General features: G+C 60.2%; 52 protein-coding genes and 1 pseudogene (2 of these 53 running past the window's edge). 23 read left to right on the top strand and 30 right to left on the bottom strand.

Annotated features, from left to right (window positions below; translation table 11 throughout):
* The 3 genes from hflK to cfaB form a co-directional block, all read left to right on the top strand.
* Window positions 1-763: the 3' portion of a protease modulator HflK gene (gene hflK / locus PSH69_RS29785; RefSeq protein ID WP_138866556.1), read on the top strand. It extends 296 nt beyond the left edge of the window; only the last 763 of its 1,059 coding nucleotides appear in the window; the start codon falls outside the window, past its left edge; its stop codon occupies window positions 761-763.
* Window positions 760-2,670, top strand: coding sequence for a cation-translocating P-type ATPase (locus PSH69_RS29780; protein WP_305410598.1), 1,911 nt, complete (start codon window positions 760-762; stop codon window positions 2,668-2,670). The genes hflK and PSH69_RS29780 overlap by 4 nt, the downstream gene beginning before the upstream one ends.
* A gap of 201 nt (window positions 2,671-2,871) precedes the next feature.
* A complete protein-coding gene (gene cfaB / locus PSH69_RS29775) occupies window positions 2,872-4,056 on the top strand; it encodes a C17 cyclopropane fatty acid synthase CfaB (protein ID WP_111453104.1) in 1,185 nt (394 codons plus the stop codon).
* Here the strand turns inward: cfaB and cls are convergent.
* Window positions 4,053-5,492 (bottom strand): cardiolipin synthase, encoded by a 1,440-nt coding sequence (gene cls / locus PSH69_RS29770; RefSeq protein WP_305410597.1) that lies wholly within the window; start codon window positions 5,490-5,492, stop codon window positions 4,053-4,055. The genes cfaB and cls overlap by 4 nt on opposite strands.
* 24 nt (window positions 5,493-5,516) lie before the next feature.
* Window positions 5,517-5,585, bottom strand: a pseudogene (locus PSH69_RS30395) (hypothetical protein); the annotation flags it as partial.
* A 39-nt stretch (window positions 5,586-5,624) separates the two neighbouring features.
* On the opposite strand from PSH69_RS30395, the gene PSH69_RS29765 reads away from it, so the two are divergent.
* Entirely contained in the window at window positions 5,625-6,146 is a 522-nt protein-coding gene (locus tag PSH69_RS29765) for a DUF3617 domain-containing protein (RefSeq protein ID WP_105342520.1), read from the top strand.
* A gap of 79 nt (window positions 6,147-6,225) precedes the next feature.
* On the opposite strand, the gene PSH69_RS29760 is transcribed toward PSH69_RS29765, so the two are convergent.
* From PSH69_RS29760 to folE2, 7 genes are read right to left on the bottom strand one after another with little or no spacing between them, the layout of a single operon-like run.
* Window positions 6,226-7,131, bottom strand: a complete 906-nt coding sequence (locus tag PSH69_RS29760; RefSeq protein ID WP_305410596.1) for a His/Gly/Thr/Pro-type tRNA ligase C-terminal domain-containing protein — start codon at window positions 7,129-7,131, stop codon at window positions 6,226-6,228.
* 31 nt (window positions 7,132-7,162) lie between these two features.
* Complete coding sequence (locus PSH69_RS29755) at window positions 7,163-8,500, bottom strand: dihydroorotase (protein WP_305410595.1); 1,338 nt, start codon at window positions 8,498-8,500, stop codon at window positions 7,163-7,165.
* A 2-nt stretch (window positions 8,501-8,502) separates the two neighbouring features.
* Entirely contained in the window at window positions 8,503-9,063 is a 561-nt protein-coding gene (locus tag PSH69_RS29750) for a DapH/DapD/GlmU-related protein (protein WP_019580363.1), read from the bottom strand.
* Entirely contained in the window at window positions 9,060-9,935 is an 876-nt protein-coding gene (locus tag PSH69_RS29745) for a metal ABC transporter substrate-binding protein (RefSeq protein WP_305410594.1), read from the bottom strand. Before PSH69_RS29745 ends, PSH69_RS29750 begins: the two co-directional genes overlap by 4 nt.
* An 11-nt stretch (window positions 9,936-9,946) precedes the next feature.
* Window positions 9,947-10,813 (bottom strand): metal ABC transporter permease, encoded by an 867-nt coding sequence (locus PSH69_RS29740; RefSeq protein WP_305410593.1) that lies wholly within the window; start codon window positions 10,811-10,813, stop codon window positions 9,947-9,949.
* Window positions 10,813-11,481 (bottom strand): metal ABC transporter ATP-binding protein, encoded by a 669-nt coding sequence (locus tag PSH69_RS29735; RefSeq protein WP_305410592.1) that lies wholly within the window; start codon window positions 11,479-11,481, stop codon window positions 10,813-10,815. Before PSH69_RS29735 ends, PSH69_RS29740 begins: the two co-directional genes overlap by 1 nt.
* Entirely contained in the window at window positions 11,478-12,374 is an 897-nt protein-coding gene (gene folE2, locus PSH69_RS29730; protein WP_305410591.1) for a GTP cyclohydrolase FolE2, read from the bottom strand. Before folE2 ends, PSH69_RS29735 begins: the two co-directional genes overlap by 4 nt.
* Before the next feature lie 86 nt (window positions 12,375-12,460).
* On the opposite strand from folE2, the gene PSH69_RS29725 reads away from it, so the two are divergent.
* A complete protein-coding gene (locus tag PSH69_RS29725) occupies window positions 12,461-13,669 on the top strand; it encodes an N-acetylmuramoyl-L-alanine amidase (protein WP_305410590.1) in 1,209 nt (402 codons plus the stop codon).
* Here the strand turns inward: PSH69_RS29725 and PSH69_RS29720 are convergent.
* A complete protein-coding gene (locus PSH69_RS29720) occupies window positions 13,666-14,043 on the bottom strand; it encodes a glutamine synthetase (protein ID WP_305410589.1) in 378 nt (125 codons plus the stop codon). The two genes, PSH69_RS29725 and PSH69_RS29720, sit on opposite strands and share 4 nt — an antisense overlap.
* Window positions 14,044-14,185: 142 nt before the next feature.
* Here PSH69_RS29720 and zigA point away from each other — a divergent pair, with 142 nt between their 5' ends.
* Entirely contained in the window at window positions 14,186-15,394 is a 1,209-nt protein-coding gene (zigA, locus tag PSH69_RS29715; RefSeq protein WP_305410588.1) for a zinc metallochaperone GTPase ZigA, read from the top strand.
* The gene (locus tag PSH69_RS29710) at window positions 15,394-16,044 is read left to right on the top strand and encodes a DUF1826 domain-containing protein (protein WP_305410587.1); all 651 of its coding nucleotides are present in this window, start codon (window positions 15,394-15,396) and stop codon (window positions 16,042-16,044) included. The genes zigA and PSH69_RS29710 overlap by 1 nt, the downstream gene beginning before the upstream one ends.
* A gap of 4 nt (window positions 16,045-16,048) precedes the next feature.
* Here the strand turns inward: PSH69_RS29710 and PSH69_RS29705 are convergent, their stop codons facing one another.
* Window positions 16,049-16,405 carry a hypothetical protein gene (locus PSH69_RS29705; RefSeq protein ID WP_028940098.1) on the bottom strand — a complete coding sequence of 119 codons (357 nt, stop codon included), beginning with the start codon at window positions 16,403-16,405 and terminating at the stop codon, window positions 16,049-16,051.
* Between the two features lie 27 nt (window positions 16,406-16,432).
* Here PSH69_RS29705 and PSH69_RS29700 point away from each other — a divergent pair, with 27 nt between their 5' ends.
* Window positions 16,433-17,398, top strand: a complete 966-nt coding sequence (locus PSH69_RS29700) for a GTP-binding protein (RefSeq protein ID WP_305410586.1) — start codon at window positions 16,433-16,435, stop codon at window positions 17,396-17,398.
* Window positions 17,399-17,440: 42 nt separating this feature from the next.
* Here PSH69_RS29700 and PSH69_RS29695 read toward each other — a convergent pair whose 3' ends face one another.
* Window positions 17,441-17,854, bottom strand: coding sequence for a DUF3301 domain-containing protein (locus PSH69_RS29695; protein ID WP_138866545.1), 414 nt, complete (start codon window positions 17,852-17,854; stop codon window positions 17,441-17,443).
* Window positions 17,855-17,974: 120 nt separating this feature from the next.
* Between PSH69_RS29695 and pdxY the strand changes: the two genes are divergently transcribed.
* Window positions 17,975-18,847, top strand: coding sequence for a pyridoxal kinase PdxY (gene pdxY / locus PSH69_RS29690; protein ID WP_305410585.1), 873 nt, complete (start codon window positions 17,975-17,977; stop codon window positions 18,845-18,847).
* An 81-nt stretch (window positions 18,848-18,928) separates the two neighbouring features.
* Here pdxY and PSH69_RS29685 read toward each other — a convergent pair whose 3' ends face one another.
* Window positions 18,929-19,411 (bottom strand): acyl-CoA thioesterase, encoded by a 483-nt coding sequence (locus tag PSH69_RS29685; RefSeq protein ID WP_007934430.1) that lies wholly within the window; start codon window positions 19,409-19,411, stop codon window positions 18,929-18,931.
* A 205-nt stretch (window positions 19,412-19,616) separates the two neighbouring features.
* Between PSH69_RS29685 and PSH69_RS29680 the strand changes: the two genes are divergently transcribed.
* Window positions 19,617-21,380 carry a cation:proton antiporter gene (locus PSH69_RS29680; RefSeq protein ID WP_305410584.1) on the top strand — a complete coding sequence of 588 codons (1,764 nt, stop codon included), beginning with the start codon at window positions 19,617-19,619 and terminating at the stop codon, window positions 21,378-21,380.
* A 22-nt stretch (window positions 21,381-21,402) separates the two neighbouring features.
* Here the strand turns inward: PSH69_RS29680 and PSH69_RS29675 are convergent, their stop codons facing one another.
* The 3 genes from PSH69_RS29675 to uvrD form a co-directional block, all read right to left on the bottom strand.
* Complete coding sequence (locus PSH69_RS29675; RefSeq protein ID WP_007934432.1) at window positions 21,403-21,810, bottom strand: SMI1/KNR4 family protein; 408 nt, start codon at window positions 21,808-21,810, stop codon at window positions 21,403-21,405.
* Window positions 21,811-21,944: 134 nt separating this feature from the next.
* A complete protein-coding gene (locus PSH69_RS29670) occupies window positions 21,945-22,817 on the bottom strand; it encodes a Tim44 domain-containing protein (protein ID WP_305410583.1) in 873 nt (290 codons plus the stop codon).
* A gap of 307 nt (window positions 22,818-23,124) precedes the next feature.
* Complete coding sequence (uvrD, locus tag PSH69_RS29665; protein WP_305410582.1) at window positions 23,125-25,308, bottom strand: DNA helicase II; 2,184 nt, start codon at window positions 25,306-25,308, stop codon at window positions 23,125-23,127.
* Window positions 25,309-25,567: 259 nt separating this feature from the next.
* Here uvrD and PSH69_RS29660 point away from each other — a divergent pair, with 259 nt between their 5' ends.
* The 3 genes from PSH69_RS29660 to PSH69_RS29650 all read left to right on the top strand — a co-directional run bounded on the left by PSH69_RS29660 (window position 25,568) and on the right by PSH69_RS29650 (window position 29,871).
* On the top strand, window positions 25,568-28,441 hold the full coding sequence (locus PSH69_RS29660; protein ID WP_305410581.1) for an EAL domain-containing protein: 2,874 nt from the start codon (window positions 25,568-25,570) through the stop codon (window positions 28,439-28,441).
* A gap of 135 nt (window positions 28,442-28,576) precedes the next feature.
* Entirely contained in the window at window positions 28,577-29,443 is an 867-nt protein-coding gene (gene hexR / locus PSH69_RS29655; protein WP_017850032.1) for a transcriptional regulator HexR, read from the top strand.
* 215 nt (window positions 29,444-29,658) lie between these two features.
* Window positions 29,659-29,871 carry a PA3496 family putative envelope integrity protein gene (locus PSH69_RS29650; protein WP_019020903.1) on the top strand — a complete coding sequence of 71 codons (213 nt, stop codon included), beginning with the start codon at window positions 29,659-29,661 and terminating at the stop codon, window positions 29,869-29,871.
* Here PSH69_RS29650 and PSH69_RS29645 read toward each other — a convergent pair.
* A complete protein-coding gene (locus tag PSH69_RS29645; RefSeq protein ID WP_007934452.1) occupies window positions 29,813-30,775 on the bottom strand; it encodes a LysR family transcriptional regulator in 963 nt (320 codons plus the stop codon). The genes PSH69_RS29650 and PSH69_RS29645 overlap by 59 nt on opposite strands.
* A 190-nt stretch (window positions 30,776-30,965) precedes the next feature.
* Between PSH69_RS29645 and PSH69_RS29640 the strand changes: the two genes are divergently transcribed.
* Both PSH69_RS29640 and oadA read left to right on the top strand, forming a co-directional pair.
* Window positions 30,966-32,381: an acetyl-CoA carboxylase biotin carboxylase subunit gene (locus PSH69_RS29640; protein ID WP_305410579.1), complete on the top strand. Its 1,416-nt coding sequence runs from the start codon at window positions 30,966-30,968 to the stop codon at window positions 32,379-32,381.
* A gap of 11 nt (window positions 32,382-32,392) precedes the next feature.
* Window positions 32,393-34,201, top strand: coding sequence for a sodium-extruding oxaloacetate decarboxylase subunit alpha (oadA, locus tag PSH69_RS29635; protein ID WP_019651290.1), 1,809 nt, complete (start codon window positions 32,393-32,395; stop codon window positions 34,199-34,201).
* A gap of 79 nt (window positions 34,202-34,280) precedes the next feature.
* Here oadA and PSH69_RS29630 read toward each other — a convergent pair whose 3' ends face one another.
* From PSH69_RS29630 to PSH69_RS29620, 3 genes are all read right to left on the bottom strand, one after another.
* Window positions 34,281-36,368: an autotransporter domain-containing protein gene (locus tag PSH69_RS29630; RefSeq protein WP_305410577.1), complete on the bottom strand. Its 2,088-nt coding sequence runs from the start codon at window positions 36,366-36,368 to the stop codon at window positions 34,281-34,283.
* Between the two features lie 251 nt (window positions 36,369-36,619).
* Window positions 36,620-37,453 (bottom strand): amino acid ABC transporter permease, encoded by an 834-nt coding sequence (locus PSH69_RS29625; RefSeq protein ID WP_305410576.1) that lies wholly within the window; start codon window positions 37,451-37,453, stop codon window positions 36,620-36,622.
* The gene (locus PSH69_RS29620; protein WP_305410575.1) at window positions 37,450-38,271 is read right to left on the bottom strand and encodes an ABC transporter substrate-binding protein; all 822 of its coding nucleotides are present in this window, start codon (window positions 38,269-38,271) and stop codon (window positions 37,450-37,452) included. Before PSH69_RS29620 ends, PSH69_RS29625 begins: the two co-directional genes overlap by 4 nt.
* A 112-nt stretch (window positions 38,272-38,383) precedes the next feature.
* On the opposite strand from PSH69_RS29620, the gene PSH69_RS29615 reads away from it, so the two are divergent.
* Window positions 38,384-39,280: a homocysteine S-methyltransferase family protein gene (locus tag PSH69_RS29615; protein WP_305412895.1), complete on the top strand. Its 897-nt coding sequence runs from the start codon at window positions 38,384-38,386 to the stop codon at window positions 39,278-39,280.
* 120 nt (window positions 39,281-39,400) lie between these two features.
* Here PSH69_RS29615 and PSH69_RS29610 read toward each other — a convergent pair whose 3' ends face one another.
* Both PSH69_RS29610 and PSH69_RS29605 read right to left on the bottom strand, forming a co-directional pair.
* Entirely contained in the window at window positions 39,401-40,072 is a 672-nt protein-coding gene (locus PSH69_RS29610; RefSeq protein WP_305410574.1) for a GNAT family N-acetyltransferase, read from the bottom strand.
* 17 nt (window positions 40,073-40,089) lie between these two features.
* Entirely contained in the window at window positions 40,090-40,536 is a 447-nt protein-coding gene (locus tag PSH69_RS29605; protein ID WP_258612876.1) for a GNAT family N-acetyltransferase, read from the bottom strand.
* Window positions 40,537-40,660: 124 nt separating this feature from the next.
* On the opposite strand from PSH69_RS29605, the gene PSH69_RS29600 reads away from it, so the two are divergent.
* Window positions 40,661-42,211: a PLP-dependent aminotransferase family protein gene (locus PSH69_RS29600; protein WP_026286518.1), complete on the top strand. Its 1,551-nt coding sequence runs from the start codon at window positions 40,661-40,663 to the stop codon at window positions 42,209-42,211.
* A 194-nt stretch (window positions 42,212-42,405) separates the two neighbouring features.
* On the opposite strand, the gene PSH69_RS29595 is transcribed toward PSH69_RS29600, so the two are convergent.
* The 6 genes from PSH69_RS29595 to PSH69_RS29570 form a co-directional block, all read right to left on the bottom strand.
* Complete coding sequence (locus tag PSH69_RS29595) at window positions 42,406-43,506, bottom strand: polyamine ABC transporter substrate-binding protein (protein ID WP_305410573.1); 1,101 nt, start codon at window positions 43,504-43,506, stop codon at window positions 42,406-42,408.
* A gap of 12 nt (window positions 43,507-43,518) precedes the next feature.
* Window positions 43,519-44,550 carry a histone deacetylase family protein gene (locus PSH69_RS29590; RefSeq protein ID WP_018927381.1) on the bottom strand — a complete coding sequence of 344 codons (1,032 nt, stop codon included), beginning with the start codon at window positions 44,548-44,550 and terminating at the stop codon, window positions 43,519-43,521.
* A 163-nt stretch (window positions 44,551-44,713) separates the two neighbouring features.
* Window positions 44,714-46,603, bottom strand: a complete 1,890-nt coding sequence (locus tag PSH69_RS29585; RefSeq protein ID WP_305410572.1) for an ankyrin repeat domain-containing protein — start codon at window positions 46,601-46,603, stop codon at window positions 44,714-44,716.
* Between the two features lie 71 nt (window positions 46,604-46,674).
* Window positions 46,675-47,667 carry an AraC family transcriptional regulator gene (locus tag PSH69_RS29580; RefSeq protein ID WP_305410571.1) on the bottom strand — a complete coding sequence of 331 codons (993 nt, stop codon included), beginning with the start codon at window positions 47,665-47,667 and terminating at the stop codon, window positions 46,675-46,677.
* A gap of 227 nt (window positions 47,668-47,894) precedes the next feature.
* A complete protein-coding gene (locus PSH69_RS29575; protein WP_305410570.1) occupies window positions 47,895-48,899 on the bottom strand; it encodes an asparaginase in 1,005 nt (334 codons plus the stop codon).
* Window positions 48,900-49,032: 133 nt separating this feature from the next.
* Window positions 49,033-50,481 carry a sodium:alanine symporter family protein gene (locus tag PSH69_RS29570; protein WP_111453075.1) on the bottom strand — a complete coding sequence of 483 codons (1,449 nt, stop codon included), beginning with the start codon at window positions 50,479-50,481 and terminating at the stop codon, window positions 49,033-49,035.
* Window positions 50,482-50,731: 250 nt separating this feature from the next.
* Between PSH69_RS29570 and PSH69_RS29565 the strand changes: the two genes are divergently transcribed.
* Window positions 50,732-50,914: a hypothetical protein gene (locus PSH69_RS29565; protein WP_138866537.1), complete on the top strand. Its 183-nt coding sequence runs from the start codon at window positions 50,732-50,734 to the stop codon at window positions 50,912-50,914.
* Between the two features lie 56 nt (window positions 50,915-50,970).
* Here PSH69_RS29565 and aspA read toward each other — a convergent pair whose 3' ends face one another.
* The gene (gene aspA / locus PSH69_RS29560; RefSeq protein ID WP_105342433.1) at window positions 50,971-52,395 is read right to left on the bottom strand and encodes an aspartate ammonia-lyase; all 1,425 of its coding nucleotides are present in this window, start codon (window positions 52,393-52,395) and stop codon (window positions 50,971-50,973) included.
* Between the two features lie 180 nt (window positions 52,396-52,575).
* On the opposite strand from aspA, the gene PSH69_RS29555 reads away from it, so the two are divergent.
* The 5 genes from PSH69_RS29555 (at window position 52,576) to PSH69_RS29535 (ending at window position 56,272) form a co-directional block, all read left to right on the top strand.
* On the top strand, window positions 52,576-53,490 hold the full coding sequence (locus PSH69_RS29555) for a LysR substrate-binding domain-containing protein (RefSeq protein ID WP_305410569.1): 915 nt from the start codon (window positions 52,576-52,578) through the stop codon (window positions 53,488-53,490).
* 224 nt (window positions 53,491-53,714) lie between these two features.
* Window positions 53,715-54,206, top strand: coding sequence for a 5-(carboxyamino)imidazole ribonucleotide mutase (purE, locus tag PSH69_RS29550; protein WP_003196369.1), 492 nt, complete (start codon window positions 53,715-53,717; stop codon window positions 54,204-54,206).
* Between the two features lie 11 nt (window positions 54,207-54,217).
* On the top strand, window positions 54,218-55,300 hold the full coding sequence (locus PSH69_RS29545) for a 5-(carboxyamino)imidazole ribonucleotide synthase (protein WP_007934491.1): 1,083 nt from the start codon (window positions 54,218-54,220) through the stop codon (window positions 55,298-55,300).
* Between the two features lie 101 nt (window positions 55,301-55,401).
* On the top strand, window positions 55,402-55,647 hold the full coding sequence (locus PSH69_RS29540; RefSeq protein ID WP_008030708.1) for a GlsB/YeaQ/YmgE family stress response membrane protein: 246 nt from the start codon (window positions 55,402-55,404) through the stop codon (window positions 55,645-55,647).
* An 88-nt stretch (window positions 55,648-55,735) separates the two neighbouring features.
* The gene (locus PSH69_RS29535; RefSeq protein ID WP_026286519.1) at window positions 55,736-56,272 is read left to right on the top strand and encodes a DUF3299 domain-containing protein; all 537 of its coding nucleotides are present in this window, start codon (window positions 55,736-55,738) and stop codon (window positions 56,270-56,272) included.
* A gap of 47 nt (window positions 56,273-56,319) precedes the next feature.
* Here the strand turns inward: PSH69_RS29535 and PSH69_RS29530 are convergent, their stop codons facing one another.
* Window positions 56,320-56,535 carry the 3' end of a D-hexose-6-phosphate mutarotase gene (locus tag PSH69_RS29530; RefSeq protein WP_028940112.1) on the bottom strand. 684 nt of this gene lie beyond the right edge of the window, so 216 of the gene's 900 nt are visible here — the last part of the coding sequence; its start codon lies beyond the right edge, outside the window; its stop codon occupies window positions 56,320-56,322.

Genomic DNA, 56,535 nt, shown 5'->3' with positions numbered 1-56,535 from the left:
TGCCGCGTTGCAGGCCGACCGGGTGGCGAGCTTCGCCACACCCCTCAGCGATGCGCTAGCCGGCTCCGGCTATCTGTTGACCGGTGACGCGGGCGTGGTGCAGCTGGATGTGCGGGTGTTCTACAAAGTCACTGAGCCCTATGCCTTCGTTCTTCAGGGTGAGCATGTGTTGCCGGCTCTGGATCGACTGGTGACGCGCAGTGCCGTGGCACTCACCGCGGCGCGAGACCTGGACACCATTCTGGTGGCTCGACCGGAACTGATCGGTGCCGACAATCAGGCTGCCGAACGTCGCGAACGTCTGCGCGGCGATCTGGTGCGAGGCATCAATCAACGCTTGGCCGAACTGACGGCGACCGGGCAGGGCTTGGGTATCGAAGTGGCGCGGGTCGATGTGCAGTCGAGTCTGCCCGGCCCGGCGGTGAGCGCGTTCAACGCCGTGTTAACTGCCAGCCAGCAAGCTGACAAGGCCGTGGCCAATGCGCGCACGGAAGCCGAGAAGCTGACTCAGTCCGCCAATGAACAAGCCGACCGCACGCTGCAAGTGGCTCACGCCCAGGCCAGCGAACGCCTGGCCAAAGCCTCCACCGACACCGCCACAGTATTAAGCCTGGCCAAGGCACAACAGCAGGGCACGGACCCGCAAATGCTGCTGCGTATTTACCGTGAGCGGATGCCGAAGATTCTCGGTCAGGCTGGTTCGGTGACGACGGTCGATCCGAAAGACGATTCCCGCCTGATCATTCAGGGAGCTGCACAATGACTGCCCAAACCGCCGCCGCGCCGAGCATGTTGTCCTCGGCTGAACAACGTAGCGCCGCGCGCCAGTTGACCCTGGCCATGCTTGCACTGGGCTTGCTTGCGCTCGGCCTGATCTGGCGCTGGTCGTTGCCGGAACAGACCGGCATCAGCCAATTGCTGCTGGGTTTTGCTTCGTTGCTGGTGGCCGTGCCGGTCATGCGTTCGGCGTGGTACAGCCTGCGTTATCCGAGCCTGCACGGGATCACCGATCAATTGATCGCCCTGGCCATGCTCGGTGCCTGGGCCACTGGCGATCTGCTGACTGCGGCACTGCTGCCGATCATCATGATCTTCGGCCATGTGCTGGAAGAGCGCAGTGTGATCGGTTCCCAGGAGGCTATTCACGCCCTCGGCAAACTGACCCGCAGCCATGCACGCAAGATTCAGGCTGACGGCACCATCGTCGAAGTGGATAACGGCACACTCAAGGCTGGCGACCTCGTGGAGGTGCGTGCCGGTGATCGCGTGCCGGCCGATGGCCGGGTGTTGTCAGGTCAGGCGAGTCTCGACACGGCATCGATCACCGGTGAGTCGGTACCCATAGAGGCCGTCGTGGGCATGCCGGTGTTCGGCGGGGCGATCAACCTCGATGGCCTGCTGCGCATTGAAGTGACCCGCACCGGTCACGAGTCGACACTGGGTAAAGTCATCGCGCTGATGCAAAACGCCGAACGCTCCAAGCCGCCGATCACCCGTTTGCTCGAACGCTACGCCGGCAGCTACATGGTGCTGGTGTTGCTGCTGGCCGCTGTGACCTGGTTCGTCACCAACGATGCCCAGGCGATGCTTGCGGTGTTGGTGGCGGCCTGTCCTTGCGCGCTGGTGTTGTCGGCACCGGCCACGGCGATTGCCGGGGTGGCGGTCGCTGCTCGGCACGGGATTCTGATTCGCAGCTCGGCGTTCCTCGAAGAATTGGCCGACCTGACGTCGTTGGTGGTCGACAAGACCGGAACCCTGACGTTCGGCACCTTGCGCCTGCAATCGATCGACAGCCCCCTGAAAGATCGCAGTCACGTACTGAAACTCGCCGCCAGCCTTGGCTCTGCCAGCAGCCACCCGGTCAGCCGCGCGTTGGCCGGGTTGGTCACTCAGGAACATTTTCTGCTGCTCTCTGACATCCGCGAGCGTCAAGGACTGGGTGTCGTGGCGATGACGGAGCAGGGCGAAGCGGCCCTCGGTCGTCCGGAGCTGTTCGCGCAATTGGGCATCGTCACTTCAGCCGTTCCAAAACACGATGGCCCGATCGCCGGGTTGGCACTCGATGGCGAGTTTCTCGCCTGGCTATTGCTCGCTGACAGCGTCAAACCCGAGGCACGATTTGCCCTGAACGAGTTGCGTGAGCTGGGCCTGGGGCGTCAGCTATTGCTCACCGGGGATCGGCACAGCGTGGCGCACACCCTGGCCCGGGATGTGGGCATCAGCGATGTCGAAGCCCAGGCGTTGCCCGAGGACAAACTCAACCGTGTGCTGAAAGAAATCGGCAGTGGTTTCCGGCCGATGGTGGTCGGCGACGGGATCAACGATTCCCTGGCGCTCAAGGCCGGTGTGGTTGGCGTGGCCATGGGGGCGGGCGGTGCGGACATCGCGCTGGCCTCGGCCGACATCGTACTGATCGGCAGCGACCTGCGCCGGCTCGGAACCTGTGTGCGCTTGAGTCGCCAATGCCGTCAGACTTTGCAGGTCAATGTGATCATCGGTCTGGGCTGGACCCTGGCGATTGTCGCCTTCGCCGCATTCGGCTGGCTGGGCGCGGCCGGTGCGATGATTGCCGCGCTGTTGCACAACTTGAGTACGTTATTGGTGCTCGGTAACGCTGGGCGTTTGCTACGCTTTCAGGAACCCCTACTCAAGCTTAAGGATGAGGTGTGAGCGACTACTCAACTTTTCAGAACTGTGTGCCGGGTTTGTAGTCTTTTAGGTTAGAGGCGGGGCATATCAAGGCTCGCCCATTGGCGGCTTTACCGTTGGTGGCAACACCGGGAATAGAAAAAGGCTATTAATTCGATAGCCTGCTATTTTTCAAGGATGGTCTACCCTCAGATCTGACGTCTGAAACAAGGGGGACTTTTCATGCTCGCGCAACTTCCACCGGCCTTACAGAATCTTCAGTTACCGCTTCGCTTGCGACTCTGGGACGGCCATGAGTTCAACTTGGGGCCGACGCCCAGCGTCACCATTGTGGTCAAGGACCCGCACATGGTTACCCAGTTCACCCATCCGAGCCTGGACGCGCTGGGGGCGGCGTTCGTCGAAGGCAAACTGGAGCTGGAAGGCTCCATCAGCGACGTGATTCGTGTCTGCGATGAATGGAGTCAGGCGCTGATCAGCGAAGACGACGATGCGCAACCGGTGCGCCTGGTTCACGACAAGGAAACCGACGCCAAAGCCATCTCCTACCACTACGACCTTTCCAACGAGTTCTATCAGCTGTGGCTCGACAGCGACATGGCGTATTCCTGCGCTTACTTCGAGACCGGCAGTGAAACCCTTGAGCAGGCTCAACAAGCCAAGTTTCGCCACCTGTGCCGCAAGTTGCGCTTGCAGCCAGGGGAGTATCTGCTGGATGTCGGTTGCGGCTGGGGCGGGTTGGCGCGGTATGCCGCGCGGGAGTTCGGCGCGAAGGTGTTCGGGATCACGCTCAGTCAAGCGCAATTGGATTTGGCTCGTGAGCGGGTGAAAGCCGAAGGCCTGGAAGACCAGATCGAGCTGCAACTGCTCGACTACCGCGATCTGCCTCAGGACGGGCGTTTCGACAAGGTGGTCAGCGTCGGCATGTTCGAACACGTCGGCCACGCCAATCTGGCCGAATACTGCAAAACCTTGTTCGGCGCGGTGAAAGAGGGCGGTCTGGTGATGAACCACGGGATTACCGCCAAACACACCGACGGTCGTCCGGTCGGGCGCGGTGCTGGTGAGTTCATCGAGAAGTATGTGTTCCCCAACGGCGAACTGCCGCACCTGGCGATGATCTCGGCCGAGATCAGCGAAGCGGGGCTGGAGATTGTCGATGTCGAGAGCCTGCGCCTGCATTACGCGCGGACCCTGGACCACTGGAGCGAACGCCTGGAAGACAATCTGGAAGCCGCCGCCAAACTGGTACCGGAGCAGGCACTACGGATCTGGCGGTTGTATCTGGCGGGGTGCGCCTATGCCTTCGCCAGAGGCTGGATCAACCTGCATCAAATCCTCGCGGTGAAAGCCCATCCTGATGGCAGCCATGAACTGCCGTGGACCCGTGACGACATCTACAACTAGAGAATCGGTGAAATCAGCCGGGCGATCCGCATGCCGACCTGTTGCAGTCGGTGGGTCTCCCGGCTTTCTTCTTTGGCGATTTCGTGAGCCTGGGCGAAGTCGTTGTTGAGCATCTGTTCCACGTCGGCGGCAAATCCGCTGTCGACTGTCAGCAACATCACTTCGAAATTCAGCCGGAACGAACGGTTATCCATATTGGCGCTGCCAATGGCACTGATTTCGCTGTCGATCAGCACCACTTTCTGATGCAAGAATCCAGGTTGGTAACGGAACATACGCACCCCGGCACGTACCGCTTCGAAGGCGTAGAGGCTGGAAGCGGCGTAGACGATCCGGTGATCCGGTCGCGACGGCAACAGGATCCGCACGTCCACACCGCGCAGCACCGCCAGTCGCAACGCGGCGAATACGGCTTCGTCGGGGATGAAGTAGGGGCTGGTGATCCACACTCGCTCCGTCGCTGCATGGATGGCTTCGACGAAGAATAGCGAACAGGTTTCGTAGGAATCCGCCGGGCCGCTGGCCAGTAATTGGCAGAGCACGCCGTCATCCGGATAAACGTCTGGCAGGATCAGCGGGGGCAGCGAGCGGGCTGCCCAGAACCAGTCTTCGGCGAAGGACTCCTGCATGCAGGCCACCACTGGCCCGCGAACTTGCACGTGGGTATCGCGCCAGGGCGCCAGGGGTGGTTTCTCGCCCATGTACTCGTCGCCGACATTGAGCCCGCCGACAAATCCGACAATCCCGTCGACGACTACGATCTTGCGGTGGTTGCGGAAATTGACCTGAAAGCGGTTGAGCCAGCCGCTGCGGGTGGCGAAGGCTTTGACCTCGATGCCGGCATCTCGCAACGGCTGCACATACTCGTGGGGCAGGGAGTGGCTGCCGATACGGTCGTAGAGCAAGTAAATCGCCACACCCTCGGCCGCTTTCTTCATTAGTAGGGCATGCAGGCGTTGGCCGAGGCGGTCATCGTGGATGATGAAGAACTGGATCAGTACCGCTTGCCTGGCCTTGCTGATGGCGTCGAAAATCGCATCGAACGTGGCCCGGCCGTCGATCAACAAGTGCACTTCATTGTTCGCCAGACACGGCATGCGTCCCAGCTTTGGCATCGCCCGCAAAGATGCGTAAGCGCTGGAGGCGCGCGCAGCCAGTGCCTCTTCTACCCAGGGGCGCCAGTTCAGTTCGGAGATGGCCTTGCGCATTTCCTCGTTGGCTTGTCGCCTGGCCTTGATGTAACCATCGAAGGTGCTGCGGCCAAATACCAGATACGGGATAAGCGTGAGGTAAGGAATGAACAGCAGTGACAGGGCCCAGGCGATCGAGCCTTGAGCGGTTCGAACGGTCAACACGGCATGGATGGCGGCGATCGAGCCCAGTGTGTGCAACAGTGCGATCAGATAACCGAATACATGCGGTCCGAAATAATCCATGGGGCAGCCTTGCTCCTTGAAGATTCAATGCTTAACAGACCATGTTCCGGGCAGAATGTCGCTATTTAATTGGCCCATGAACCGAAGCCCGTGGCTGACGTCTAACGGCCACTAATGATCAGGAGTTACTCGATGAACGTTCGTCTGCTGGGCTTGGCCATTGCGTTTGGTTTGACACTTCCTGTGGCCGCTCAGGCGCAGATGTTGCAACCAGGTTTGTGGGAAATGACTTCAAGCAACATGAAGGTCGATGACCAGAACCTGCCCGATCTGCAGTTGATTCTCGGCCAGATACAGAGTCAGATGACCCCTGCACAGCGCGCGCAGCTGGAAAAGCAGGGGATCACCATGGGTGGTAAAGGGATTCGGGCCTGCCTGACGCCTGAGCAGGTGAAGAATGACAATATTCCGCTGACGGACCCGCAATCGGGCTGCAGGCAGGAAATTACCGAGCGTACCGGCAACCAGTGGAAATTCCGTTTCAGCTGTCCGAAAGCCCAAGGCAACGGAGTGGCCACTTTTATGAGCGATCGTGAGTTCACCACCAAGGTCAACGGCACTTTCAATGCCACTGGCATTCAGCAGAAGGGTAGCCTCGATACTCGCGCTGTGTGGTTGGGCCAGGATTGCGGCACAGTGAAGCCAAGAGCCTAAAAACATCGCGAGCAGGCTCGCTTCCACAAGGTCATACGCGATCCCTGTGGGAGCGAGGCTCGCCCGCGAAGGCGTCCGCTCAGGCACCTCCAGTCTTGGGCTGACTCAACAACTCACACACCGCCTCAATCCCTTGCTCCCCGAAATCCTCCCCGCTGCCACTGCGCATACTGACAAACCCACCGTCCCTTTCCTTCTCTCCCACCACTAACAGATAAGGAACCTTCTGGCTGTGCTGGCGAATCTTGTGGCTGATTTTCTCATTGCGCAGGTCCGAGTTGGCGCGCAGTCCACGACGGCGCAGCGTCTCGGTCACAGAGTGTGCATAAGCGCTCTGACGCTCATCGATGTTCACTACCATCACCAGCGGCGGCGCTCGCCAGATGTTCAGCTCCTGTTGGCTGGACCAGCATGTGCCGTAGATCCGTTGCTGCAACGTGCCGCTGATATGGTCCAGCGCGAAAGCCTGCAATACCTTGGTGGTGGGAACATGCGGGCCTTCAGCGAAACCTTCGAAGCCCCCCAGTCGATACAGCGATAACCCTTCGCTACTCGTCGCGCGCGAGGCTGGTTCCTGACGGCGGATCGAGTGATTGGTTGCCGCCAGTGCACGCATGCGCGCTTCGATCATTGGCAGCGCAGCCAGGGTTAACGATCGCCGGAAAGCAAATTCATAAAAGAAGCCGTCACCCAGCACCGATCCGGCCCGCAGCTGTGCATTCGGATGCAGCTGTTTCACGGCCATGGCCAGCATCAGCGCACAGGAACGGCGAAGGATCTCCAGACCGTCGGGTTCCTGGGACGTGACGATACTGACCCGGGCGTCGCACTCAATCAGGAATCCACAGTCCACCAGCACACCGTCCACCCGACCCGCGACCGCCGCATTAGCCAGGCCGAGGCTGATGCTCGCGGCAACCTCATACACGGACAGCGGCTGGTCGTATTCACGCAAGGAGCCATCGGGCAGGGTGATGTGGATCATGTCGGTGTTCTCGAAGTCTTCCAGACGTGCGTTAGCGCATGAACCGCAGGGGTAAACCCTGGCAGGTGTCATGTAGACGATTGGCGTGCCAGGCAATTTGCCCCGATACGACGGTGGTGCTGACGCTGTGGCGAAAGCGATGCCGGGCGAAGGGCGTCCAGCCACATTGCGAAAGGATGGGTTGCCGGGAAACGGCCACGCCATCGGGCTCGTGTTTGATCAACACCAGGTCGGCCCAATACCCTTCGCGCAGGTAGCCGCGGTCGGGAATGGCAAACAGATCGGCGACCCGGTGACTGGTTTTGGCCACAAGGGTGGTGATCGGCAGGATCTCATCAGCCACCAGTTCCAACAGTGCGGGTAGGGCGTGTTGCACCAACGGTAAACCGGACGGCGCCTGGCTGTAGGGGCGCTGTTTTTCGGCCCAGGTGTGAGGCGCGTGATCGCTGCCGATCACGTCCAGTCGATTACTCAACAGTGCTTTGCGCAAGGCATCGCGGTCGGCCTGGGTCTTGATTGCCGGGTTGCATTTGATCAGGTTGCCGAGGCTCGGGTAGTCGCGGTCGTCGAACAGCAAATGATGCAGGCAAGCCTCGGCAGTGATGCGTTTCTGTGCCAGCGGCTTGTCTTCGAACAGTGCCAGCTCACGGGCGGTGGTCAGGTGCAAAACGTGCAGACGGGTGCCGTGACGTCTGGCTAGATCGACGGCCATTGAGGAGGATCGAAAGCACGCTTCGGCATTGCGGATAAGCGGGTGAGCGGCGGGCGGAAGGTGCTCGCCGAACAGCTCTCGCAGGTTCGCCGCGTTGGCTTCAATGCTGGGCGTGTGTTCGCAGTGGGCCAACAAAAGGGTCGGCACCTCGGCGAACAATCGCTCAAGAGTTCGCGGATCGTCCACCAGCATATTGCCCGTGGAGGCGCCCATGAACACTTTGACCCCGGCCACTTCGCAAGGATTGAGCGCGGCGATGGTGTCGAGATTGTCGTTGCTCACGCCGAAATGAAAACCGTAATTGGCCACTGAGTGAGTTGCCGCTCGACGCTTCTTGTCTGCCAGCGCGGCGAGGGTCAGGGTGGCCGGCGAGGTGTTGGGCATGTCCATGAAGCTGGTGATGCCGCCGGCCACCGCCGCTCGGGACTCGGTATGGAAGCTGCCCTTGTCCGGTGCTCCTGGATCACGGAAATGCACCTGGTCATCGATCATGCCTGGCAGCAGCCATTGGCCGTTTGCGTCGATTTCCACGGCGGCTTTTTCGCCTTCGATGCTGCTGGCGATCTTGACGATGCGACCGTGGCTTACCAGCAGATCACCGTCGAAATCCCGACCTTCGTTCACCAACCGGGCGTTGCGAATCAGTACACTGCTCATGGTCAGAACTCGTTCTGCAGGGCTTTGTAGCCGCGCACCAAATCGACGTTGGTGCGCGCTACGTCTTCGGAAAACTCCGAGGCGCTGACGCTGACTGGTGGGAACTGCGACAGGTCGGTGTTGGGGCCGATGCGTGTGGTGGAGGGCACGTAGAAGGCGTCAGGCAAGTCACGACCATCGACTACCGAGTTGTGCCGCACCACGCAACCGTCGCCCACCGCGCAGTTGAACAGCACGCTGTTGAAACCGATGAACACGCGATTACCGACGCTGCAGGGGCCATGGACGATGGAGCGGTGGGCGATTGAGCTGAACTCGCCGATGGTCACCGCCGCGCCGGACTTGGAGTGGATCACCACGCCGTCCTGGATGTTCGAATTGGCGCCGATGGTGATGGCTTCCATCTCGCCCGAGTCGTCCACTTCATCGGCGCGAATCACCGCGTAGGGGCCGACGAAGACGTTCTCGCCGATCACCACTTTGCCGCAGATGATTGCGGTTTTATCCACGTACGCCGACTCCGCAATCAACGGCAGATCACCTGAAGGATTCTTGCGGATCATGGCTTGCTCAATGCCTCGTACAAGGTGTTGAGGTTGTATTCGAACAGCCCGGTGAAAGTGCTGGCCGGGCCAGTTGCAGCGAGGGCATCGGAGTACAACGTGCCACCGATATGCGCGCCGCTTTCATCAGCGATTTGCTTGAGCAGGCGCGTGTCCTTGATGTTTTCCATGAACACCGCTTTGACCTTGGCCTGACGGATCTGTGTGATCAGCGCAGCGACTTCGGCGGCCGAAGGTTCGCGTTCGGTGGACAGACCTTGCGGTGCCATGAAGTTGATGCCGTAAGCCTGACCGAGATAGCCGAAGGCATCATGGGAGGTGACGATTTTGCGATTACCCGGCGGCAGCGAACCGAGCTTGGCTTTGGCTTCGGCGAGCAGGGCGTAGATCTTTTTTAGATAGGCTTGGCTGTTGTGTTCGTAGTCGGTTTTGTTTGCAGGGTCGGCGGCGATCAGCGCTTTGGTGATGTTGCTGATGTACAACTCGGTGTTCGCCAGGTTGTGCCAGGCGTGCGGGTCGGGAATGGTTTCGCCGTCTTCATCCAGCGAGCGCGGAATGACACCGTGGCTGGCGCTGATGACCGGGGCTTTGGTTTCGGTGCTGGTCACCAGGCGGTCCAGCCATGGCTCGAAACCCAGCCCGTTCTTGATGATCAGTCTGGTGTTGAGCAATGCCTTTGCATCGTCCGGCGTCGGTTCGTAGGTGTGGGCATCGGCGTCCGGACCGACCATGTTGGTGATCTGAATATGGTCGCCGCCGACCTGATGGGTCATGTCGGCGAGGATGCTGAAGCTGGTGACCACCTGGAGTTTTTCCGCGGCAGACAGCGACGTCGACAGCATCAGACTGAACAGCACGAGTAAAGCGCGCATCGGGTTACACCTCATTGGGATGTGAGCAAAGGCGGGCGGCGCAGCAAACCGTGTACCGGACCGAACACCACGGACAGCAGATACAAACCGCCAGCCACCAGCACGATTGCCGGGCCGCTGGGCAGCGAGTAGTAGAACGACAGCAACAATCCGAGCCAGACCGAGAGGCAGCCGAGCAGCGCGGCGATGGCGATCAGCACCGGTAAACGGCGACTCCAGAAGCGAGAAGCGGCGGCCGGTAGCATCATCAAACCGACCACCATCAGCGCGCCGATAGCCTGGAAACCGATCACCAGGTTCAGCACCACCAACGTCAGAAATACCCCATGAGCCAGCGGTCCGAGACGGCTGACGGTTTGCAGAAAGAGCGGGTCGAGGGTGTCCAGCAACAGTGGTTTGTAGATGAGCGCCATGGCGATCAGGCTGAAGCCCGAGACCCAGAGCATGCCGGTCAAGGTCGGGCCATCGACCGCCAGCGCCGAGCCGAACAACAGGTGCAACAGGTCCAGCCGCTTGCCGGCGATGCCGAGGATCAACACGCCGCTGGCCAGCGATATCGGGTAAATCGCGGCCAGGCTCGCGTCCTCCCGCAAGCCGGTGCGGCGGGTAATCCAGGCGGCCAGTCCTGCCATGCTCAGGCCGGCACCGAGGCCGCCAATGGTCAGCGCGGGCAGGCTCAAGCCTGCGTACCAGAAGCCCAATGCGGCGCCGGGCAAGATGCCGTGAGCAACTGCGTCGCCGATCAGACTCATGCGCCGCAGGATCAGAAACACTCCAAGTGGCGCCGTGCTGCAGGCTAGAACAAGGCCACCCAGCAGTGCCCGACGCATAAATACGAATTCGTGAAACGGTTGCCAAAGGTGAGCAGCGGCGATCATCAAGCCACCTGCGTCTGAGGTTGTTGGCGAATCAGCTCGGTACTGGGACCGAGGACGCAGCCGCTGCTTTTGATCAGTAGCGCTTGTGGAATCTGTTGGCGCACGGCGGCCAAGTCATGACACACCACGACCAGGGTTCGGCCGTCTGCATGCCAGGCGTGGAGGTGTTTCCAGAGCAGCGCCTGGCCGAGTTCGTCGAGCGCGGCGTGGGGTTCGTCGAGCAGCAGCAAGGGCGCTTCGGCGAGGCTCAGTCGGGCGAGTAGGGCACGTTGCAATTCGCCTCCGGAGAGGGCCATTAACGGGCGATGTTCCAGACCGCTCAGGCACCAGTCTTCCAGTGCAGCCTTGAGTCGCTGGCTGCGAGTTTCCGGAGTTTGCTTGCTGCCCCAGAAACCTGCGGTCACCAACTCTTGCAGGCTGATGGGGAATTGCCGGTCCAGGTGTTGTTGCTGAGGCATGAACGAAAGGCCGCTCTTGCGTGGAACATCAACGACGACGTTGCCGGCCAGTGGCTTTTGCAGGCCGGCGATGACTTTCAGCAGGCTGCTTTTGCCCGACCCGTTGGCGCCGATGACGGCGGTCAGACTCCCCTTGGGCAGTTCGAAATCAACCGCTGGAGTGAGCGGCTGACCGGGTGCGCCCCAGCGCAAGGCTTGGCATCGGATCATGCGGCCTCCCAGTTCCAGCGGCTTTCGGCGACGGCATCATGGGCGTGAAGGCTTTCAGCGTGGACGACTCGCACGTGAAAGGCGTTGATGCCCGGGGAGCGTTTCAGGGCCAGGTTCAGGCGTCGCGCGGCGTCTTCACAGAACATCAGGTTCTGACCGTTGGCGAGGGCGAAAGCTTGTTCGTCGGCGCGTTTCACGGCGGTTTGCACAGCAGTGCCGAGGGCTGCTTCCGCGTCGTTGATCGCGGCGATTAGCGGCAGGTCATCCAGATAGTCATCCAGACGCAGCTGCAATTGTGCATTGCTGCGTTGGCTATGCGGCGTCGCGATGATGCCTTTCGTGGAACCGAGCCAAGCCAGAACGTCTGCGTGTTGCAATGGTTGATTGGCAAAGTCATCAACGAATTGCTGCTGAATCAACTGCCTCGAAAGGGCTGCTGAGCACGGACAGGTTGAGGAATATGGAACGTCGATTTTTAGTTCCACGTGGAACATCGCGTTTTTCAGACTCGCTTCGATGCTCACCGGATAGGTTTTCCAGCCGGCCAACGGACTGACGAGCGCAGGTCTTTTGAGCAGAAGTTCGGTGTGAATTTTTAGGTAAGCGTTGTGGGAAAGTCCTTCATGAGTCTCGAGAAAACTCAGCAAGACTCGCCGCAACAACGCGGGTGAAAGGTTTTCCTGCTCAAGCATTTCCAGCGCCAGGTACAGCCGCGACATATGGATGCCACGCGCCTCTCCATCGTCGAGGCTAACGCCAGCGTCGGCCTTTGCACTCAGTCGCTGGCCATCGAATAAAACAGGAAGAGCAATGCCGCACATGCCCACCCAATCGAGTGGCAGGGCTTGGCGTGAGGCCTGCGCGGCGATATCCGGCAGAGTCAGCGCATTCATGAGCAGGTCCATCGTGGGAGTTGATTTGGCATGTTATATTATAACAATCAAATCGACGATGCCTTTTTCGTGAACGAGCTTTCATCATGCACAGACGTCACTTGCTCAACCTGATTCTGGCCAGCGCGGCCTTTGCGTTACCTTTTGGTGTGTCGGCCACGCAAATTCGCAATGCACGACTGTGGCGTTCGGAGGACAAGCTGCGACTGGTGTTCGATCTGAGCGGGCCGGTGCAATACAAAACCTTTTCCCTGAGTGCTCCTGAGCGGCTGATCATCGATCTGAGTGGCGCCGACCTCAGTGGCGACTTCAGTCAGTTGGTGCTCGACAACTCGGTGATTCGCGCGATCCGTTCCGGGCATTTCGGTCAGGGTGATACGCGGATCGTTCTTGACCTCAGCGGCCCGGTGCAGCTCAACAGTTTCCTGCTGCCGCCACAGGATGGGCAGGGGCACCGATTGGTGCTCGATCTGAAGGCCATTGCTCCGCTACAGATCGCGGCGGCGCCGCCGGAAAAACGTGAGCCCATCATCGACAAGGCTCACCCCAAGCGCGACATCATTGTGGTGGTCGACCCTGGTCACGGCGGCAAAGACCCGGGCGCGGTCGGCGCCAAAGGTGAGCGGGAGAAAGACGTGGTGCTATCGATCGCCCAGCTGTTGGCCAAGAGGCTGAAGCGTGAAAAGGGCTTCGACGTGAAACTGGTGCGTAACGACGACTTCTTCGTCCCGCTGCGCAAGCGCGTGGAGATCGCCCGCAAGCACAAGGCCGACATGTTCATCTCGGTCCATGCGGACGCCGCGCCGCGCCTCACCGCTTCAGGTGCGTCGGTGTACTGCCTGTCCGAAGGCGGTGCGACCTCGGCCACGGCGCGTTTCATGGCGCAACGGGAGAACGGCGCGGACCTGTTGGGCGCCACCAGCCTGCTCAATCTCAAGGACAAGGACCCGATGCTCGCCGGGGTGATTCTCGACATGTCGATGAACGCCACCATCGCCGCCAGTTTGCAGTTGGGCAACACGGTGCTCGGCAGTCTGGCGGGCATTACCACGCTGCATCAGAAGCGTGTGGAACAGGCGGGTTTCGCCGTGTTGAAGTCGCCGGATGTGCCGTCGATTCTGGTGGAAACCGGCTTCATCTCGAACGCCCGTGACAGCCAGCGACTGGTGACAGCGCGGCATCAGCAGGCGGTGGCTGATGGCTTGTTCGACGGCTTGCAGCGTTACTTTCAGAAGAATCCCCCAATGAACAGCTACATCGCCTGGCAGCAGGAGCAGAAGAAGGCACAGGCCTAGCAACCGGTCATCCGGCTGCAGGTGAACTTCGCGCTGCTGCCCCCGGAGCTGGAGAACCGATTGATGGTTGTCCAGCCAACCCGGCGGTTGTAGCCGACCCAGGCTTCGCCATCGGATGCGAGGCCGGTAAAGAACGTCAGTTGCCCGTAGCGGCTATTGGTCTGCGCCCAATAGCGTTTACCGGCGACTTCAAAGCCGCGCAAGTAGATCATGTTGCCGACGGTGTTAACGCTGTAGGCATTGCCGTCGGCATCCACGCAGGCCAGCAGATTGGCGCTGCGGGTGCATTTGGCCAGGCTGGGGATTTGTCCCCAGGCATTGACTGCGATCAGCAGCGAAAGGCTCAACAACGAGAATCTCAGAGCGTTTCCCATGGCATTTCTCAAGGAGCGGACAGGTTAAAGCATCGTGCTCTTTGTCGCGGTGAGCAAGAGGAGAGTGGCTTGTTTGTGTTGTTATACTATAACATAAATTAAGCCCGACATTGCGACCGGGCATCCCTGTGAGGAATACCTGATGCCCAATCGTCTCCCCGTGACCGTCCTGTCGGGCTTTCTCGGCGCCGGAAAAAGTACACTGCTGAATTACGTACTACGTAATCGCGATAATCTGCGGGTCGCGGTGATCGTCAACGACATGAGCGAGATCAATATTGATGGCAGTGAAGTTCAACGCGATGTCAGTCTGAACCGTGCCGAAGAAAAACTCGTGGAAATGAGCAACGGCTGCATTTGCTGTACGTTGCGCGAAGACCTGCTCGAAGAAGTCAGCAAACTCGCCAGGGACGGTCGTTTCGATTATCTGCTGATCGAGTCCACCGGCATTTCCGAGCCGCTGCCCGTGGCGGAAACCTTCACCTTTCGCGATGAAGAGGGGCAGAGCCTGGCCGACATTGCGCGGCTCGACACCATGGTCACCGTGGTCGACGGCATGAACTTCCTGCTCGACTACCAGGCCGCCGAAAGTCTCGCTTCCCGTGGTGAAACCCTGGGCGAGGAGGACGAGCGCTCGATCACTGACCTGTTGATCGAGCAGATCGAATTCGCCGACGTGATCTTGATCAGCAAGATCGATTTGATCAGCAGCCGCGAACGCCAGGAGCTGATCGCGATCCTCGAACGGCTCAATGCCCAGGCCGAGATCATTCCGATGGTCATGGGCGAGGTGCCACTCAAGAAGATCCTCAACACTGGGCGTTTCGACTTCGAGAAGGCTGCTCAGGCACCAGGATGGTTACAGGAATTGCGCGGTGAACACGTGCCGGAAACCGAGGAGTACGGTATTGCCTCCACGGCTTATCGGGCGCGGCGACCGTTTCATCCGCAGCGTTTTTTCAGCTTCATCGATCGCCCGTGGGTCAACGGCAAACTGCTGCGCTCCAAGGGCTTTTTCTGGCTGGCCAGCAAACACATGGATGCCGGCAGCTGGTCCCAGGCCGGCGGCTTGATGCGTTACGGGTTTGCCGGGCGCTGGTGGCGTTTCGTGCCGAAAAACCAATGGCCGCAAGACGAAGAAAGCACCGCCGGGATCATGGAGAACTGGACGGCCGCCACCGGAGATTGCCGGCAGGAACTGGTGTTTATTGGTCAGAACATCGACTTTGCACAACTCACCGCCGAACTTGATAACTGCCTGCTGACGGATGATGAAATGGCCCTGGGCGTCGAGGGTTGGCGGCTGTTGCCCGATCCGTTCGGTCCCTGGCACGAAGAGGCGGCTGCCTGATGCTGGCGCCCAGTCTGAAGTTGCGACCGGTCATTGCTCAGGTTCAAGGTGAAACGCCAAAGGTGCTGACCGGGATTCTGGACGACGGTGTGAACCTCGCCCTCTGGCAACGCCAACTGCCAGCGCACATTGCCGATTTCGGTCGCTTGCTGCTGTCCCTGAACCAGCCGCTGGCCGTGTCGCTGTCCCTGGAAATGGCCAGTGAAGACACTGAACCCAATCTCCACGGTTTAGCCTCAGGCTTCAGCGACCTTGAAGGCTACGAAGGCTTTATCGCCGACGTTTCCTGGCTGGTCAGTGCTTTTGCCTGCCTATTGGGTGCCCAACGTATTGGTTTGCGCCTGCGGGTTCTGGACAAAGCCATGTGCCCGCGTTTCCACGTCGATCATGTGCCGGTGCGGTTGATCACTACCTACGCAGGGGTCGGCAGCCAATGGCTGAAAGAAGGGGCGATGGATCGCCGCCGATTAGGCGAGCCTGACGCCGAACCCAAGGATGATTCGCTGATCCAGCAAATCGCCAGCGGCGAAGTGGCGCTGCTCAAGGGAGAGAAGTGGCACGGTAACGAAGGTTTCGGCTTGATTCACCGTTCGCCGCAGCCGGCGCCGGGCGAGCGTCGTTTGATCCTGACCCTCGACTGGTTGGGCTGACAGCTCAAGGTTTGAGCCAGGTTCCCTGGCTCTGGGCTTCGCAAAACGGCTTCAGATACGCCGCATCGGTGGCCACGCCGTAATAGTGAATATCCTGCCGGTAAGGCATATTGGCGACTTGAGCGTTGCTGCATACCCCGAATGCGCCGGCGGGGCATTGGTCGACGTACTGCACCTCGACTTTCTGCCCGGCCAGATTCGGCTGGCAGAAGCCGTCGGCGAACAGTTTTTCCGGGATGTTGCGGTTCTGCTGGCAGACCTTCACGTCCAGCCGCGCTGCCGTACTATGTACCACGCAGGCCTGGGCCAGCGCTTCACCCGACGTGAGCGCCAGAAGCAACGACCATCCCATCAACCGCATCCTTTACCTCCTCAGAAAACTTCGACCATGTTGCAGAACATTCCCACCCACGTCATCGCCGGCCCGCTGGGTGCCGGCAAGACCGGCCTGATCAAGCACCTGCTGGCGCAGCGGCCGGCCGGTGAGCGCTGGGCGGTGCTGATCAACGAATTCGGCCAGATCGGCCTGGATGCTGCGTTGCTGACCCAGGACGCCGATGGTATCGCACTGGGGGAAGTGGCCGGGGGGTGTTTGTGTTGCGTCAATGGTGCGCCGTTTCAGGTCGGCCTCGGACGGTTGCTGCGCAAGGCACGACCGGATCGACTGTTCATCGAGCCGTCCGGACTGGGGCATCCGGCTCAGTTGCTCAGGCAATTGAGCGAGGCGCCGTGGCAAGGCGTCCTGGCGGTGCAGCCTTGCGTGCTGGTACTGGATGCCCGGGCACTCGCGGCCGGAAAACCGCTGCCAGCGGCGCAACAGCAAGCCTTGGACAGTGCCGGGTTGCTGTTGCTGAACAAGGCGGAAAGCCTCGACGACAGTGATCGCCAGCGAGTTGTCGCACAGTTGCCGTCGCGTCCTTTGTACTGGACGCAGCAAGCTGTCTTGCCGCTGAGCGAGTTACCGGGCCTCAAGGCTCAGGCTGTCGCGGGTGTGGATAACTTCATCGTGCCCAAGGGGCTGGCACAGATGCCGGCCATCTGGACTGACCCTGCGCAGCCGATTTGCTTGAGTCAGGCGCAAGAGGGTGGCTGGAGCGTCGGCTGGCGCTGGCATCCGAGTCAGACATTCGATGCCGTGCTTGTCGGAAAGTGGCTTGAGAGCCTTGAATGGTTGCGGGCGAAGCTGGTTATCCACAGTGTCGAGGGTTGGGTGTCGGCCAACGCGCTGAATAACTCGTTACTGGATTGGCAACCCAGCGAATGGCGACGGGATTCGCGCATCGAGCTGATTTTCAGTGAGGTACAGGTTGTTGATTCACTGCAAAGAGATCTGGCCGATTGCCGGTCGGGGTGAAGATCAAAAGATCACAGCTCCTACGGTGCGATCTTTTGATCTTCAGGGACGCCACTTGGTGTGTTCTTGCCGCCACTGGCTCAATTCAATCACCTCGGCGCTGGGTTTTGCGACTTCGACCACCGGCGGTGTGTCGTCGAATGGCATTGGGTAGGGCGCGAGCTCGATCTGTGCGCTATGGGCGCCGAACTGAGTGATAGTGCCGTTGTGGCGGGTTTCGCCGGTCACGGTGAACTCGAAGTTATACACACGGGCCAGGCGCCGACGGCCGTTGGCGTCTTTAATGAAAGCGATCTTTTTCAAGGCTACGTTGCCGTCCAGCAGCTCGATCCGCAGCTTGGCGCAATGCTGCTGAACCCGCTCCAGTGCGCGTTCGCGCAAGCCGTGGTTGTGCCACAGCCATGCGCCACCGGTGGCGAGCAGCATCAGCACGAAGATATTTCCTAGGGTCAGCATCAACAGGGTGCTCCAACAAGATAGTGTCAGCTTAACTGCGTCTCTGGTCTGTCGTACAGGCTGCGTTTAGTCGCATACTGCGCGGCTCGAATTTCAATCGGTTTATGGAAAACTCACCGCATGAAACGTACGCCTCATCTGCTCGCCATCCAGTCCCATGTGGTGTTCGGCCACGCTGGCAACAGCGCCGCGGTTTTCCCGATGCAGCGGGTCGGGGTGAACGTCTGGCCACTCAATACCGTGCAGTTCTCCAACCACACGCAATATGGCCAGTGGGCCGGGGAAGTGCTGGCCCCGCATCAGATTCCGGAATTGGTGGAAGGCATCGCGGCGATTGGTGAACTGGGCAACTGCGACGCCGTGTTGTCCGGCTACCTCGGCAGCGCGGCCCAGGGGCGGGCGATTCTGGCGGGAGTGGAGCGAATCAAATCGATCAATCCCAAAGCCTTGTACCTCTGCGATCCGGTGATGGGCCATCCGGAGAAGGGCTGCAGTGTTCCAGCCGAAGTCAGCGATTTCCTGCTGGAAGAGGCGGCGGCGATAGCCGACTTCATGTGCCCGAATCAGCTGGAGTTGAACAGCTTCTCGGGGCGCAAGGCGCAGTCACTGTTCGATTGTCTGGCCATGGCGCGGGCGCTGCTGGCGCGCGGTCCGAAGGCGGTGTTGGTTAAGCATCTGGACTATCCCGGCAAACTGGCGGATGGCTTCGAGATGTTGCTGGTGACCGCTGAAGGCAGCTGGCACTTGCGTCGGCCGTTGCTGGCGTTCCCGCGTCAGCCGGTGGGCGTTGGTGATCTGACTTCCGGGCTGTTCCTGGCGCGCGTGTTGCTGGGTGACAGTCTGCTGAGCGCCTTCGAGTTCACCGCGGCGGCGGTGCATGAAGTGCTGCTGGAAACCCAGGCGTGTGCCAGCTATGAGCTGGAACTGGTGCGGGCGCAGGACCGGATCGCCCATCCCCGGGTGCGGTTCGAGGCGGAAGCGATCAGTTTGTAACGGTGTGGCGGTAGAAAAGATCGCAGCCTTCGGCAGCTCCTGCGCGTCTGTGGGCGCTGCCGCAGGCTGCGATCTTTTGTTTTAAGCGTCGCCCTTGATTTCCTGATAGCGCTTTTCCAGTTCCTGACGAATCTGCCGACGCTGCTGGGCTTGCATGTACCGACGCTTGTCTTCGCTGTTCTGCGGTTGCAGTGGGGGGACGGAGGCCGGTTTACGCTGGTCATCCACCGCGACCATGGTGAAGAAGCAGCTGTTGGTGTGGCGCACCGAGCGCTCGCGAATGTTCTCGGTCACGACCTTGATGCCCACTTCCATCGAGGTATTACCGGTGTAGTTGACCGAGGCCAGAAAGGTCACCAGCTCACCGACATGAATCGGCTCGCGGAAGATCACCTGATCCACCGACAAGGTCACTACGTAACGGCCGGCATACCGGCTGGCGCAGGCGTAAGCCACTTCATCGAGGTATTTGAGCAGGGTGCCGCCGTGGACATTGCCAGAGAAGTTGGCCATGTCGGGGGTCATCAATACCGTCATCGACAGCTGGGCGTTTCCGGGTTCCATAACGTACTCACGGGTTCAAGGCAGGGTTTGGGGGTTACACCTCTGTGGGTGCTTGTCGGTGTTTTTCAAACCAACAGTTATCGGGACGCCGGGCGGGGAGGCGCCGTCACGCCCGAAGCGATCTGTTTCCATATATTGCACCGTCTTTGCGGCGGAAGTCGTGGTGTTACCCTTCAAAAGCCCACTCCCGAAGGAGCCACACACCATGCATGCCATCAGTTTCATTCAGGATCTGGCAGTGATCATGTTGATCGCGGGTGTGGTGACCGTGCTCTTTCATCGTCTCAAACAACCGGTGGTGCTCGGCTACATCGTCGCCGGTTTCATTATCGGCCCGCACACGCCACCCTTCGGCCTGATCCACGACGAAGAAACCATCAAGACCCTCGCCGAGCTCGGGGTGATTTTCCTGATGTTTTGCCTGGGGCTGGAGTTCAGTCTGCGCAAGCTGTTCAAGGTCGGCGCCACGGCGTTTATCGCGGCCTTCCTGGAAATCGTCCTGATGATCTGGATCGGCTACGAAATCGGCCGCTGGTTCGACTGGAATACCATGGACTCGCTGTTCCTCGGCGCGATCCTGGCGATTTCCTCGACCACCATCATCGTCAAGGCGCTCAACGACCTGAAGATGAAGAACGAGCGTTTTGCGCAGTTGATCTTTGGCGTACTGATCGTCGAGGACATCCTCGGTATCGGCATCATCGCCTTGCTGTCGAGCATCGCGGTCAGCGGCACGGTCAGTTCCGGCGAAGTCTTTTCCACCGTCGGCAAGCTTTCCCTGTTCATGATTGTCGCACTGGTCATCGGCATTCTGCTGGTGCCGCGACTACTGGCCTATGTGGCGAAATTCGAGAGCAACGAGATGTTGCTGATTACCGTGCTGGGCCTGTGTTTCGGCTTCTGCCTGCTGGTGGTCAAGCTTGAATACAGCATGGTTCTCGGCGCATTCCTGATCGGCGCGATCATGGCCGAATCGCGCCAGCTGCTGAAGATCGAGCAGTTGATCGAGCCGGTTCGCGACCTGTTCAGTGCCATCTTCTTCGTCGCCATCGGCCTGATGCTCGATCCGATGATCCTGCTGCAATACGCCTGGCCGATTGCGGTGATCACTGTGGCGGTAGTGCTGGGCAAGATGCTGTCCTGCGGCCTCGGCGCGTTTATCGCCGGCAATGACGGACGCACCTCACTGCGCGTGGGGATGGGGCTTTCACAGATTGGCGAATTCTCTTTCATCATCGCCGCGCTGGGCATGACACTGCAGGTCACCAGCAGCTTTCTCTATCCGGTGGCTGTGGCCGTCTCGGTGATCACCACGCTGTTGACGCCCTATCTGATCCGCGCGGCCGATCCGCTGTCGATCAAGCTTGCTGCCGTAATGCCGCAGCGTCTGGCTCGTGTGCTGGGGATGTATGGCGAATGGCTGCGCAGCATCCAGCCTCAGGGCGAGGGCGCGCTGTTGGCGTCGATGATTCGGCGGATTCTGTTGCAGGTGGGGGTCAATCTGGCGCTGGTGGTTGCGATCTTTTTATCGGGCGCCTTCTTCGCCGAGCGCATGTCCGTTTACCTGCAAGACTGGATCAGCGACCCGAGCTGGCAGAAAGCGTTGATCTGGGGTGGGGCGTTGCTGTTGTCGCTGCCGTTCCTGATCGCCGCCTATCGCAAGCTCAAGGCGCTGTCGATGTTGCTGGCAGAAATGGGGGTGAAGTCGGAGATGGCCGGCCGCCACACGCAGCGAGTGCGTCGGGTGATCGCCGAAGTGATCCCGATCCTCTCGCTGCTGGTGATTTTCCTGCTGTTGGCAGCCTTGTCGGCCAGTATTCTGCCGACCAACAAGTTGCTGGTGCTCATCGCCGTCGTTGCGGCCGCCGTGGCGGCGCTGCTTTGGCGCTGGTTCATCCGCGTGCATACGCGGATGCAGGTGGCCTTGCTGGAAACCCTGGACAACCACAAGGATTCGTCCGGGCATTGACCTCGTAGCGGATCAACGCGGATCAGCTTTCCAGCCAGACGTCCCGCGCCCAGTGCCAGACCGACTCCCAGGTTTCTTCGGCGAGCAATTCTTCTTCGGCCAGCCACAGCACCACCGTGCCGTCTTCTTCGACGCAGTAGTAGTTGTCACCGTCCTGGCAGATCGGGATCAGGCTGCGATCAACACCAGCGTCCCAGGCATTGGCGGCAACGTCCGGCAGGTAGGTGTGGGATTGCGGGTCAGTGACGGTCACCGGCTCCAGGCTGCCGTAGACTACATCGCTGACAGTCAGCAGGAATTCTCTGAATACGAAGGGAATGTCGATGAACAGTTGTTCTTCGATTTCTACCAGCAGATCTTCGTCGGGCAACTCCAAGGGGACCGGTACCGGTTCGTTGGCTTCACGCAGTTGTTCGATGATTTCTTCCACGTCCGGGATCCTCTTGCTTGATGGCGCGGTTTAGTTGGGGCGGTTTATACAGTAGCTCGCTATAGATGCAACCGTGAAATAGAAAACCCCGGCAGAGCCGGGGTTTTCATTACAGCATGCGAAACGCGGAGCTATCAGCCGTTCTGGCGGATACCTGCTACCAGCCAAGGCTGGTTTTCGCCCTGTGGACGCTCCATGTTCCAGCTTTCGCTGAACACTTCGCCCTGGTCGAAACGCGAGGTCTTCGACACGCCGCTGAAGGTCAGGGTGGCGATGGTCTTGTCCGCACGGTCATCAACGCCGTCCAGTTGTACCTGGAGGTTGTCAATGTAGGTCGACTGGAAGCCGTCGCCCAGGTCGGCACGTTCGCGCTTGAGGAACTCCAGCAACTGCGGGGTCACGAACTCGGCGATCTTGTCCATTTCGTTGGCGTCCCAATGTTGCTGCAGGGACTGGAAGTGGTTGCGGGCCGCTTCGACGAAGCGCTGTTCGTTGAACCAGGCCGGAGCATTGATCACCGGACGAGCGGCAGCAGGTGCAGCCGAACCGCCGAAGATCGAACCCATGGCGGGCTTCTGCTCGAATACTTCACGTTGCATCGGCGCGCCGGCCGGGGCCAGGTGCTCCTGCTGCTTGCGACGACGAGCGGCGATGAAGCGGAAGACCAGGAAGGCGATGACCGCCATGATCAGGATGTCGAAGAACTGCATGCCCTGGAAGCCGCCGCCCATGAACATGGAGGCCAGCAGGCCACCGGCCGCGATACCGGCCAGAGGGCCTAGCCAGCGCGAAGCACCGCCGGCCTTGGCGGCAGCGCCAGCGGCACCGGCCGCACCGGCAGTGGCAGCTGCGCCGCCCACGCCAGGAGAAGAAGGAGCCATTTGGCTGGTCTGGTGAGTCGGCGCAGCGCCGACACTTTTGCCGCCACCAAAGCGTTTGGCGTTGGCGTCCAGGCTCATCGTCAGGCCGATGCACAACGCCATGGCGATGCTAAGAAAACGTTTCATAAAGGGAATTCCCATTTGTGGATGGCACGCGCGCCATGTTGCACAGCTGAAGTGTCACTGGCTAGCGGCAGAGTGTTTCGGGCTTTTGCCTGACAGGTTCTGTTCAGGTTCAGTCAGTGCAATAGGGCCTGTTAACTTTGGTCTGTAGGAGGAGTGGATAAGTTCTGTAGGAAAGGCGACCAGCGCCACTGCGAGATCACCGTGATAGATCGTTCCCACGCTCTGCGTGGTAACGCCACCCTGGACGCGGAGCGTCACGGGATGCATTCCCCACGCAGAGCGTGGGAACGATCATCACTGGCGGGCTTTAGATCGCTTCCAGCTTGGCGTAACCGAGCATCAGCCACTTGCTGCCTTCGCTGAAGTTCACCTGCACCCGCGCCTGAGCACCGGCGCCTTCGAAATTCAGGATCACACCGTCGCCGAACACCGAATGCCGCACAGTCTGGCCGAGGCTGAACCCGGTGTCCGGGATCTCGCTGCCGCCGAACAGGCTGCTGGAACTCTGCTGCTGGCCTCCACCGAACGGACGGCTGACGCTGTTGGACAGTCGCACTTCCTGGATCAGGCCTTTCGGCACTTCACGTACGAAACGCGACACCTTGTTGTAGGTCTCGCTGCCGTACAAGCGTCGGGTTTCAGCATACGTCAGCACCAGGTTCTGCATCGCCCGGGTGATACCGACATAGGCCAGACGACGCTCTTCTTCAAGGCGACCGGGTTCTTCCAGGCTCATTTTGTGCGGAAACAGGCCTTCTTCCATGCCCACCAGGAACACGTAAGGGAATTCCAGGCCCTTGGCGCTGTGCAGGGTCATCAACTGAATGCTGTCTTCGTGCTCGTCGGCCTGGGTGTCCCCGGCCTCCAGCGAGGCGTGGCCGAGGAATGCCGCCAGTGGCGATTGCTCTTCGTCCTCTTCCGGGTTTTCGAAGTTGCGCGCGGCGCTGACCAGTTCCTCAAGGTTTTCTACCCGGGCCTGGCCTTTCTCGCCTTTTTCCGCCTGGTGGTAGGCGATCAGCCCCGACTGCTCGATGACGGTCTGGGTCATCAGGTGCAGCGGCATTTCCATGCACTTGGCGGCGAGGTTCTCGATCAGCTCCATAAACGCCCCAAGGGCGCCGGCAGCGCGACCGGTCAGGCCCTTGTTGGCCACCAGCTGACGCATGGCTTCCCACATCGACACGTCGCCGTGGCGCGCATGATCGCGAATCGCTTCGACGGTTTTTTCGCCGATGCCACGGGCCGGAACGTTGATCACCCGCTCCAGGGCCGCATCGTTGCCACGGCCTTCCAACAAACGCAGGTAAGCCATGGCGTTCTTGATTTCTGCCCGTTCGAAGAAGCGCTGACCGCCATAAATGCGGTACGGGATGCGCTCGCGCAGCAAGGCTTCTTCCAAAACGCGCGATTGGGCGTTAGAGCGGTACAGAATCGCGATATCACTGCGAGCCAAGCCGGTTTTCAGCGCGCTTTCAATAGTTTCAACCACGTAGCGTGCTTCATCGTGTTCGTTGAACGCGGCGTACAGATTGATCGCTTCGCCTTCGCCACCATCGGTCCACAGCTCTTTGCCCATGCGCCCCGTGTTGTTGGCGATCAGGGCGTTGGCGGCCTTGAGGATCCCGGCGGTGGAGCGGTAGTTCTGCTCCAGACGAATGATCTCGGCATCCGGGAAGTCGTCGGAATACTGATAGATGTTCTCGATTTTCGCGCCGCGCCAGCCATAGATCGACTGATCGTCGTCGCCGACCACCATCAGGCTGTCGCCACCCTTGGCCAGCAGACGCAGCCAGGCGTACTGCACGGCGTTGGTGTCCTGGAACTCGTCCACCAGAATGTGCCGGAAGCGCTTCTGGTAATGGGCGAGCAGGCCCGGGTGGTCGCGCCACAGATCGAGGGCGCGCAGCAGCAGTTCGGAGAAGTCGATGACGCCGGCGCGCAGGCACGCAGCCTCGTAGGCTTCATAAATGCTGCGCATGGTCGCCAGGAACAGATCCCCGCTGGCTTGAATATGTTGTGGACGCAGACCGTCGTCTTTCTGCCCGTTGATGAACCACTGGGCCTGCCGGGCCGGCCAGCGTTGCTCGTCCAGGCCCAGTTCGCGGATCACCCGCTTGACCAGCCGTTGCTGGTCATCACTGTCGAGAATCTGGAAGGTCTGGCTCAGGCCCGCTTCCTGCCAGTGCGCCCGCAATAAGCGGTGCGCCAGGCCGTGGAAGGTGCCGACCCACATGCCGGCCGGGTTGATACCCATCAGCTGCTCGATGCGATGACGCATCTCGGCAGCGGCCTTGTTGGTGAAGGTCACCGACAGAATGGAGTGGGGCGAGGCGTTTTCGACCTGGATCAACCAGGCGATACGGTGCACCAGCACTCGGGTTTTACCGGAGCCAGCACCGGCCAGGACCAACTGACGACCCACGGAGGCAGCTACGGCCTGGCGTTGGGCATCGTTGAGGGAGTTCAGCAGAAGGGAGAGATCATCGCGCATCGGGGCATTCTAGGGCGCGCCGTCACACCGGGCAAACCGAGCTTTGCATTAGCCGATGAAAGAAGCATCGACGATGACCGGTTGGTCACTGGCTGCAAGCAGGGACGGGGCTCGCCTGGCGGCTTTTGCGCCGGATGCGGGCGACTAAAACTTTTGTCTATTTTATGACCTGAGGCAGTTTGGTCCGGGCATTTGCTTGTGTATGCTCCGTTCACAATTCGGGCTCGCATGCTCAACTATAAGAACAAGAACATCGCCTATGACCCTCAGCTCCGACCTGTCGGGCCCCTCCGTGGAGCCTCGGGCTATCCGCAAACAGTACGCCATGGAGATGGCGGTCGAACGCACGCGTCTGCTGTACCAGGGCTCGCTGTTGCCGACGCTTTTCATGTTGATCAACGGTCTGGTCTGCGCCGGGTTGCTCTGGAGCCCGCAACGCTACTTCGTGGTCAGTGTCTGGCTGGTCTGGTTGTTGTCGCTGGTGGCGTTGCGGGTGATTCAGGTCGCGGCCTTCGATTCGGCGATTCCCAACCGTCAGGCCCATCCGATCTGGCGTCGCATGTTTCTGCTCGGTTCGGCGATGACCGGCCTGACCCTGGCCGGTGCCGGCATTGCACTGGTGCCCGCTGACAATTTCATCCAGCAAGCCTGGGTATTCGGTCTGATCGGCGCCGCAGCCCTTTCGGCCAGCGTCGCTTATGCGGTCAGCCTGCCGGCTTTTCTGTCCTTTACCTTGCCCTGTTTGTTGCCCGCCATCGGCTATCTGTTCTGGGGCGGCGATGAACAGGAGCAGGGCTGGGGCTGGTTCGGGCTGATTCTACTGGGCTCGTTGAGCGTGGTCGCCTGGCAGGTCAATCGGCTGATAGACCAAGGGTTGTTGCGGCGCTTTCAAAATCAGGCGCTGATCGAACACTTGCAGCAGGCGCAAAGTCGCAGCGATCAGCTCAATCACGAACTGGCCAGGGAAATCGACCAGCGTCGTCGCGCCGAAGAAGAATTGCGCGAAACCCAGGTCGATCTTGAAAACCGGGTTGCCCAACGCAGTCTGGAGCTGGATGCGGCCAACCAGGCCTTGAGCAAGAGCGAAGCGCGGCTGGTGCTGGCGTTAAAGGCGAGCGAGCTCGGTTTGTGGGACTGGAACCTGCAGACCGACGAAGTCCATCACACACAGCTTCAGGAGTTGTTCGGGCTGGAGCCGGAATACGTGACGGCGATGCTCCGCCACCTCAAGCCGAGGCTGCATCCCGACGACTTGCCAGCGCTGAAGCGGGCGCTGGTCGAGCATTTGAAGGGCCGCACCGAGGATTATCAGATCGAGTACCGGGTGCGACATGGCGATGGCCATTGGGTCTGGATCGAGGACCGTGGTCGAGCGGTCGAGCGTAGTGAAAATGGCCGGGTGATCCGCATGGTCGGCACCCGCCGCGATATCAGCGCCAGCAAGCACCTGGAAGAACAGCGCCAACTGGCGGCGACGGTGTTTGAGGCGGCCAGCGAAGGCATCGTGATTTTCGACCCGAACTACGCGCTTATCGCGGTCAATCAGGCTTTCAGTCGGGTGACTGGCTATGAAATCGACGACATGCTTGGGCGTAACGTGGTCGATTTGCCTTGCAGTCGCGACGCCCGCCGGCATTACGCAGCGATCCGTCAGGCGCTGGAGCAGCACGGTAGTTGGCAGGGCGAGTTGGTCGAGACCCGCAAGAATGGCGAGTTGTATCCGCAGTGGCTGCAACTGAATGCCGTGCGCGATATGCGGGGAAATGTCAGTCATATTGTTGGCTTCTTCGCTGATCTGTCCGCTCGGCGTGAATCCGAAGAGCGTATGCGCTACCTCACCCATTACGACGAGCTCACAGGGCTGGCCAACCGTTCGTTGTTCCGTGAACGACTGAGCGAGGCTCATCAGCGGGTGCGCCAGGGCGGTCGTCGCAGCCTGGCGCTGCTGCACATCAATCTGGATCGCTTCAAGCTGCTCAACGACAGCCTCGGCCACGAAATCGCCGATCAGCTGTTACAGAAAATGGCCCGGCGGTTGGTCAATGCGTTGCCGGAAGCAGACACCATCGCCCGGTTGTCCGGCGATGAATTTGCGGTGCTGTTCGACGCCTACGGCAACCTGTCGAGCCTGGCGCGCGTGGCGACCCGATTGTCGACCAAGCTGCGTTTGCCGATCACCGTCGAGGGGCATGAACTGGTGATGAGCGCGTCCATGGGCATCAGTCTGTTGCCGGACACCGCGCGGGAGATTTCCGCGCTGGTCAGCCAGTCGAACATGGCCATGCAGCATGCCAAACACTTGGGCGGCAACAACTTCCAGTTCTACACCGACAGCCTGCAGGCCAGCACGCTCGAGCGTTTGCAGCTTGAGAACCAATTGCGCAAAGCCATCGAAGAAAAGCAGTTGAAGGTGTTTTACCAACCGAAACTCTGTCTCGCCACCGGTCGGCTGAATGCTGCCGAGGCGTTGGTGCGCTGGGATCACCCGACCCTGGGTCGAGTGCCTCCGGGGGATTTCATTGGTCTGGCCGAGGAAACCGGACTGATCAACGCTATCGGCGAGTTCGTATTGCGTCAGGCCTGTTGGCAAGCCTGCGAATGGCAGCGTCAGGGGCTTGAGCCGATTCGGGTGTCGGTCAATCTGTCGGTGCATCAACTGCGTCAGGGGAAACTGGTCAGCCTGGTGCGCCAGGTGCTGGAGGAAACCGGTCTGGCGCCGCACTACCTGGAACTGGAGCTTACCGAGAGCCAGTTGCTGGACAGCGTCGAGCACATCATCGCGACCTTCCAGCAATTGCGCGATCTGGGGGTGAAGCTGGCGATCGACGATTTTGGTACCGGGTATTCGTCTCTGAGCTACCTCAAACGTATTCCTGTGGATTACGTGAAGATCGATCAGGCATTTATCCGTGGTCTGGGAGAGAGCAGCGAGGACGCGGCGATCACCCGAGCGATTATTGCCATGGCCCACGGCCTGTCGTTGAAAGTGGTGGCTGAAGGCGTCGAACGGCCGGAGCAGCTGGAGTTTCTGAAGGTCGAGCGTTGCGATGAAGTGCAGGGTTATTGGATCAGCCGTCCGGTTGAGGCTACTGACCTGGCTGAGCTGTTACGCGCGGACGAAAAAACCTCGTAGGTGCTACATGGAGCATATGTCGCGTGATATGGGGACATTGAGTTACGCATTGAGCAGGCAAAAAGCCGATTCATGTAGTATAACTACAAGCGTGCTACATCCCCGGCACCTGCCAATGACAAAGAGTCCAGCCCCTTGAATCTGCTGCAACACATCGCCCAGTCACGCCACCTGTTACGCAAGTCGGAGCTCAAGGTCGCCGACCACGTGCTGCTTGATCCTGCGGCGGTGATGCACAGTTCCATGGCCGACCTGGCCCACAGCGTAGGCATCAGCGAGCCGACCATCGTGCGGTTTTGCCGCGCCATCGGTTGCTCCGGGTTCCAGGATTTGAAACTGAAGCTGGCGCAGAGCCTGGCGGCCGGCGCGAGCTTCGGGCAATTCGCGATCCATGAAGACGATTCGGTTGCCGACTACAGTCTGAAAATCTTCGACACCACCCTGCACACCCTGATGGAAGTTCGCGAGAAACTTGATCCGGTAGCGTTGCAGAAAGCCGTGACCGCGATGTCCCAGGCCCAACGTGTCGAGTTCTACGGCTTCGGTGCGTCGGGTGCGGTGGCGGCGGATGCCCAGCACAAGTTCTTCCGTTTGTTGCTGACTGCGGCGGCGTATTCCGACCCGCACATGCAGGCGATGTCGGCGGTGACCTTGAAGCCGACCGACGTGGCGATCTGCATTTCTCAGTCCGGTCGCTCAAAGGATCTGTTGATCACCGCCAATCTTGTGCGCGAAAGCGGCGCCACGCTGATCACCCTGTGCCCGAGCCAGACACCATTGGCCGAACTGTCGACCGTTAACCTGGCGATCGACGTACACGAAGACACTGAAATCTACACGCCGCTGACTTCGCGTATTGCGCATCTGGTAGTGATCGATGTGTTGGCGATGGGCGTGGCCATGGCTCGTGGCCCGAGCCTGGTCAATCACTTGAAAAGCGTCAAGCGCAGCCTTCGCAGCTTGCGGTTGTCGCCAAAGTCGGTGAAAGCGCTGGACGATTGATTCTGGCTGGAATTGTGGCGAGGGAGCTTGCTCCCGCTCGGCTGCGCAGCAGTCGCAAAATCTTAGGGCTGCTTTGCGACCCAGCGGGAGCAAGCTCCCTCGCCACAGGTTCGCAGTCAGCCGGTGAGGTTCATCGTTCTGTAACCCTCCCGCCGCCAAACCGTCATCCCTCGCGCCTATCTTGAAACTCCCGTACTCGCCTTGGGAGACTCGAAATGGCCCAGCCCTACGAAGAACGCAACAGCGCCGTCAAAACCCGTCGTCAGCAAGAAGACCAGCGCCGCATGGAATTTCGCCGCGCCATCGAAGATCGCTGCGAGCGCCGCCAGCTTCTGGCCGAAATCGGCGAATTTCCCGACGACCTCGAGCTCAACTACTGGCAGGCAGCACCGGTAACTTCCCGTCGAAACGCTCAACCAGTGCGCTGATTTGTGCCCGTTCGCTGCGGATAAACGCAAGGAATGCGTGGGCCACCGGCGATAGCCGTTTGGCCTTGGCCTGCACCAGGCACCAGCTACGCAGCAGCGGCAGCTCTTCGACCGGCAGCTCAATCAGGGCGCCGGTCGCCAATTCAAGGTTCAGGGCATGGCGCGTCAACAGCGCCAGGCCCAGACCCGCCAGCACGCATTCACGCTGAGCTTCCGCCGACGCGACCTCCTGGGTCTGGGTGAAGTGCACGCGCTTCTCTTTGAAATACTCCTCGCAGGCCAGTCGCGTGCCGGAACCGGGTTCGCGCAACAGCAGCGTGTAGGGTTCCAGATCCTGCAAGCGCAGCGGCCCCATGTGGCACAGCGGATGATCCGGCGGCGCCACGGCTACAATCGGGTTATTGAGGAACGGCAGGAATTCCAGCCCCATGTCCTGTGGGACCATCGACATGATCACCAGATCATCGCGGTTATCCGACAGGCGCCGGATGACCTGGCCACGGTTGACCACCGTCAGGTGCAGGTTCACTTCCGGGTGCTGGCGCTTGAACGCGGCAAACAGGTGCGGCACGAAATACTTGGCGCTGGACTCCACCGCCAGTTTCAGCTGACCTTGCAATGAGCCTTGCATGTCCGACAGCTGCATATCGAGGTTTTCCAGGCGGCCGAAAATGTCCCGGCTGGCGCGCTGCAGCGCTTCGGCCGCCTCGGTCATGTAGAGCTTTTTGCCGACATAATCGAACAAGGGCTGACCGATCAGCTCTTCGAGTTGACGAATCTGTAGGCTCACGGCAGGTTGTGTGAGAGACATTTCGTCGGCTGCGCGGCTGTAGGACCTTAAATCGCACACCTCATTGAAGATCTGCAATTGACGCAATGTCATACGCATCAATGACTTACGCATTTTCTATAGATCCTGAGCGAAGGCCGATGACTCAACTATAAGTCTTTGCTTATGCCTGACCCAATTATTATTCATTTTTGTTAATCCCTTGCGACAGCTAGTGTGGAGCTGCGACTGAATTGAAACATTTGGTCACGCGTCGACCTGTCTAATCGGGTCGTGGGTGCCACCGGCTCAAGGGAACCTCCAAGTGATAAAAAAGATCCTGATTGCCAACCGTGGTGAGATTGCCGTACGAATCGTGCGCGCCTGCGCCGAGATGGGCATTCGCTCGGTCGCGATCTATTCCGACGCCGACCGTCATGCTTTGCATGTGAAGCGTGCGGACGAGGCCCACAGCATCGGTGCCGAGCCACTGGCCGGCTACCTGAACCCGCGCAAGCTGGTGAACCTGGCGGTGGAAACCGGTTGCGATGCGTTGCACCCCGGCTACGGCTTTCTTTCGGAAAATGCCGAGCTGGCGGACATCTGCGCCGAGCGCGGAATCAAATTCATCGGCCCGTCGGCGGAAGTCATTCGCCGCATGGGCGACAAGACCGAAGCGCGCCGCAGCATGATCAAGGCCGGCGTGCCGGTCACGCCGGGCACCGAAGGTAACGTGTCGGGCATCGAAGAAGCCCTGGCCGAAGGCGACCGCATCGGTTACCCGGTGATGCTCAAGGCTACCTCCGGTGGTGGCGGCCGCGGTATTCGTCGTTGCAACAGTCGCGAAGAACTCGAACAGGCCTTTCCTCGGGTGATTTCCGAAGCCACCAAGGCTTTCGGTTCGGCGGAAGTGTTCCTGGAAAAATGCATCGTAAACCCGAAACACATCGAAGCGCAGATCCTCGGCGACAGCTTCGGCAACGTGGTGCACCTGTTCGAGCGTGACTGCTCGATCCAGCGTCGCAACCAGAAGCTGATCGAGATCGCTCCGAGCCCGCAACTGACCCCGGAACAGCGCGCCTACATCGGCGACCTGTCGGTGCGTGCAGCCAAGGCCGTGGGTTACGAGAACGCCGGCACCGTGGAGTTCCTGCTCGCCGAGGGCGAGGTGTACTTCATGGAGATGAACACCCGGGTTCAGGTGGAACACACCATCACTGAAGAAATCACCGGCATCGACATCGTTCGCGAGCAGATCCGCATCGCATCCGGTTTGCCGCTCTCGGTGAAACAGGAGGACATCCTGCACCGTGGTTTCGCGCTGCAGTTCCGGATCAACGCCGAAGACCCGAAAAACAACTTCCTGCCGAGTTTCGGCAAGATCACCCGTTACTACGCGCCCGGCGGTCCCGGTGTGCGCACCGATACGGCGATCTACACCGGTTACACCATTCCACCGTTCTACGATTCGATGTGCCTGAAACTGGTGGTCTGGGCGCTGACCTGGGAAGAGGCGATGGACCGTGGCCTGCGGGCCCTCGACGACATGCGTCTGCAAGGGGTCAAGACCACCGCCGCGTACTACCAGGAAATCCTGCGTAACCCGGAATTCCGTAGCGGCCAGTTCAACACCAGCTTCGTTGAAAGCCATCCTGAACTGACCAACTACTCGATCAAGCGCAAACCCGAAGAGCTGGCCCTGGCCATCGCTGCCGCCATCGCCGCCCACGCAGGCCTGTGAGGAATATGACAATGTCCAAGAAGATCCATGTAACTGACACAATCCTGCGCGACGCCCACCAATCGCTGCTCGCCACCCGCATGCGCACCGAAGACATGCTGCCGATCTGCGACAAGCTCGACAAAGTCGGCTACTGGTCGCTGGAAGTCTGGGGCGGCGCGACCTTCGACGCCTGCGTACGCTTCCTGAAAGAAGACCCGTGGGAGCGTCTGCGCCAACTGCGCGCCGCGTTGCCTAACACGCGCCTGCAAATGCTCCTGCGTGGCCAGAACCTGCTGGGCTACCGCCATTACAGCGACGACGTGGTCAAAGCCTTCGTCGCCAAGGCCGCGGTCAACGGCATCGACGTGTTCCGTATCTTCGACGCCATGAACGACGTGCGTAACCTGCGCGTGGCCATTGAAGCGGTGAAAGCTGCCGGCAAACACGCCCAGGGCACCATCGCCTACACCACCAGCCCGGTGCACACCATCGAGGCTTTCGTGGCGCAAGCCAAGCAAATGGAAGCCATGGGTTGCGACTCGGTGGCGATCAAGGACATGGCCGGTCTGCTGACCCCGTACGCCACGGGTGAACTGGTCAAGGCTCTGAAGGCCGAGCAATCGCTGCCGGTGTTCATCCACTCCCACGACACCGCCGGCCTGGCTGCGATGTGCCAACTCAAGGCCATCGAAAACGGCGCCGACCATATCGACACCGCGATCTCCAGCTTCGCCTGGGGCACCAGCCACCCGGGCACCGAATCGATGGTCGCCGCCCTTAAAGGCAGCGAGTTCGACACCGGCCTGAACCTGGAGCTACTGCAAGAGATCGGCCTGTACTTTTACGCCGTGCGCAAGAAGTACCACCAGTTCGAAAGCGCGTTCACTGCCGTCGACACTCGCGTGCAGGTCAACCAGGTTCCGGGCGGGATGATTTCCAACCTGGCCAACCAGTTGAAAGAGCAGGGCGCCCTGAATCGCATGAGCGAAGTGCTGGCTGAAATCCCGCGCGTTCGCGAAGACCTCGGCTTCCCGCCGCTGGTGACCCCGACCTCGCAAATCGTCGGCACCCAGGCGTTCTTCAACGTGCTGGCCGGCGAGCGCTACAAGACCATCACCAACGAAGTGAAGCTTTACCTGCAAGGCGGCTACGGCAAGGCGCCGGGCACTGTGAACGAAAAGCTGCGTCGTCAGGCCATCGGCAGCGAAGAGGTGATCGACGTGCGTCCGGCCGATCTGCTCAAGCCGGAGATGACCAAGCTGCGTGCCGAAATAGGCGCCGTGGCCAAGTCTGAAGAAGACGTGCTGACCTACGCCATGTTCCCGGACATCGGCCGCAAGTTCCTCGAAGAACGCGCAGCCGGCACCCTGACACCGGAAGTGCTGCTGCCGATTCCGGAAGCAGGCGGTGTGGCTTCGGCCGGTGGTGAAGGCGTGCCGACCGAGTTCGTCATCGACGTTCACGGCGAAACCTATCGCGTCGACATCACTGGTGTGGGCGTCAAGGCTGAAGGCAAACGCCACTTCTACCTGTCCATCGACGGCATGCCGGAAGAAGTGGTGTTCGAACCGCTCAACGAGTTCGTCAGCGGCGGCAGCAGCAAGCGCAAGCAAGCCACTGCACCGGGCCACGTCAGCACCACCATGCCGGGCAACATCGTCGACGTTCTGGTCAAGGAAGGCGACACCGTGAAAGCCGGCCAAGCCGTGCTGATCACCGAGGCGATGAAGATGGAAACCGAAGTCCAGTCGGCCATCACCGGCAAAGTCACCGCCATCCACGTGGCCAAGGGCGACCGGGTGAACCCGGGCGAGATCCTGATCGAGATCGAAGGCTGAGTTAACAGCCTCGATATACCGCTTTAAACCTCGGGGGGGCATGTGCTCCCCTTTTTTTTTCGCACTGGGTTTGTGGCTGTTAGAAACTCATTCGCCACTGACCCGTCACGCCGTGGTTACGGCTGTCGGTGCCGATCTCGCCAGTGAGTCCGATGCCCAGGGTGTGTCTTGCTGACAATCCAAGGTCCAGCCCTGTATCGACCAGCAGGCTGTCACGATCCAGCGGCGCACCGGAAACGGTGAAGTTTTTTCCGCCCGTTACCAATCGTTGGCGGGTATCGCTGTAGACGTCCCCGTAAGTATGTTTCCAGCCGGCACTGAACCGTGGCGTCAGCTGCATGCCGTTATCCAGAGTGTTGAGCTTCGCCAGCCGCAGGCCGAACGTGCTGTTCAAATTGTTCTGCGTTTGACCGTGTACCTTCAGAGCCGCAGCGCCACCTTTTTCCGTGTAAGTGTCGCGTTGATAGCGCTGGTAGCCCAGGCTGGCAAACGGTTCGATGCTGACGTTCGTCCGCCCCAGGTTGTAACCCAATTCCGCAAAGGCCTGCTGGGTGTTGGCATCGTAACGGCCTTCGGGGCGGTCGCTGAAACCTTTGAAGGCAACCCGGCGTTTAGTGCTGCCATCGTGACTGCTGTAGGTCGCACCCAGGCGCAGGGACATTGGTCCGTTTTGACGCAGGGCATAAGCTCCCAAATGCCAGCTGTCGAGATCGCCGTCGAGTCCGCGGCTGTCCAGGCGCGTTTCGGATTTTCCGCTCATCACCCCGATGCGCCATTCTTCATCGATGCCCCAATCAGCTCCCAGTACCAGACCGTGGGTTGTGTGTTTCAGAGCGTCGTAGTCGCGATCCAGCGTTCCACCGTGACCCAATGCTTGAAGCCAGACTCGGCCATTGTCTTCGCTGCCGGCGGCCAGGCGTGGCGCATTGCGCCTGGTGGAATTGCTGTAGCTACTGGTGCTGTGCAGCTGACGCATGGCCGAGAGCATGGTCGCGCTGATTGGGCTGTCACTGTTCAGGGTCGCTTTCGCAAGGTTGGCGTTGTTGCCGCCGTCCAGCTGGTCGATGGCCTGGGAGGCTGTTTCGGTGGTGGAGGCAAGCAGGGCCGTGACAGCGGCGTTCGCGGTATTGGGAGGTGTCTGCGCCGTCGGACTGGCTTTGGGTTCTTCAATACTGCGGGCGAGTTCCCGACCGTTTTTGTTGGTCGCGAGACTCTCGAAAGGCACTTCGTTGCGAGCGTAGGTCAGGCGGACGGCCTTTTCGTCGCTGTAGTCCGGGGTGGCCGTCATGAATGCAAGATTGTTTTCAATATTGCCGAAATGCCCATCGACCTTGTCGGCCTCGATAATGGTGTACTGGGTGGTTTGCGGATAGTCACCCGATACTGCGACGATTTTCAGGGTGGCATTGCCGAGGCTGGCGGTGCCGTCGACTTTGATCGTTTCGTGACGGCCGTCGGGGTTGACCTCATAGGCCAGGATGGCTGAGTTGGACAGGTTCAAATTGCCTTTGACCCTTGGGGCGCCATGCAATCCATCGACGTTGACGCGGCCGGAGACATCCAGGCCACCGACGGTGCCTGCACCTGCAAAAGTACCGCCGTGCGCGACTGTTACATGACCTTTGATGTCGCCATTGTTGAAGAGCTTTCCGACCGTAATCGCCCCACCTTCGATTTTCCCGTCATTGGTCAGGATGCCGTCATCGAGCACCACCACACCCTTGTTGAAATCTCCGGTACTGGTCAGCGTCCAGGATCCCTGCGAAACATACAGGCCGTTGAAGTTGCGGGTATTCCCCAATCGGCCACCGTCAGTTGCATCAAGCTGTATGACGTTGGTTCCTTTGCCGCCATCGACCCGACCTTCGAAGCTTCCACCATTTTTGACGATGATGAGGTCATCTCTATTTTCCGGTCTCAGGGAAGTACCTCGCCGAGCGGGCTGCGGCGCATCAATCACCGTTTGAAAGGTAGTGTCCGCCTCGATAAAGGCTAGAAGCCGGGTAAGCGGGTGCGGCTCAGTATCAAGCTGCCCGGTTACCTCAGCGATATTCGTCGCCTCAGCTTGCGCGGGTAGTTGTTGGGCGCTTGAAAATTCGGCGCAACCCAGCGCAAGCGCAATGGCCAGCGCCAGGTGTTGTGGTCGGTATTTGTGTTGAACGGGCATCGAGTACGGCCTCTTTTGATGGGAGGCCAAACTCTAAAAGTGAGGCTATAGGTGCCGATGTCAGCTGCTTCCGGCGGGCCTGCGGGGGGTGTCAGCAGGTTGTGTAGAAAATAGCCAGCCGCTTGAGGGCGGCTGTTTTTTGCCCATTTGAACTGGGCGCTTTTTCTTACAGTGAATCAGGACAAGGGGGCTGGCGCTCCAGCAAAAATGCATCTGTCGCGGATCAAAAAAAGCGCAGCTCTCGACGGCTCCTACCGGCTCACGTACGCCTTCCCGTAATGCCGTTCCATCCGCGCCTGAATCAGCTCCAGTCCAATCGACATCAGCCAATAAATAATCGCCGCCGTCGTCAGCATTTCGATATAGCGATAGCTCGAACGTCCATACGATTGCGCCAGGAACATCACTTCCCAAACCCCCATCACCGAGATCAGCGACGAGTCCTTGAGCATGGAGATGAACTGGTTGGTGGTGGGCGGGATGATGGCGCGCATGGCCTGGGGCAGGGTGACGCGCCAGAAAATCACGGTTTCGCGCATGCCCAGGGCCAGCGATGCTTCGCGTTGGCCGTGGGGAACGCCGAGGATGCCGGCGCGGAAGATTTCGCTCAGGTAGGCGCCATAGTTCAGCGACAGGGCGATGATGCCGGCGGCGATGGCGCCCGGCACCACGCCCAATTGCGGCAAGCCGAGGTAGATCAGCAATATCTGGATCAGCAGCGGCGTGCCGCGAAAGAACGAGGCATAGAAACTTGCGATGCCGAACGCCACGGCGCTTTTCGACAGTCGAGCCAGGGCCGTGATGAAGCCCAGCAGCGACGAAGCCACAATCGAGCACAGGCACAAGAACAGCGTCAGCGCCGCGCCTTGCAGAAAGCCGTTGGGCGCCAGGTGCAGGCCGATCAGGTTCGGCAGTTTGTCGAGGATGATCGAGAACTTCAGGTCGAAGCTCAGGAAGAAACTGGCGAACAAGCCGAACATCGCCGCCCAGGTCAGGTACAGCCGGGTACGGAAGCCGAAGACCCGTTGCAGTAATGACTCAACCACCGGTTGCGGTGGTTGAGGAGGTTTGGGGAAAGAAGTCATTTGCTGATGTCGGCACCGATCCATTTTTGCGACAGCTTGCTCAAGGTGCCGTCCTGTTTCAACTGAGCGAACACTTCACGCACTTTGGCGTCCCACTGGGCGTCGCCTTTTTCGATGGCCACCGAGTTCGGCTCCGAATACAGCGGCTGGCCGGCGAGTTTGAAGCGCTTGTCTTCGTTCAGGCGCGGTTGCGCGGTGACGAGGTTGGTGAGGATCGCGTCCAGTCGCACGCCAGCGCCCAGGCCCAGATCCTGGAATGCGACGTTGTCGGTGTCATACGGGGCGATTTGCACGTTCTCGAACGGATATTGCAGTTGGGTGTCTTCGGCCCCCTCGATCACCAGGTTTTTGTTCAGGTAGCTTTCATAGCTGGAGGCGCTGGTGAGACCGACTTTCTTGCCGCTCAGGTCCTTGGCGCTGTGAATGCTATCGTCCTTGGCATTGACCACGATCACGGCAGGGGAGGCGTAGTACTCGACCGGGAAGTCGAAGACTTCGGCGCGGGCCTTGCTCGGGGTCATGGAGCAGATGCAGATGTCGTAACGCCCGCTCCAGCGGCCGGCGGCAATCACATCCCAGGACGGCGTTTCCAGACGCAGTTTGACGCCCAGCTTGTCCGCCACAGCCTTGGCCACCTCAACGTCGAAACCGTCGAGCTGGTTTTGATCGTTGAGGAACGAGAAGGGTGGATAGCTTTCCATCAACACACCGACCAGTTCTTTCTTTTGTTCGATGCGATCCAGAGTGGCGCCGGCAAAGGCTTGGGTGGAGGCAGCCAGAATCGTCAGGCCCAGGGCCAGCAGCGGTTGAAATTTCACAGTTGATCCCTGAAAAAAAAGAGGTTGTTATTAACCGAGTGGTGCGTATTAAATAGTTATAAGAACGACTCTGATAGTGAGTTATTTTCATAAGCTTATGAGTGAAAAGCATATGGGCGCAGGGACGGTAATTCTGGATGGTGGCATGGGTCGGGAGCTGCAGCGCCGAGGGGCGCCGTTCAGGCAGCCCGAGTGGTCGGCGCTGGCCTTGAGCGAAGCGCCGCAGGCGGTGGAGGCGGTGCACGCGGCTTATATTGAAAGCGGTGCCAACGTGATCACCAGCAACAGTTACGCGGTGGTGCCGTTCCATATTGGTGAGGCGCGTTTTACCGCTGAGGGTCAGGCGCTCGCGGCATTGGCCGGTGAGCTGGCCCGGCGTGCAGTCGATGCTTCGGGCCAAGCGGTTCGTGTGGCCGGCTCATTGCCGCCGTTATTCGGCTCCTACCGCCCGGACTTGTTCGACGCTGCTCGGGTGACTGAACTGCTGAGCCCTCTGGTCAATGGTCTGGCGCCTCATGTCGACCTGTGGCTGGCCGAAACCCAGAGTTCGATCGTCGAAGCACGGGCGATCCATGCCGGGCTGCCGAAGGACGGCAAACCGTTGTGGCTGTCGTTTACCTTGAAGGATGAAGATACCGACGAAGTGCCACGTTTACGCTCCGGTGAGCCAGTGGCTGAGGCCGCCGCGGTGGCGGCTGAGTTGGGTGTCGAGACGTTGCTGTTCAACTGCAGCCAGCCGGAAGTGATCGGTGCGGCGATTGATGCGGCGCGGGAAACCTTCGAGCGCCTGGGGGTGAAGATTCACATTGGCGCATACGCCAACGCCTTCCCGCCTCAACCGAAAGAAGCCACGGCCAACGATGGTCTAGACCCGTTGCGTGATGATCTCGACCCGCCGGGGTATCTGCAGTGGGCGGCCGATTGGCGCAAGCGCGGGGCCAGCCATTTGGGCGGGTGCTGCGGGATCGGGCCGGAGCATATTGCGGTACTCGCCCAGACATTAGCGTGATGCCATTCGCGGGCAAGCCGGATCGCAGCACCGCTCGCTCCTACAGGTTTGTGTGATCCGTAGGCGCGAGCGGTGCGGCGATCCGACTTGCCCGCGAAGATGTCGCCCGGGCGCCGAAGCTTACCCGCGACACTCCGCCAACGTTTTCACCTGTCCCGATTCCGTCTGGTTTTCATCGCTCAACCACCGCTCAAACCCGGCGCCAATCGCCGGCCATTCCAAATCCAGAATCGAATACCACGCCGTATCGCGGTTCTGTCCCTTCACCACCATGTGCTGGCGGAACACCCCTTCAAAACTGAATCCCAGCCGCTCCGCCGCGTACTTGGAGCGAGCGTTGCCGTTGTTGCACTTCCATTCCAGGCGCCGGTAACCCAACGCAAAGGCTTCCCTGGCCAGCAGGTAAACCGCCTCGGTACTTTTCGGCGAACGCTGCATCGGTGCGCCGAAGGTCACATGGCCGATCTCGATACGACCCTGGGCAGGCACGATCGACATCAGGCTGAGCAGGCCTTGCACGTCGCCGCTGACACGGTCGATCACACTGAAGAAATACGGATCGCTGTTGGCCGCATGGTTGTTCAGCCAGTCATTGAACGCACTGCGTTCCGGGAAAGGACCGTAGGGCAGATAGTCCCAGAGTTTCGGGTCCGAGCCCGGGCCTTCAAGGGCTTTCCACAAACCGTCGGCGTGACGCGCCGGGTCGAGTTTTTCCAGGCGAATGAAACGCCCTTCGATCAGTTGGACCGAGGGCGCCGGAACGCCTTTCCAGTCTGCGAGTGAAGTCGACATGGTGTTCTCCTTGAACCTTAAAGGGCTTTGCGAAACTGGATGAAACCGGGCCGTTCGGCGATGCGCTCGTAGAGCTGGATCGCGGTGGCGTTGGTTTCGTGGGTCAGCCAGTGGACCTTGCAGCAACCGTCGGCCTTGGCTGTGCTGTAGACGAATTCGATCAGTTTCCGACCGACGCCGGTGCCACGAGTTTCGGGTGTCACCAGCAAGTCTTGCAGGTAACAGGAGTTTTCGATGCTCCAGTTCGAGCGGTGATAGATGAAATGCACCATGCCCACCGCTTTACCGTCGACCCAGGCCAGCGCCCCGTGGGTCGGTTCGCTCGGGTCGAGCAGGCGCTGCCAGGTGCTTTGAGTGACCGCCTCGGGCAGCTCGGTGTTGTAGAAGCGCAAGTAGGCTTGCCACAACGGCAGCCAGGCAGCGTGATCGTCGGCGGTGACCTGGCGGATGTCGATCTGACTCATGTTCATTCCTTAACGCGTCAAAGTGGCAGGTACATGGAAAATTCCTTGGCGAATGCCTTCATCCTAGGCAGGCTAATGGTCTGTTGTAAGAGCCATTAATGACCAATTTCATAGGTCCATTGTCATGTCGAATACGCCGCTTCCCTCGTCGTTCAACCCGGCGGGTATCGAACTCGACCGCCGCCAGGGCCTGAGTCGACAGCTCTATCAAGCGCTGCGGGTACGCGTACTCGACGGACGATTGGCCAGCGGCACACGACTGCCGGCCAGTCGCGATCTGGCTACGGCCTTATCGATTTCCCGCAACAGCGTGGTTCGTGCCTACGATCAGCTTTACGCTGAAGGCTTCATCGAGGGGCGTGTGGGTGACGGGACTTACGTGGCGCAATTGCCTCAGGCGGCGTTGCCGGCGAAAAAATTATCCACAAAAGTATCCACAGGGTTTTCAACAGGGTTACCCACAACCTTATCCACAAATTGGCTGGATTTACCTGTTGTTCCATCCAGTAAAGTTATCCACAGCAGTGCTTTGGGGCGCGTTGAAAAGAATCATTTGGCTGTGCCGCCCGGTGGTCCGCCGCGCGCATTCAGGGTTGGCGTGCCGGCGTTCGATCTGTTCCCGTTCGAGGTTTGGGCCAAGCTGAATGCGGCTTTCTGGCGTAAGCCGGATTTACAGCAGCTGTGTTATGGCGACCCGGCAGGCGATGAACGCTTGCGCGGATTGATTGCTGCCTACTTGCGCAGCTCGAGAGGGATGCAGTGCGCCGCTGAGCAAATTGTGATCACCAGTGGCGCGCAGCAGGGGATCAGCCTTTGTGCACAGTTGCTGGTGGAGCCTGGCGATGGGGTGGGCATTGAAAATCCGGGTTATCGTGCTGCCGGCCATGCCTTTGCGGTAGCCGGGGCGCAGCTGCACGGTGTGCCGGTGGATGAGGAGGGGATCGACTGCAGCGCCTTGGCGCAGTTGAGCGATTGCCGGCTGGCTTACGTTACGCCTTCCCATCAATACCCGACCGGTGTGGTCATGAGTCTGGCCCGGCGTCTGGAACTGCTCGCCTGGGCCGAGGGCAACCAGGGCTGGATCATCGAGGACGACTACGATGGCGAGTACCGTTACAGCGGTGCGCCACTGGCGCCGCTGGCGGCACTCGATCGCCATGGGCGGGTGCTGTATGTCGGCACCTTCGGCAAGGTCGCTTTTCCGGCGCTGCGCCTGGGTTATCTGGTGCTGCCGCCGGGCCTGGTGGACGCATTCGCGCAGCGTCGGGCGGTGGATGTGCGGCATTCCGAAGTGAGCACTCAAGCGGTGATGGCCGAGTTCATGGCCGCCGGGCATTTCCAGCGGCACATTCGCCGGATGCGGCGTGCCGCCCTCAGCCGTCGCAATTGTTTGCTGGGCGGCTGGCCGGCGGGGATGACCGGAGTGGGTAGCCTGCCCACCGTCTCCGCCGGGCTGCACATGACGGTTTCGGTGGACAGCCTGGCCCGCGAACGGCGACTGATCGAACAAGCGGAAAGCGTGGGTGTGGAGATCAATGGCTTGAGCAACTATTGGCTACCGGACTCCAGGACACCAGTCGATCAGCGCGCCGGTCTGGTACTGGGTTTCGCGGCGGTGCCAGAGCCAGCGATAGAGTCGGCGCTGGCACGGTTGCGACAGGTCTGGCGGGATTGAACGATGGCCTCCCGGTTTTTAAATGAACCGCTGATCTATGAAAAACACTGAGGCGGCGAGTGTGCGACTGATCTCGCCGCGATAAATGGCGATGAGTTCCTGATTGCTGCCACCCGCGCAGATCAAAGCCCCCCCTATTAGCCGTTGACCAAAAAAGACCCGCGATGGCGCAGGTCTTTGATTCACCGGGTGTTTCAGGTCCCGGACTTGATCTTGGTCCAGGCCCGGGTCCGTGCCCGTTCAGCATCGCGAGGCAAGGGTTGCAGGGTGTAAAGCGTGCTCATCGCCGTTTCGGTCGGGTACAGGTTCGGGTTGTTGCGAATCGCCGGGTCGACCATTTCCGTGGCGTCCTTGTTCGGGTTCGGGTAGCCGACGAAGTCGCTGACCGGTGCGATGACCTGGGGTTGCAGCAGGTAGTTGATGAAGGTGTAGGCGTCTTCCGGGTTTTTCGCGCCTTTGGGGATCGCGAGCATGTCGAACCAGATCGGCGCGCCTTCCTTGGGCAGGCGCATATCGACGATCACACCGTTCTTGGCTTCCTTGGCGCGGTTGGCGGCCTGGGAGAAGCTGCCGGAATACCCGACCGCGACGCAGATGTCACCGTTGGCGATGTCGGCCATGTACTTGGACGAATGGAAGTAGGTGATGTACGGCCGGATCTTCATCAGCAGCGCTTCAGCCTTGGCGTAGTCCGCCGGCTTCTTGCTGTTGGGGTCCAGGCCGAGGTGTTGCAGGGCCAGCGGCAGGATCTCCGAAGGTGAGTCGAGCAGGGCCACGCCGCACTGCTTGAGCTTGCTGATGTTCTCTTCCTTGAAGATCAGGTCCCAGCTGTTCACCGGTGCGTTGTCGCCTAGCGCAGCCTTGACCTTGGCCGGGTTGAAGCCGATCAGGATGGTGCCGTACATGTAGGGCACGGCAAATTTGTTGCTCGGATCGTTGGCTTCGATCAGCTTCATCAGCTTGGGATCGAGATGGCTCCAGTTCGGCAGTTTGCTGCGGTCCAGCGGTTGGAATACGCCGGCTTCGATCTGCTTGGCGAGGAATACGTTGGACGGCACCACCACGTCGTAGCCAGAGTTGCCGGTCAGTAGCTTGGCTTCCAGCGCTTCGTTGGTGTCGAAGATGTCGTAGACCAGTTTGGTCTGGGTGTTCTGAGCCTTGAAATCGTCCAGGGCTTTGGGGGTGATGTAGTCGAACCAGTTGTAGACCCGCAAAGTACGTTCTTCAGCATGGGCGGCGCCACTGAGCAGCGTGGCGCAGAGTGCTGGAGCGATAAGACGCTTGAGTCTGTTCATTCTTCTAATTCCTCATTGGGCGCTTTCAAAACCTTCGAGAACGTTCACGGCGTTGATGCCGATTTCTTCTACCGCGTAACCGCCTTCCATCACGAACAGCGTTGGCTTCCCAAGGCCCGCGATGCGGGTACCCATTGCCAGGTAATCCGGGCTGTCGAGTTTGAATTGGGAGATGGGGTCGTCCTTGAACGTATCGACGCCCAGGGACACGACAACGATGTCGGCGCCGTACGTTTCGATCTCTTTGCAGGCTTGTTCCAGCGCGGCGCTCCAACGGTCCCAAGCGCTGCCGGCGGGCAACGGGTAGTTGAAGTTGAAGCCTTCGCCTGCGCCTTCACCGCGTTCGTCTTCGTAGCCGAGGAAGAACGGAAACTCGGCTTCTGGATGACCGTGGATCGAGGTGAACAGCACGTCGCTGCGTTCGTAGAAAATCGATTGAGTGCCGTTGCCGTGGTGGTAATCGACATCGAGGATCGCGACCTTTTTATGGCCCTGATCGAGGAACGCTTGAGCGGCGATGGCAGCATTGTTGAGGTAGCAATAGCCGCCCATCAAATCGCTGGCGGCATGGTGTCCCGGTGGCCGGCACAGGGCGAAGGCACTGCGGGCGCCGCGCTGGATCGCCGCTTGGGCCGTGAGGGCAACTTGCGCTGCGCTGTACGCCGCTTGCCAGGTGCCGGCGGTAATCGGTGCGCCGCCGTCGAAGCTGTAATAGCCGAGCTGGCCGTGCAGGCTGGTGGGCATGATTCGGCGCAAGGTGCGGGCCGGCCAGGTGTAGGGCAGCAAGTCGCCGTCGGTATTGAATGCGGTCCAGCGCGCCCAGGCGCCTTTGAAGAAGTCGAGGTAGTCGCGGCTGTGGATGCGCGCGATCGGATCAAGGCCAAAGTCTTTCGGCACTTCAACCGGGCCGAGGTTCTGGTCCTTGACCCGTTGCAATACGTGATCGGCCCGTGAAGGCATTTCGAAGCAGGGCATCAATTGCCCGTCCATCAATTCACAACGGCCGTGGTGCAGGTGGTGGTCGTCCGAGTAGATCGTCAGCATTGTTGTTCTCCGCAGGCTGATTCGGTTTGAACACAGTCTTGCGGCAGGCGACGTTTGGGAGAACGGCAGGAAAGGCCAAAAGGGGATCTATGTGGCCAAAACATTTGACCGAAATTCGCCCCTTATTGGCGCGGGAGTGCCCCGGTCCGGGGCAATAAAGTGCTCAAGCGCTCGGAATGGAGCCTGCCTCTTCCGGGAAGTACCGTTGCAGTACTTGCAGCATGTCTTCACGTTTGCGTTGTTTTAACCAAAAACGCATCACTGCCAGGTTGTCTCCCTTGCACTGGTGACCGGCGCGAGGGTCGGCGCCTTTTTCCAGCATCAACGTGAACAGGTCTAGCGTTTGTTGCTGGTAGGCGACAGGGTCCATTCCGCTCGACAGGTCCCGTCGGGCCAGGCGCAGCAGTGCCGGTTCGAGTACCTCTTCATTGCTGTTGCAGGTGCCTTCTCGATAACCCACGTCCAACTGTGCTCCGCTGTTGATCAACCGTGCAGCGGCAGGGTAGGCGCCGCTTTCGATTGTGAGGTAAAGCGCGGATCGACCTTCTTTCTTTTCTCGCAGGTCGAGGTTCTGAGGGTACTTGAGCAGCCAAGTGAACAGGTCGGAATCCATGATCGTGGCGTGTTGCATCAACACGGTTTCACCGTTCAGATCGGTCTCGTCGATGGCGGCTCCCGCTTCGAGCAAAAATTTTAGGCGCCGGGCCTTTTCGGGGTCTTTGCTTTCCCGGCGATCCTTGTACAGCGCCTGCATCACCAAAGGCTCGCTGCCATTAAGGCCTTGGGTCTTTGCGCCGTGCTCCAGCAGCAAGCGAGCGATTGCAAAGTTGGGTTTATCCAGTGAATGCAGCAACGCACTGCGCCCATCCTCGCCCTGGGTATCGGCAGGAATGCCGGCTTCCAAAAGACTGCGCACGCGGGTTTCATCCTGAGCGTCGACCGCTTGCAACAGCGGCCATTGAGCCTTGCAGGTTTGCGGATCGCCCTGGGTGATATTCAGCCTTTCCAGGACCCGATCGGGAATGCTCATGTCGCGTGCCAAGCGCAGGCCGCAGTAAATTCGGTAGTACTCCAACGCCTGTGCGTGGTTGGTGGTGTACGCGGGGGTCTTTTCGTACCAGGACCACTGCAGGTCTGCCATGTTCAGATAGGTCGGGATACGTTGAGGATCGCGGCGAATGACTTCCTTCAACAAATTGATGGTGACTTTGTCCGGCGTGTTTGCACTTCGCCAGAAAGCGATGTCATTAAGCAGGCCGGCGAAATCTTTCTGGTCGGCGCCGACAACGCGAAAGTCAGTGTTGAGAAACAGCTCTTCGACTTTCTTCAGGCCCGGGCCTTTGTCCTTGGCTTTGGCCAGTTGCTGGTGCAGCTCACGCAGTTGTTTCGCGCCGTCACCGGCGTCGTAGGGTTGAGCCGCAATGCTGAAACTGAATGCCTCGTCCGGGACGTGGTAACGCAGCGCCGGCCGCGAAGATTCCAATGCCTTGAGCCAGGCGTCTGAAGTGTCCGGGAGGGTCGCTTGCAGCGCCTGGAAAACCAGGTGCTGATCGTTTGGGAAGCGCCCGATAGCCAGCAACGGCGTGCCCGGATTGCGGCTGTCGACCAGCAGGTAACGTTTGGTGTCCCAGCCGTTGCGCCCACATTCAAAGCTCAGCTCGTTCACCGCGATGCCTGGCGCCAACTCGATATGCGAGGCGCTGGGACTCATGACGAGGTTTTCCTGACTTTTGGTGCAGTCATGGAATTCTTGCGCAGTCATCAGCGGTATCGGGCCGAGCTTATAGGCGCGCTCCCGATAGTTTTCATCGCGATAAACATTCAGATAAAACAAACCGCGATACTGGCTGAGCAAGCCGACCATGGGCGGTGAGACGCCCGTCGCACTTTCCGTGACGGCTGTAGGGACGATGGCAATCTTGTATTCGGGGGTATCGACCACGGCTTGAGGGGGCAGGCCAAACCAGTCCATTTGAATGGCCTGTGCGGCCAGGGGCAGGTTGAGCAGCAAGGCCAGCAAGGCAGCACGCGTGCAAAGAGAAGAGAAGGGCATCAAGCAGGAACACCGGCAAAGATTGGGCTGCGTAATGTAGTTCAGCCCGGTCGGATGTGCCTGGTTTTATCTCAAGGCCGGAACTGGCTCGGTGCCACGCCACTCCAGCGCACAAACGCATGCCGGAAGCTCGCGGTCTCGCTGAACCCCAGTGCTTCGGCGATTTGATAGATCGGCAGTTGATCCTCGCAGAGCATGCGTTTGGCTTGCTCAAATCGCAGTTCATCGAGCAGTTCCTGATAGCTGCATCCCAGGTCCTTCAGATGTCGGCGCAGGGTGCGCGACGAGCAGTTCAGCTGTTCGGCCAGCCCGTCCAGACCCGGTGCCGCGCTCAGTTGCGCGGCGAGCAATTGGCGGATGCGCCCGAGCCAGGCCTGACGCCCGGTGAACTCGGTGTTTTGCTTGCGGCAGCGTTCGGCCATGGCCTGGTGGGTAATGGCGTCGGCCAGTGGCAGGGGGTGTTCGAGCCAGCGCTTGTCGAAGGCAAATCCGTTGGATGCTGCATCAAACTGCAACGGGCAGTCGAAACGCTCGCTGTAGCGCGTCTGATAGTCCGGTGCCGGGTAATCGAAGCGAGCGCCAAGCAGAGGTAGAGGGTGGCCGAGCAGGTCTTCGCAGGTGACTTTCATCGAGACCAGGCAAAACTCGACATTGAACGGTGCCAGCGCGGGGTTTTCCCGATAGTCGCCCGCGGTGAGCCAGATGCGCTCGCCGTCCTCCTCCAGGCTCAACTCGAACAGTGTTCCCAATAGCGCCGGGTAGTGCAGCGCCAACTGCAAGGCGTCACCTAAAGTGGCGCTGGTGAGTAAGGCGTACCCGAGCATGCCATAGGACGAAACGTGCATTCGCCGGCCCAACTCCAGGCCGATATCGTGGCGCAGCGCGACGGCATTGGCGCACACCAGCATCTCTTGATTGGTGGTGATGCGCGTGTCCGCCCGGCTCAGATCCGCCGCGCTGATGCCGCTGCCGACCAATAACGCCTCGCTGGACAGGCCTTCGGCCTTGAAGGTGTTGAGCACCAGGGAGACGGCGTTGAGGGTGGTGAGGTGGGAGTGGAGCATGGAGTCTTCCAGCGTCGAGATGCTGGAACGGGAGCAAGTTATGTGCCCAACAACGATCTTGTGGGAGCGGGCTGTGGCGAGGGGGCTTGCCCCCGTTTGAGTGCGTAGCACTCACAAGATCTTTGGTATATCAGAGATTTTGGGGCAGCTTCGCAGCCCAACGGGGCGATGCGGCGTTCCGACAAGCCCCCTCGCCACGGACCGCTCCCACCAGGTTATGTGTTGTGTCAGCTCAGTTCGCCACACAGGTCGAGTTCGACCAGCCGCCGAACTTCAGCGGTTTCAAGCCCTGCACCGAGCAGCCCATGCAACTTGCCGAGCGCCGCCTCGCGAGTCATGCCGCCACCGGACAACAGACCGGCATCGCGCAAGCGGCTGCCCGCCTCATACACGTCGAGCTTCACGCCACCCTCATGACATTGGGTGACCGCAACCACTACCACGCCATTGTCTCGTGCCCGTTCCAGGCTGGCGATAAACCCGGGGTTATCGCTTGGTCCGGTACCGCTGCCATAACATTCCAGCACCAGACCCTGAATACCGCTGTTGAGCAGGCCATCCAGTTGTTCGGCGCCGATGCCGGGGAACAACGGCAGCACCGCGACCTTCGCCAGTTGCCTTGGCTGGTTGTAGTTCAGTTGGGCAGGTATCGAGGAAGCTTTCACGCCGCCGCCCTGACGCTCCAGTCGCTTGAACGGATGACGACCGAAACTGCGAACCTTGGCGCAGCGGGTCGGGTCGAGCAGTTCACCGTGGAAGTACAGATGAACACCCGGTGCCAGGCCTTGGCCAAGGGCAACCAGTGCACCACTGATGTTTTCCCAGGCATCACTGTCGGTCACGCCGGCCGGCAGCATCGAGCCGGTGAAACATACACGGGCGTTCAGGCCGAGCAACTGGAAGCTCATGGCCGCGGCACTGTAGGCCAGGGTGTCGGTGCCATGCAGGATCAGCACGCTGTCGCAGCCCTGGACATCAACGGCGTCGACCACCGCTTCACGCAGTTGCTGCCAGTACGCAGGGGTCATGTTGGCGCTGTCGATCAGTGGCGACATCTCGCGAAAGCGCCACTGCGGCACCACCAACTCAGGCTGGCTGTGCAGGTAGTCGCGCATCCGCGCTTCGAAACCGGACGCCGGGGCCAGGCCATGGGCACTGGCTTGCATGCCGATGGTGCCACCGGTGTAGAGCACCATGACGTGCTGCGCGGCAGGGTAAGAGGCGGAATTCATTGATGGGTCTCCTGGACGAATGCACCTTGCGCCGCAGCATGCCTGCGTGCGCAAGGTGTGTCACGTCGAGTGGCAGGACGCCACTCGTTGCGGTCTGTCGCGGCGGGTGGCGGGGAGCCACCCGCCAGGGCGATCAGCGTTGCGTGGCAGGCGTGCCCTGGGCTGCGCCTTGCTCGCGTGGAGCCGATTGGCTTGGGCTGGTCGGCCAGGCCTTCAGGTCCAGGTCCAGATCGGTGAATTTGCTGGAGTCGAACACTGGCTGCTTGACGCCGGCGCGGCGCTGCTCGTCGTAGTCGCGCATCACGCGCAGGCCGACCTTGAACAACATGGCCAGGGCCATCAAGTTGACGAAGGCCAGGCAGGTCATGGTGATGTCGGCGAAGGCGAACACGGTCGAAAGGTCCTGCATCGAACCCCATACCACCAGCGCCAGAACCAGGCCGCGGAAAACCATCAGCACGGCGCGGTTGCGGCTGAGGAACTGCAGGCTGTTCTCGCCCAGGTAGTAGTTGTAGAGGATGCAGGTGAAGACGAACAGCGACAGCGCGACGCTGACGAACACGCGGCCCCAGTCACCGACCACGGCGGCCAGCGAGTTCTGGGTCAGGACGATGCCGTCACCTTCGAAGCCCGGGGTGTAGAAGCCCGACAGCAGGATCAGCAGCGCGGTGCAGGTGCAGATCACGAAGGTGTCGAGGAACACGCTGAAGGCCTGGACCACGCCCTGGGCGCCCGGGTGCTTCACGGCGGCCACGGCGGCGACGTTCGGCGCACTGCCCAGGCCTGCTTCGTTGGCGAACACGCCACGCTTCACGCCCATCACGATGGCGCTGCCGAGCAGGCCGCCGAAGGCTGGGTCGAGGCCGAAGGCGCTCTTGAAGATGGTTTCCAGCATGGCTGGCACGTGTTCGATCTGGGTGCCGATCACGTACAGGGTCACGCCGATATAGGCCAGGGTCTTGATCGGTACCAGCAGGTCGGACACCGCGGCGATGCGTTTGATGCCGCCGATGAAGGTGATGGCCAGCAGCACCGCCAGGACGATACCGGTGTGGCGTGGGTCGAAGGCAAAGGCGTTCTGCAGCGAGTGGGTCACGGTGTAGGACTGCAGGCCGATGAAGGCGAAGCCGTAGGTGACCAGCAGCAGGATGGAGAACACCACCGCCATGCCTTTCAGCTTCAGGCCGTGCTGGATGTAGTAGGCCGGGCCCCCACGGTACAGGCCGTCGCCTTCGGCGCGCTTGTAGACCTGGGCCAGGGTGCATTCGAAGAAGCTGCTGGACATGCCCACCAGTGCGGTGACCCACATCCAGAACACGGCGCCCGGGCCGCCGAGGGTCACGGCGATGCCGACACCGGCGATGTTACCGGCGCCGACGCGGCCGGCGAGGCTCAGCATCAGGGCCTGGAACGAGCTCAGCTGGCCTGCCTGGCCGTGAAGGGACTCTTTGAAGACACTGAACATGTGGCCGAAATGGCGGAACTGGACGAAACGCGAGCGGATCGTGAAGTAGCTACCGAGCCCGACAATGAGCGCGATCAGTACTTTCCCTGAGAGGAAGTCGTTGATGACTTCGAGCATGGATTATTCCTCGCTATTTTTTGTGTGTGCGAATACTGGGTGGTCGACACATCGCGTTACACCAGGTTGTGCGTGGCACAACAGGTGGGTCGAAGGTTCGTCCCTGTTCCATTTCGCGGGTTGTTATTAGTTCGGCTTTCGCATGGGCTTGGGTCTCGTTATCGACGACCGCTCACGCGAAGAGGGCCGGCACTATACATAGGAGAGTGCCATCCGTCTGCACAGTTGTGGTGCAATCGACGAAACGAAAGTGCTGCAAAATCAAAAAATCGCAGCCTTCGGCAGCCTCTACGGGTCTCTATCAAACCCTGTAGAAGCTGTCGAAGGCTGCGATCTTGGCGGCACTGAAAACATTCAACATGTTCGTAAAATCCGCAAAGTGTTGGAAAAAAAAGGGCTTGAGGGAGTAAATCCCCAAGCCCTCAAAAGGTGAGAGGTGTCTAGTCCCTCGACCTGGTGAGCGTGCTCTTCAAAAGAGCCTGCGTTTGGTTAAGCCTTCAAAGGCACCAGACGCGGAGCAATCATGTTTTCCGGGCGCAGGATGTCGGCGAGCATTTCTTCGTCGAGCAAGCGTTCCTCGCGCACCAGTTCCAGCACGCCGCGGCCGCTTTCGAGGGCGACACGGGCAATGCGGGTGGCGTTTTCATAGCCGATGTACGGGTTCAGCGCGGTGACCAGGCCAATCGAGTGTTCGACCAGTTCACGGCAGCGCTCTTCGTTGGCGGTGATGCCGACGATGCAGTGCTCGCGCAGCATGTCCATGGCACGTTGCAGCAGGCGGATCGAGTCGAAGATCTTGAAGGCGATCAGCGGCTCCATCACGTTCAGCTGCAACTGGCCGCCTTCGGCCGCGATGGTCAGGGCCAGGTCGTTGCCGATGATCTGGAACGCCACCTGGTTCACGGCTTCAGGGATAACCGGGTTGACCTTGCCTGGCATGATCGAGCTGCCTGGCTGACGCGCCGGCAGGTTGATTTCGTTGATGCCGGTGCGTGGACCGCTGGACAGCAGACGCAGGTCGTTGCAGATCTTCGACAGCTTGACCGCGGTGCGCTTGAGCATGCCGGAGAACAGCACGAAGGCGCCCATGTCGGAGGTGGCTTCGATCAGGTCGGCGGCTGGCACCAGCGGTTGACCGCTGATCAGGGCCAGACGCTGAACGGCCAGGGCCTGGTAACGCGGGTCGGCGTTGATGCCGGTACCGATCGCGGTGCCGCCCAGGTTCACTTCGGTCAGCAGTTCAGGCGCCAGGGTTTTCAGGCGCGCCAGGTCTTCGCTCAGGGTGGTGGCGAAGGCGCGGAATTCCTGGCCCAGGGTCATCGGCACGGCGTCTTGCAGCTGGGTACGACCCATCTTCAGAACGTGGCTGAATTCTTCACCTTTGGCGGCGAACGACTGGATCAGACTGTCGAGGCTGGCCAGCAGCGCGTCGTGACCCAACAGCAGACCCAGGCGGATGGCCGTCGGGTAGGCGTCGTTGGTCGACTGCGCCATGTTCACGTCGTTGTTCGGGTGCAGGTACTGGTATTCGCCCTTGCTGTGACCCATGGCCTCCAGCGCGATGTTGGCGATGACTTCGTTGGCATTCATGTTGGTTGAAGTGCCAGCGCCGCCTTGAATCATGTCCACCACGAATTCTTCGTGGAAATCACCGCGGATCAATCGGGCACAGGCTTCGCTGATGGCAGCGTGCTTGGCTTCGCTCAGGTGACCCAGCTCGCGGTTGGCGTCAGCGGCGGCCTGTTTGACCATCGCCAGACCAACAACCAGTTTTGGGTAATGCGAAATCGGAACGCCGGAGAGACGGAAGTTGTTCACCGCTCGCAGGGTCTGGATGCCGTAATACGCTTGAGCAGGTACTTCGAGTACGCCAAGCAGGTCTTTTTCTGTGCGGAAAGATGCAGCGGAGGACATGATAGAAATCATCTCGATATGGACCCGGTCTGTGCCGGAATAGCGCAAATGCTAGGCTTGTGAAGAATTTTGGGCCAATGCTGTTAAACACTGGGCTATGCACATTCGGCATAATGTCGGTGTGACGCCGCGTACGTGGCGAACGTGTGACCTAAATTGGTGCATGTCCGGGAGGGCGTGATGAATCTGGAAAGCAAATGGCTGGAGGACTTTAGTGCTCTGGCTGCCACCCGCAGCTTCTCCCAGGCGGCCGAAAGACGCTTCGTAACTCAGCCAGCCTTCAGTCGGCGGATCCGCAGCCTAGAAGCCGCGCTGGGGCTGACCCTGGTCAATCGCTCTCGCACCCCGGTCGAACTGACGGCAGCGGGGCAGTTGTTTCTCGTGACCGCGCGAACCGTGGTCGAACAGCTGGGTGAAGTGTTACGTCATCTTCATCACCTGGAAGGCGGGCAGGGCGAGGTGATCCAGGTCGCCGCCGCCCACTCCCTGGCACTGGGTTTCTTTCCGCGCTGGATCGCACAATTGCGCAACGAAGGGCTGAACATTGCCACGCGGCTGGTGGCCACCAACGTCGGCGATGCGGTGCATGCGCTGCGTGAAGGCGGGTGTGATCTGATGCTGGCGTTCTATGATCCGGACTCCGCGATGCAAATGGACCCGGAAATTTTCCCGTCACTGCATCTGGGGGACACTGAAATGCTCCCGGTGTGCGCCGCGGACGCTCACGGCAAACCGTTGTTCGACCTGGAAGGCGAGACCAGCGTGCCTTTGCTGGCCTACAGCGCCGGGGCATTTCTCGGGCGCTCGGTGAACATGCTGTTGCGCCAGCGTGCCCTGAGGTTCACCACTATTTACGAGACCGCCATGGCCGACAGCCTGAAAAGCATGGCGCTGGAAGGCCTGGGCATCGCCTGGGTGCCGCGCTTGAGCGCGCGCGCCGAATTGGCTCGCGGCGAGTTGGTCATCTGCGGTGGCCCGCAATGGCATGTGCCGCTGGAGATTCGGCTGTATCGCTGCGCGCTGGTGCGCAAGGCGAATGTGCGGTTGCTCTGGCGCAAGCTGGAAGGCGGCACAGCGCCAAGCCCTGCGGGTTAATGATTTTTTGTAGGCGTCTGGCTGACCCTGAAGTCAATAAAACCGGTACTTTGCGCCGTATGACAGATGGTCGTATGGGGGGCTGTTTATCTGCTTCATTGAGGTATACTGCGCGGCCTTCGGCCGGTTTGACTGGCCATAATTCGTACAATCAAGCCACGCATTTTGCGTGGCTTGTTGTTTTTTGACGCGCCCGCGGGCGCCCAGAGAGAAGAGGCACGACGATGAGCGCACTGGTTGGCGTGATCATGGGCTCCAAGTCCGATTGGTCCACCCTTAGCCACACCGCCGATATGCTGGAAAAGCTCGGCATCCCTTACGAGGTGAAAGTGGTCTCTGCCCACCGCACCCCGGACCTGCTGTTCCAGTATGCCGAAGAGGCTGAGGCCCGTGGCATCGAGGTGATCATCGCCGGTGCCGGTGGCGCGGCCCACCTGCCAGGCATGTGTGCGGCCAAGACCCACCTGCCGGTGCTGGGCGTGCCGGTGCAGTCGTCGATGCTCTCGGGCGTCGATTCGCTGCTTTCTATCGTGCAGATGCCAGCGGGCATTCCGGTCGCCACCCTGGCCATCGGCAAGGCCGGTGCGATCAACGCAGCCCTGCTCTCGGCGAGCATCCTGGGCGCCAAGCATCCGCAGTTTCATACCGTGCTGAAAAAATTCCGCGCTGAGCAGACAGACAGCGTCCTGGACAATCCAGACCCACGCATCGCCTGAGGTTGTTGACGATGAAGATCGGTGTAATCGGTGGCGGCCAGTTGGGTCGCATGTTGGCATTGGCGGGCACTCCGCTGGGCATGAACTTCGCTTTCCTCGACCCTGCGCCGGACGCCTGTGCCGCTGCGCTGGGTGAACATCTGCGGGCCGATTACGGCGATCAGGATCACCTGCGTCAGTTGGCCGATGAAGTCGATCTGGTGACCTTCGAGTTCGAAAGCGTCCCGGCCGAAACCGTGGCCTTCCTGTCGCAATTCGTTCCGGTGTACCCGAGCGCCGAAGCGCTGCGCATTGCCCGCGATCGCTGGTTCGAGAAGAGCATGTTCAAGGACCTGGGAATTCCAACTCCCGCGTTCGCCGACATCCAGTCCCAGGCTGACCTGGACGCCGCCGTGGCTTCCATCGGCCTGCCGGCCGTGCTGAAAACCCGCACCCTGGGTTACGACGGCAAGGGTCAGAAAGTCCTGCGCAAGCCTGAAGATGTGGTCGGCACCTTCGCCGAACTGGGCAGCGTCGCCTGCTTGCTGGAAGGCTTCGTGCCGTTCACTGGCGAAGTCTCGCTGATCGCCGTGCGCGCTCGCGATGGCGAAACCAAGTTCTACCCGCTGGTGCACAACACCCACGACAGCGGCATCCTCAAGTTGTCCGTGGCCAGCACCGACCACCCGTTGCAAGCGTTGGCTGAAGACTACTCCAGCCGGGTACTCAAGCAGCTGGACTACGTCGGCGTGATGGCGTTCGAGTTCTTCGAAGTCGACGGTGGCCTCAAGGCCAACGAGATCGCCCCGCGTGTGCACAACTCCGGGCACTGGACCACCGAAGGTGCCGAGTGCAGTCAGTTCGAAAACCACCTGCGGGCCGTTGCCGGTCTGCCGCTGGGTTCGACGGCCAAGGTCGGCGAGAGCGCGATGCTCAACTTCATCGGCAAAGTACCGGACACCGAGAAAGTCCTGGCCATCGCCGATTGCCATCTGCATCACTACGGCAAGGCCTTCAAGGTCGGCCGCAAGGTTGGTCACGCCAACCTGCGTTGTGCTGACCGTGCGACCCTTGCCGCGCAGATCCTCAAGGTCGAAGCGCTGATTGCCGAATAGTTTCATGTGGCGGCGGCGGAACCTTCCGAGGCCGCCGTTCTCTGATGGCAGGATGCCAAAGTCTGGCTAGGCTTTAGCCAATTCAATCAGAGGGAAATGCCATGGGAATTATCGGAACCATCTTTATCGGCTTGATCGTCGGCCTGCTGGCTCGGTTTCTGAAACCGGGCGATGACAGCATGGGCTGGATCATGACCATCCTGCTCGGTATCGGCGGTTCGCTGGCGGCCACTTACGGCGGCCAGGCCCTGGGCATTTACCAGGCCGGTCAGGGCGCAGGGTTCATCGGTGCGCTGGTGGGCGCGGTGGTATTGCTGGTGATCTACGGCCTGATCAAAAAGAACTGATTCAAGCGACAAAGCCCTCTCTGCGCCAACACCGGAGAGGGCTAGAATGCTTGGCGTTATACCGTCCTTTCCTTTGCCGAGCACCTTCATGCGCCGTCTTCTGTTGACTCTTCTCTTCCTGGGCAGTGGTTTGGCCCATGCCGGCGAACTGCCGGAAACCGACTGGCTCGAGCTGATGCCCAAGTCGGACCAGAAGGCCCTCGAGGCCATGCCCGAAATCGATCACAACTCACCGGAAGCCAATGGCACCTTTACCCAAAAAGGTGGCATGAAGCAGAGCAAGGGCTTGCCGGCGGTGATGTATTCGACCAAGACCGTGCCGTCGATGAACGACAAGCACATCCGCATCGGCGGTTATCCGGTACCGCTGGAATCCGATGCGAAGGGCCGCAGCACATTGTTCTTCCTCGTGCCGTACCCGGGCGCTTGTATCCACGTGCCACCACCGCCGCCTAACCAACTGGTGCTGGTGCGTTATCCCAAAGGCCTGAAGCTGAATGACATCTACACACCGCTGTGGGTGACCGGCACGCTGAAGATCGAGAAGGTCAGTAACGACCTGGCGGATGCGGCGTATGCGCTGGATGCGGCGCAGGTGCGGGTGGTCAAGGAGTCGGATTTATAGGTTTTAAAATGTGGGAGCAAGCCTGCTCCCACATTTAATGTGTGGTGTTAAAGCGGTTTGCTGGCGATGCTCACGCCCAGGGTATGGCTAGCCCCCGGCGCCAGCGTCACCACATCATCCATCACATTTGCCGTTTCAATGCACAGCATGCGCTGCCAGCCATCGTCAGCCATATCGCTGAACGCCGCCGCACGGTCGATCCACGGGTTCCAGATCACCGCCGAGCGCGAACCGCTGCTGGTCAGTTCAATGCGTCGCTCCCA

It is taken from the genome of Pseudomonas sp. FP1740, assembly GCF_030687165.1.
Lineage (GTDB): Bacteria > Pseudomonadota > Gammaproteobacteria > Pseudomonadales > Pseudomonadaceae > Aquipseudomonas.
The sequence above is the reverse complement of the archived record's forward strand: the minus strand, read 5'-3'. Positions and strand labels throughout refer to the sequence as shown.

Bases quoted from the DNA above. Each gene is read 5' to 3' on its own strand.
- PSH69_RS29780 (WP_305410598.1), top strand. From the start codon at position 760: ATGACTGCCCAAACCGCCGCCGCGCCGAGCATGTTGTCCTCGGCTGAA.
- cfaB (WP_111453104.1), top strand. From the start codon at position 2,872: ATGCTCGCGCAACTTCCACCGGCCTTACAGAATCTTCAGTTACCGCTT.
- cls (WP_305410597.1), bottom strand. From the start codon at position 5,492: ATGGATTATTTCGGACCGCATGTATTCGGTTATCTGATCGCACTGTTG.
- PSH69_RS29765 (WP_105342520.1), top strand. From the start codon at position 5,625: ATGAACGTTCGTCTGCTGGGCTTGGCCATTGCGTTTGGTTTGACACTT.
- PSH69_RS29760 (WP_305410596.1), bottom strand. From the start codon at position 7,131: ATGATCCACATCACCCTGCCCGATGGCTCCTTGCGTGAATACGACCAG.
- PSH69_RS29755 (WP_305410595.1), bottom strand. From the start codon at position 8,500: ATGAGCAGTGTACTGATTCGCAACGCCCGGTTGGTGAACGAAGGTCGG.
- PSH69_RS29750 (WP_019580363.1), bottom strand. From the start codon at position 9,063: ATGATCCGCAAGAATCCTTCAGGTGATCTGCCGTTGATTGCGGAGTCG.
- PSH69_RS29745 (WP_305410594.1), bottom strand. From the start codon at position 9,935: ATGCGCGCTTTACTCGTGCTGTTCAGTCTGATGCTGTCGACGTCGCTG.
- PSH69_RS29740 (WP_305410593.1), bottom strand. From the start codon at position 10,813: ATGATCGCCGCTGCTCACCTTTGGCAACCGTTTCACGAATTCGTATTT.
- PSH69_RS29735 (WP_305410592.1), bottom strand. From the start codon at position 11,481: ATGATCCGATGCCAAGCCTTGCGCTGGGGCGCACCCGGTCAGCCGCTC.
- folE2 (WP_305410591.1), bottom strand. From the start codon at position 12,374: ATGAATGCGCTGACTCTGCCGGATATCGCCGCGCAGGCCTCACGCCAA.
- PSH69_RS29725 (WP_305410590.1), top strand. From the start codon at position 12,461: ATGCACAGACGTCACTTGCTCAACCTGATTCTGGCCAGCGCGGCCTTT.
- PSH69_RS29720 (WP_305410589.1), bottom strand. From the start codon at position 14,043: ATGGGAAACGCTCTGAGATTCTCGTTGTTGAGCCTTTCGCTGCTGATC.
- zigA (WP_305410588.1), top strand. From the start codon at position 14,186: ATGCCCAATCGTCTCCCCGTGACCGTCCTGTCGGGCTTTCTCGGCGCC.
- PSH69_RS29710 (WP_305410587.1), top strand. From the start codon at position 15,394: ATGCTGGCGCCCAGTCTGAAGTTGCGACCGGTCATTGCTCAGGTTCAA.
- PSH69_RS29705 (WP_028940098.1), bottom strand. From the start codon at position 16,405: ATGCGGTTGATGGGATGGTCGTTGCTTCTGGCGCTCACGTCGGGTGAA.
- PSH69_RS29700 (WP_305410586.1), top strand. From the start codon at position 16,433: ATGTTGCAGAACATTCCCACCCACGTCATCGCCGGCCCGCTGGGTGCC.
- PSH69_RS29695 (WP_138866545.1), bottom strand. From the start codon at position 17,854: ATGCTGACCCTAGGAAATATCTTCGTGCTGATGCTGCTCGCCACCGGT.
- pdxY (WP_305410585.1), top strand. From the start codon at position 17,975: ATGAAACGTACGCCTCATCTGCTCGCCATCCAGTCCCATGTGGTGTTC.
- PSH69_RS29685 (WP_007934430.1), bottom strand. From the start codon at position 19,411: ATGGAACCCGGAAACGCCCAGCTGTCGATGACGGTATTGATGACCCCC.
- PSH69_RS29680 (WP_305410584.1), top strand. From the start codon at position 19,617: ATGCATGCCATCAGTTTCATTCAGGATCTGGCAGTGATCATGTTGATC.
- PSH69_RS29670 (WP_305410583.1), bottom strand. From the start codon at position 22,817: ATGAAACGTTTTCTTAGCATCGCCATGGCGTTGTGCATCGGCCTGACG.
- uvrD (WP_305410582.1), bottom strand. From the start codon at position 25,308: ATGCGCGATGATCTCTCCCTTCTGCTGAACTCCCTCAACGATGCCCAA.
- PSH69_RS29660 (WP_305410581.1), top strand. From the start codon at position 25,568: ATGACCCTCAGCTCCGACCTGTCGGGCCCCTCCGTGGAGCCTCGGGCT.
- PSH69_RS29650 (WP_019020903.1), top strand. From the start codon at position 29,659: ATGGCCCAGCCCTACGAAGAACGCAACAGCGCCGTCAAAACCCGTCGT.
- PSH69_RS29645 (WP_007934452.1), bottom strand. From the start codon at position 30,775: ATGCGTAAGTCATTGATGCGTATGACATTGCGTCAATTGCAGATCTTC.
- oadA (WP_019651290.1), top strand. From the start codon at position 32,393: ATGTCCAAGAAGATCCATGTAACTGACACAATCCTGCGCGACGCCCAC.
- PSH69_RS29630 (WP_305410577.1), bottom strand. From the start codon at position 36,368: ATGCCCGTTCAACACAAATACCGACCACAACACCTGGCGCTGGCCATT.
- PSH69_RS29625 (WP_305410576.1), bottom strand. From the start codon at position 37,453: ATGACTTCTTTCCCCAAACCTCCTCAACCACCGCAACCGGTGGTTGAG.
- PSH69_RS29615 (WP_305412895.1), top strand. From the start codon at position 38,384: ATGGGCGCAGGGACGGTAATTCTGGATGGTGGCATGGGTCGGGAGCTG.
- PSH69_RS29610 (WP_305410574.1), bottom strand. From the start codon at position 40,072: ATGTCGACTTCACTCGCAGACTGGAAAGGCGTTCCGGCGCCCTCGGTC.
- PSH69_RS29605 (WP_258612876.1), bottom strand. From the start codon at position 40,536: ATGAGTCAGATCGACATCCGCCAGGTCACCGCCGACGATCACGCTGCC.
- PSH69_RS29600 (WP_026286518.1), top strand. From the start codon at position 40,661: ATGTCGAATACGCCGCTTCCCTCGTCGTTCAACCCGGCGGGTATCGAA.
- PSH69_RS29595 (WP_305410573.1), bottom strand. From the start codon at position 43,506: ATGAACAGACTCAAGCGTCTTATCGCTCCAGCACTCTGCGCCACGCTG.
- PSH69_RS29590 (WP_018927381.1), bottom strand. From the start codon at position 44,550: ATGCTGACGATCTACTCGGACGACCACCACCTGCACCACGGCCGTTGT.
- PSH69_RS29585 (WP_305410572.1), bottom strand. From the start codon at position 46,603: ATGCCCTTCTCTTCTCTTTGCACGCGTGCTGCCTTGCTGGCCTTGCTG.
- PSH69_RS29580 (WP_305410571.1), bottom strand. From the start codon at position 47,667: ATGCTCCACTCCCACCTCACCACCCTCAACGCCGTCTCCCTGGTGCTC.
- PSH69_RS29575 (WP_305410570.1), bottom strand. From the start codon at position 48,899: ATGAATTCCGCCTCTTACCCTGCCGCGCAGCACGTCATGGTGCTCTAC.
- PSH69_RS29570 (WP_111453075.1), bottom strand. From the start codon at position 50,481: ATGCTCGAAGTCATCAACGACTTCCTCTCAGGGAAAGTACTGATCGCG.
- aspA (WP_105342433.1), bottom strand. From the start codon at position 52,395: ATGTCCTCCGCTGCATCTTTCCGCACAGAAAAAGACCTGCTTGGCGTA.
- PSH69_RS29555 (WP_305410569.1), top strand. From the start codon at position 52,576: ATGAATCTGGAAAGCAAATGGCTGGAGGACTTTAGTGCTCTGGCTGCC.
- purE (WP_003196369.1), top strand. From the start codon at position 53,715: ATGAGCGCACTGGTTGGCGTGATCATGGGCTCCAAGTCCGATTGGTCC.
- PSH69_RS29545 (WP_007934491.1), top strand. From the start codon at position 54,218: ATGAAGATCGGTGTAATCGGTGGCGGCCAGTTGGGTCGCATGTTGGCA.
- PSH69_RS29540 (WP_008030708.1), top strand. From the start codon at position 55,402: ATGGGAATTATCGGAACCATCTTTATCGGCTTGATCGTCGGCCTGCTG.
- PSH69_RS29535 (WP_026286519.1), top strand. From the start codon at position 55,736: ATGCGCCGTCTTCTGTTGACTCTTCTCTTCCTGGGCAGTGGTTTGGCC.